We start from the raw sequence: 45756 nt of genomic DNA, 5'->3' as shown, positions 1-45756 counted from the left end.
ACTCATTCACTTGCCAAATGGTTCGTACTTTGTTGAAATTTGCTACTCTTTAATCTGTAATATTTGATTACTGTTAAGTGGTGAAAGAGAAGGCGGAGGGAAATTCTTCCTTCCGCCTTTTTTTCAAAATAAAAATAATTAAGTTATCGGAGGATATAGATGGCTAAATTAATTGTTTCTGACCTTGATGTAAAAGACAAAAAGGTTTTAGTTCGTGTTGATTTTAACGTGCCAATTAAAGATGGTGTTATTGGAGATGACAACAGAATTGTTGCTGCCCTTCCTACCATTAAATACATCATTGAAAATGGTGGTAAGGCAATTTTGCTTAGTCACTTGGGGCGTGTAAAGTCAGATGATGATAAGAAAGAATTGTCTCTAAAGCCAGTTGCTGAGCGTTTAAGCGAACTCTTAAAGAAACCAGTTACCTTTGTTCCAGCTAACGAAGGTAAAGAAGTTGAAGATGCCGTTGCCAAGATGCAAGACGGTGATGTTGCTGTTCTAGAAAACACTCGTTTCCAAGATATTGACAATGACTTTGGCAAGCGTGAAAGCAAAAATGATCCTAAACTGGGTGAATACTGGGCTTCATTAGGTGACATGTATGTTAACGATGCTTTTGGTACTGCTCATAGAAGTCACGCATCCAATGTTGGTATCGCTGAAGCTATGAAGAAAGATGGCAAGCCTGTTGCTGCAGGTTTCTTAATGGAAAAGGAAATCAAATTCTTGGGCGATGCTGTTGCTAACCCTGTACACCCATTTGTTACCATTTTGGGTGGTGCTAAGGTTTCAGACAAGATTGATGTTATTACCAACCTTATTCCTAAATCAGACCACATTTTAATTGGTGGTGGTATGGCTTATACTTTCTTAGCAGCCCAAGGTCATGAAATTGGTAAATCATTGTTTGAACCAGATAAAGTTGATCTTGCTAAAAAATTGTTGAAAGACGCTGATGGTAAGATTGTATTACCTGTTGACAATGTTGCAGCAACTGAGTTTTCAAACGATGCTGCTCGTAAAGTTGTCGGCGATGACATTCCAGAAAACATGATGGGTCTTGATATAGGTCCTAAGACTGTTGCTAAGTTCAAAGATGTTTTAAAAGATGCTAAGACTGTTGTTTGGAACGGACCAATGGGTGCCTTTGAAATGTCAAACTTTGCTGAAGGTACATTGGAAGTTGGTAAGGCCCTTGCTGATTTGACTGATGCTACTACTATTATCGGTGGTGGTGACTCGACAGCAGCTGCTAAACAACTTGGTATTGCTCCAAAGATTACCCACATCTCAACTGGTGGTGGAGCTTCCCTACAATACCTTGAAGGTAAGGAATTACCAGGAATTGCCTGTATTTCAGACAAGTAAACTTTAAGAAAGGACATTATTTACATGCGTACACCAATTATTGCTGGTAACTGGAAATTACATATGAATCCTAAACAAACAACTGAATTTGTTGCTGCTGTAAAGGATAAATTGCCAGAAGCAAGTAAGGTTGAAGCACTAATTTGTGCTCCTGCCGTCGATCTTGAAAGTTTAGCAAACGCAGCTGCTGGTTCAAACCTGCGCGTCGGTGCAGAAAATGCTTATTTTGAAGATGAAGGTGCCTTCACTGGTGAAACTTCACCTAAAGTTTTAAAAGAAATGGGCATGAACTATTGTATTATTGGTCACTCTGAACGTCGTGGCTATTTCCATGAAACAGATGATGACATTAACAAGAAAGCCAAGGCTTTATTTGCTAACGGCATTACCCCAATTATTTGTTGTGGTGAATCACTTGAAACACGTGAAGCTAATAAGCAAGAAGATTGGGTTGTTAGTCAAATCAAGGCTGCACTTGCTGGCTTATCTGCTGGTCAAGTGGCTAGTTTAGTTATTGCTTATGAACCAATCTGGGCTATTGGTACCGGTAAGACTGCCAGTTCTGATCAAGCTGAAGAAATGTGCAAGACTATTCGTGATACTGTCAAGGATTTATATAGTGAAGAAACTGCAGAGAATGTCAGAATTCAATACGGTGGTTCTGTAAATCCTGGCAATGTTAAAGAATTAATGGCTAAACCTGATATTGATGGTGGTTTAGTCGGTGGTGCTTCACTTAAACCTGATTCATTCTTAGAATTAGTAAATTATCAAGATTAATTTTTAACTGTATACGATAAAATAAGTCTCTGATTTTTCAGAGACTTTTTTGTTTAATATTTCCACTATCGCTTGCTTTTATCATAATGCGTGTCCATAATAGGATGAAATAATTCCAATATGGGAGGTAAAGTTTATGAAATTACGTAAAACAATTACTTGGGCAGTTGTTGTTGCTGCTTTAGCTGCAACAAGTGGAATTAGTGTTAACCAGACTAATTTGGTTCAAGCGGCAAATACTTCTAAAAATGCCAAAATTTCTACTAACAAAACAAAATATGGCTTTAAGAGAGACTTTAAGTTTCCTAAATCATGGCGTGGTAAATGGTATAGTATTACCCATGATAAGTTAAGCAAAATGACCGTCAAAAAGAACGGTTTCAATACGCCTTGGACCGGAGAATATGTTGAATTGGTTTCAGCAGGTAAAGTAAAAGGTACCAATAAATACTTATGGCAAATGCCTCAAAGTTGGTTTACCAAGCATGACAAAATTTTCAAACATTTAGGTAGAGTAACCACTAATAAGATTAGCAATAAAAAATGGATTGTCTTTAGTCCAATAGATGAAAACAATATTGAAATTGGCTTTGCTTTTAGATTAAGGAATGAAAAAGTTGCTGGTAAAACTCAACAAGTAATATTCTTAGCTAATCCCAAAACAGGTGAGATCACTGATCAATTCTTCCGTTCACCAAAATTAGCGCAAAAATATCAACACTATAATTTTAAGGGTGAAACTTATGCACCTTCATTTAACCAGTATTAAGTAAAGTAAATAAGTGATTTTAAAACTAATTCTCAATTAAGGAATTAGTTTTTTTAATAAATTGAATTACTTTATACAACCAACCAGTTTATAATTATTACTATAAATAAAAACACAATATTTTTTTACAGGAGAGAAAAATGGCTAAAAAAATTATTACTATATTTGCATTAGCAGGCTTAGCTATACCTATGACAGTGCCACTTGCAAGTGTTCAACCAAAAACCGTGCAGGCTGCGCAAACCAAGAAAAACAAATATGGTTTTGCAAAACAATTTAAATTTCCCAAAACCTGGCGTGGCAAGTGGTATAGCAACAACAATTTTACCCCCAATCCAATGAGTATTCATGCGTCTGCGATCAATATGCCTCTAACTAATGATTATTTTAAAGTAATTAAAGTCGGAAGGGTCAAAGGCACAAAGAAATATCCTTGGGAAATGCCTTCAGCTTGGCAAGAGGAAAATCAGAGCATTTTAGCAAAATATTTACGGGTATCTAGTAAAAAAATGCATGGGAGTAAGTGGATCATACTAAGTCCGGTACAGGAAAAGACAACTAAAAACGGAAATGCTTTCACAGTTAAGACTGAAAAAATAGCTGGTAAAAAACATAAAGTTTTATTTCAAAGTAATCCAGAAGATGGTTTAGTAACTAACCAATTTTTTAAAACAAAATCTATAACAAATAAGTATAGTGCATTTGAATTTAAAGATATGAAATATAGTAAAGTTAACCCACGTTAATTATTGAAACTGTAGTCTCAACTAATTGTGATTACAGTTTTTAGTTTTAAGAAGGAGAAAAAGTGAAACTATTATTAACAGGCGATAGCATTATTGCTCGCAAAGAAGGTTTAAAATCACCTCGTATTAATAATGCAATTAAAGCAAAAATACCAGATATTGAGATTGTCAATACTGCAGTTTCCGGAGTAAATTCGGGAGCTTTTTATGCATTACTGCCAGATTTGATCCTAAAAGTTGAACGCTGCGATAAATTGGTATTGCTTTTAGGGACAAACGATATAGCAAAACACAAGCGGGTACCTATCGCTCAATTCAAGAGAAACATGGCTCTTATTATATCTAGCATAATTTGTTTATATTATCCACAAAATGTAATTTTAATTTCCCCTCCTGCTGTTGATCAAAATAGGCAAAATAAGCGGACCAACCGTGAAATTGCTGTTTATACTGCTGAGCTGATCAAGTTAGCAGAAACGTACAATTTAAATTTTATTAATCTATTCCAAGCTATGATTGATCATGGCAATTTAACAACACTCTGTAAAGGGCAATTGGATGACGGCTTACATTTTGGAAAAGAAGGATATAACCTATTAGCAAATTTAATAGTTAAAAAACTGCAAGAATAGGAATCAAGCTCAGTATTAGAAAAATCCTTGCTATGGAGCTAACTCTAAGGTATACACTTTATTTCAAAATGATAAAGGAGTACCAAAATGAAAGAAACAACACTAAATAATGGCATATCAATGCCTACTCTAGGTATAGGCGCTTTTCAAATAACTAACCTGACTATGGCTGAAAATGTAGTTGAGGATGCAATTAGAATAGGATATCGTCTGATCGATACAGCTTCATCCTATGGTAATGAAGAGGCGGTAGGAAAGGCCATTAAAAACAGTGGAGTTGATAGAACTGATTTGTTTATCACCACTAAATTATGGGTATCTGATACAGGTTATGAGGCAACCAAACGGGCAATTGCCACTTCTCTAAGAAAATTACAGCTTGATTATTTAGATCTGTATCTAATACATCAGCCTTATGGTGATGTTTATGGTTCCTGGCGTGCAATGGAAGAAGCATATAAGGCCGGAATTATCAGAGCAATTGGGGTTTCTAATTTTTCACCAGACCGTGTTCTCGATTTAAGTTTGTATAATGATATTCGTCCTGCTGTTAACCAAATTGAAATTAATCCTTGGATGCAAGAAGCAAAAGAGGTTTCTTTCCTCCAAGAAAATAAAATTCAACCCGAAGCTTGGGCACCTTTCGCGGAAGGAAAGCATCATGTGTTTACTAATTCGTTAATTAGGCAGATAGCTGCAGATCATCATAAAACAACTGGTCAAGTTATCTTACGCTGGTTAGTTCAAAGAAGAATAGTAGTAATTCCAAAATCAATTCATCACGATCGCTTGGTAGAAAACAGTAAAATTTTTGATTTTGAATTAAATCCAGCAGAAATGGCACAAATAAAAAATCTGGATAAAAATGAAAGTCAGTTTTTTGATCATCGTGATCCAGCAGCAGTGAGAAATATTCATGATTTAATTAGAAATGTTGATTAAAGGAAAACGAATTTTGACAATAAACGAAATTAGTAAAAAATTTGGCTTATCTAAAGATACATTACGTTACTGGGAAAAAGAGAAGTTGATACCTACTGTTAAAAGGGACGAAAATGGCTATCGCGTGTATGACACAAAGGAGCAAAACTGGATTTTTTACATTATGGTTTTACGTAATGCGGGGATGTCTATCAAAAAATTAAAAGAATTTGTAGATTTATATATGGAAAATAATTCAACCGCAGAAAGACGAAAGCAATTACTAATTAAGCAACGAAATCAGTTAGATGAAGAAATTAAAAATATTAAAAAAACAGTTAATTATCTAAATTATAAAATTGATCATTTTGATGACCAATTGTTAAGTTTCGAAAAAGAAAAACTAGCATACGATAAACAAATTTAAACCATACTTAGATAAACGTTCTTAAAACTAATTATTAATTTTAGGGACGTTTTTTATTGTATTGAGCCAATATGGGGCACGATTACAATTGTATCTTGTCTAACATAATTTAATTTGTTAATATTGCTAATAAATTAAAGAATAATTAAATAAACAGTTAAAATTGTTTTACTGCCATTAGAAACAATAAAGGAGGGCCAAAATGTATCATTATCTCAAAAAACATGCATTTGCAGTTATAACAGCTTGTCTATTACTTTTAGTAAATTCTGTGTTGCAAGTTTTGGCTGCTACCAAAATGGCCGTACTGGCAAATTATTTAATTGCCGGTAAAATTAGGCCTTTTGTTAGCATGTTGGTAATGATCTTTTTACTTTGGTTTCTCACGTTTCTTATTTCTTTTCTGGAAAGTTATATTCAAGAAACAGTTACACAAGATATTCTCGGCAATATTCGCAATGACATAGTTACTAGTCTAATTAAACTTCCTCAAAATGAATTTAAACAAAATCCAGTGGATTATTATGAATCTTACCTGCAAAATGACGTCAATTTAATTCAAAAAGAAGGTCTTAATACCTTTTTTCTAATAGTACGTTTTAGCGGTAATGCAATTTTTGCGTTAATAGCTTTATACCTTTATAGCAATATTTTATTTCTTGCAGCTATTTTGTTAGTTTTAGTGATTATATTAGTCCCGCGTTTCTGCAAAAGATTTCTGACAGCAGGGGTTACTAAAATTTCTCAGGCTAACGAAAATTTTTTAAAATTTACTAGTAGCGGTTTACACGGCTATGATACTCTTTACGCTTTTAACGCTTTGGGTGAAATCAAGAAGTTAGTTGCGACGGGATCACAAAGTTTAAAGCAGGCAAATGTACATAACACTGTCAGACGTTCCGCTGTGGATATTATTACAGGTGTAATCAATATTGGTAGTCAACTTCTTATTCTAGGTATTACAGGGCTTCTTCATTTTCAAGGAAAAATTAGTGCAGGTGCTATTTTGTCCACGGCTGAATTAGCTACTAAGGTTTTTGACTCTGCCGGAATTATTAATCGTTACTTTGCACAATTGCTTTCTACTTCCAGTATTTTTGCTAAATTTAATGAATTGAAGAAACATAGGGAGAGTAAAAATGACAATTTTGCTAAAACTAATTTTTCAATGGAGTTTCAGTCACTGGAATTTAAAAATGTCACCTTTTCATATCCTAATGCAAAAGAAAAAATTCTGCATAATTTTTCTTATGTCTTTAAAAAAGGTGATTTTTATAAATTAAATGGGATTTCTGGCCGGGGTAAATCTACCTTATTGAAATTGGCAACGGGTCAACTTACTCCTACTAAAGGCGAAATTTTACTGAATGGGATCAATATTACTGTTATACCCCGTAACGTAATAAACTCAATAATTATCTATCTGCCCCAGACAGTGACAGTGTTTCCTCGCAGTATTAATTATAATATCTTGCTGGGACGAAACTATAATAAAGCAAGTCTAGATAGGGTAAAACAAGATTTTGAAGTTAATGAAAATTGGCATTATAATTCCTTATCTGGCGGTCAAACTCAACGTATTGCGTTAGCTAGACTAATCGATACTAAGGGTAAATTAATTTTACTGGATGAGAGCTTTTCCAGTATTGACCTGAAAACAGCACAAAATTTATTGCAAAAATTATTAAATAGGGTGGAAACCATAATTGTTGTTTCACATCGAAGTGCAGAAGTTGCTAACTTTTCCTTCAAAAATTTGGTATTAAAATAATATTTTGTAAACTAGCCTAAAAAAACGTTACTAGCAGTTTAGCTAAGCTGTAGCGCCTTTTTAATTAAAATTAACATTATATTTACGACCAACGGGTGGAAAAGTTGGCAGTCGTAACGGGGTGGTATGCCATTGAGTAAAAAGCGTGGCACACAATAGGATAAAGGGTACATCTTCAGGACGATCAATATCACAAATTAAAACGACCCCCTCACTGCGAACAACTGTCCTAACAGTGGCAACTTTTTTGACACCAAAAAGAAATTTATAGCTTCCTTTTTTAATACTGCCAGTAACTATGTAGTTTAAGCGAGTAACATAGAAAAGGTTAGCTATCTTATTGTTTAACCTTTTAACTTTAACCAAAGAGTGATTAACCACATCAATGGTGTAAGAAGAGATGATGCCATTACCATCAGTGTACAGCCGTCCTATTTCTTTGCCAGTAAACTTTTTTAAGTACAGGGTATGATTGGGATTATCTAAATTGCCTTGAATAATATATTCAATTTTGTCTTTTTCATTTGCGACAGGTATTTGACCATATTCCTGTTTTTGAGTTAATTCCAATAAGTAGCGCATTTAAGCACCTCTATTCTTTTGCGTTATTTTTAATAAATTTCCTTAAAATATAAGCAACTCCATTATCATTGTTTGATTTAGTTCTGACTTGCGCCAATTTCTTAATAGTGGGTACTGCGTTTGCCATTGCTACTCCAACACCTGCATCCCTAATCATACTGGCATCATTGAGATTATCCCCGATTGCGGCTACTTCCTCTGTTTTGATACCTTTTTTTCTGGCATAATCTAAAAGAGCAGGGCCTTTCTGTGCTTTAATATCGTTAATCTCAATGTTAGCTGCAGAGCTTGATGTCACAACAACACCGTCTACATCCTTAATTTCTTTTTTAACTTTGGTAAAAGCAGCAGGTCCATGTGCATCAAAAGCAATTATTTTCATAATTTCGGTTTTGGGGTTAGTTAATAACTTATCAAAGTTTTTTTCCAAGGTCATACTAAACATAGCGTTACTACCAGCCGCAGTTGCAACTGCTTTTTTAAAAGTTACTCCTGGATTCAGAGTCATTAGTGCATGAGCTAAGTTAACCACACGTTTACTGATATCACTTGAATATATTTGCTCGGCGGTAACTAATTCAAAATAAATATTGTTTTGTTCAAGAATATTTGCGATTACACGTGCCTTCTCATTAGGCAATTTATGCTTAATCTGCAAATTATCATTTTCATCATATACTAAGGCACCATTGATATTAATAAAACCCGTTTTTAAGCCATAATCTCTAATAGTTTTCCGTGATTGCCGTGGTGCACGCCCTGTAGCTACTAAAAATTCAATTCCATTTCTTTGTGCTGCCCGAATTGCAGACACGTTTTCGTCTGAAATTCTCATATCGCTGTTAAAAAGGGTTCCGTCTAAATCACAAGCTACTAATTTAATCACAGATAATTAACTCCTCCTAGTTACAAATCATTTCTTTATCTACCATATTATCATATATGAAGAAATTCTTACTTTTATAATTTTAGATAATAAAAAGAGCTAAAATGTATTAAATTTCACCACATCGATAATTAATTTCATGATACCATAAAAGTTAGTGAAAGAGAGGCCTGTTGAAGTAATGAAAAAGTTTATTGGTAACGACTGGGATGAAATATTAGCTCCCGTTTTCGAAAGCAAAGAATATCAGCAATTACATGAATTTTTAAAAACAGAATATGCTACAAAGAAAATTTATCCTGATATGTATCATATTTTTACTGCTTTCAAACTAACCTCGTTCGCAAATACGAAAGTTGTGATTTTAGGACAAGATCCATATCATAATCCTGGTCAGGCAACTGGAATGAGTTTTTCGGTTAATCCGGGAGTGAAATTGCCTCCTTCTCTTCAAAATATTTATAAAGAATTATATGACGATGTTGGTTGCCGTCCAGTTAATCACGGCTACTTAAAAAAATGGGCAGATCAGGGAGTATTATTGTTAAATGCTGTTTTGACGGTTCCATACGGTCATGCTAATGGTCATCAGGGAAAGGGCTGGGAAGCCGTGACCGATGCCGCAATTAAAGCTTTGAGTGATCGTGGCAAAGTGGTCTTTATTTTGTGGGGGCGTTTCGCTCAAAACAAAATCGTTTTAATTGACCAAGACAAAAATTTTGTGATTAAATCAGCTCATCCAAGTCCATATTCAGCTGATAGGGGATTTTTTGGTTCAAGACCATTTTCGCGTTGTAATGAAGCGCTGAAAAATTTTGACGAAACCCCAATCGATTGGCAATTACCCACAAAGGTTACACAAGCAGATTTAGTATAGGTAGGAGATAAATGAGCGTTTTTGATTTGTTAAAAAATAAGGTACAAAACTCAGAAAAAAAGTATCAGATAGTTTTCCCGGAAGGAAACGACATACGTATTTTAAATGCAGCCAGTCAGTTATCCCTGGCAAATATTATTAAACCTATTTTATTAGGTAATACCGGAATAATAACTGATAAAATCCGCAAAAACAATTTAGCTTTTAACGAATTAGAAATAGTTGATCCGATTCACTATAAAAGCAAAAAAGCGATGGTACAGAGTTTTATAAAGGCACGTAGAAAAAATGTCTCGCAGGCTGATATTGCTGAAATATTAAATGAGCCAAACTATTTTGGTACTATGTTGGTGGAAATGGGTATTGCCAATGGCATGGTATCTGGATCAACTCATTCAACCGCTGAAACAGTTAGACCTGCTCTACAGTTGATCCATACCTCTGAAGGGATGAAACGTGTTTCTGGAAGTTTCATTATGGAACGCCAAGATGAGAAATATATTTTTGCAGACTGTGCTATTAATTTAGATCCAGATAGTGAAACATTAGCAGAAATTGCATACCAATCCGTTCAAACTGCCAAAATGATTGATATTAATCCTAAAGTTGCATTTTTGAGTTTTTCAACTAAAGGCTCAGCTAAAGGAGATATGGTTACCAAAGTTAAGAAAGCTGCTGAAATTTTTCATAAAGAACATCCTGAAATTTCAGCAGATGGTGAACTGCAATTCGATGCCGCTTTTGTGCCTGCTGTGGCGGCACAAAAGGCTCCTGATTCCGCAATAAAGGGACAAGCAAATGTCTTCATATTTCCTGAACTGCAATCTGGCAATATTTCTTATAAAATTGCTCAGCGTTTGGGGAATTTTGCGGCTATTGGTCCTATTTTGCAGGGATTACAAAAACCTGTTAACGACCTGTCACGCGGTGCCAGTACACAGGACGTTTACAATATCGCGATTTTAACTGCTGCACAGGCGCTATTAAGGGATGAGAAAAATGAAGCTTAGTATTGATTCTGCTCAAAAAATGCAGGAGCTTGGTGCAGCTATTGCTCAGACTGCCCAGGCACATGACTTATTACTGTTAAATGGCGATCTCGGTGCTGGCAAAACGACTTTGACTCAGGGAATTGGCAGAGCACTCGGAATTAAACGACCAGTAAAAAGTCCCACGTTTACTATTGTTAGGGAATATCCTGAGGCCAAGCTGCCATTATTTCATATGGATTTTTATCGCTTAGAAAATGATGATTTATCTTCAATCGATTTAACTAACTATTTGTCTGAACCGGGAATAGTTGTAATCGAATGGCCAGACGTAATCCAAAAAGAGCTTCCTAAGCAATTTTTACAACTTACCATTAAAAGAGTAGATGATAGTTGGTCTTCAACTAAACGAGTAGTTGAATTTGAGGCAAAGGGTGAAAGATATAAACAATGGCTCAAAAATATTTTGCAGCTACTAACCTAAAAAAGTAGGGTTTTTAACCCTGCTTTTTTTGCTTATATTTGGTAGACCAAACCTTTTAGAGCCTCGTCTCCATATTTTTCATTTTGTGCTATCAAAATTCCTGCGCAGGCTTCACTATCACTGAGAGCATTATGATGATGCCATAATTCCACGTTAAGAGCTTTAGAAACTGTATCCAGTTTGTGGTTAGGCAGCTGGGGTTCAAATAATTTGCTGGTCTGCAAGGTATCGATGACGAAATAATGTGGTTCAGGAATATCATAGCGAGCTAAGCTTTGCCGCATTACATTAGTATCAAAACGAGCATTGTGTGCTGTAACCAACATCCCAGGCTGATAGAGTGCTTTGATTTTAGGCCAGACTTCGGCCATAGTCGGGGCATCCTTAACGTCTTCTGCAGTGATATCGTGGATTTGAATATTGCGTGCATCAAAAGGCATTTGCGGATTAATTACAGTATAAAAGCGATCTACAATTTGGTTGTTCCGAACCATTACCAAGGCCAAAGAGCAGGCACTTTCAGGATGTCTGTTGGCTGTTTCGAAATCCATCGCAATAAAATTCATGTTATCTCCTTTAAATTTTAATTTTAGTATAACATATGATGAAGGTCTTAACTGAATGAGGTAAAATAGAAAAAGATTAGATAAAAGGGGATTTTGGTTTTGAAGTTATCAGATTTAACCAAAAAAGGTTTAGAAATAAAAAAACAGGTTCCACTTAGTAAATATACATTTACGAAAACAGGAGGTCCAGCTGAATTTCTTGCTTTTCCTCACAATGAAAATGAATTAAGAGATTTAGTAATTACTGCTTATGATAACGAAATTCCCTTAACTGTAATAGGCAATGCTTCTAACTTAATAATACGTGATGGCGGTATTTCAGGTTTAGTTCTAATTTTGACCGCGATGAACCAAATTAAGGTTGAAGATAATCAGGTTGTTGCTCAAGCAGGAGCGACTATTGTGGATACGGCTTTTACAGCTGCACATCATGGCCTAAGTGGATTAGAATTTGCAGCTGGAATACCAGGAAGTGTTGGCGGTGCAGTTTTCATGAACGCCGGTGCTTATGGGGGTGAAACTAGTAATGTTGTTCAAAGCGTCAAGGTTATGACGCGTAGGGGAGAAATAAAAAAACATTCTTTGTCTGAAATGAATTTTTCTTATAGACATTCATTAGTTCAGGATAATGGTGATATTGTCATAAAGGCTGTTTTTGCATTAAAAAAGTCTGCCAAAAATCGTATTTTAGCAGATATGAATTATCTTAATGCTTTGCGTAAATATAAACAGCCGCTTGAATATCCTTCATGTGGCAGTGTTTTTAAAAGACCAGATGGTCACTATGTTGGCCCAATGATTATCAAGGCGGGTTTGCAAGGAAAGCAAATAGGCGGCGCTCAAGATTCCACCAAGCACGCTGGATTTATTGTGAATAAGGGTAATGCTACTGCGACGGATTACCTTAATTTAATTCATTTAATACAAACAAAAATCAAGTCTCAGTTTGGTTTGGATTTACAAACTGAGGTAAGAATTATTGGCGAGCCTGATGAGTAAACTGATACAATTATTATGTTCACACATTAGAGAAAGGAGTATTTATGCAAACTAGCGGAGCACATATTTTTACTTGGGGCAACTTATCTACAATTCTTGATGTCCTGATTATCTGGTTTGTAGTTTATCACTTAGTTATTTTAATCAGGGGAACTAAGGCTGTCCAGTTAGCAAAGGGAATTGTGCTGATTTTTATCGTGCGCATTATTGCAGGGATACTACAACTACATACTACGACTTGGCTGATTGACCAAATTGTTTCTTGGTCTGTAGTTGGAATTATTGTGATTTTTCAACCAGAAATTAGACGTGGTCTCGAACATTTAGGACGCCTGCCTATTTTTGGCGGTCGCGAGGATAGTGCCCGAAGCGAATCAATTAAATTCATTAATGAACTTGATAAAGCCATTCAATATATGTCGAAAAGAAGAATTGGGGCATTAATTACTATCCAACAGGAAACTGGCCTAGAGGATTATATCGAAACTGGAATCAAGCTTAACGCTGATGTCACAGGAGAATTATTAATTAACATTTTTATTCCTAATACTCCTTTACACGATGGTGCCGTGATTATTAACAAGGATCACAAAATTGCAGTGGCAGCTGCTTATTTACCACTTTCAGATAATAGTATGATTCCTAAAAGGTTGGGGACCCGTCACCGAGCTGCTGTTGGTATTTCCGAAGTGACAGATGCAATTACCGTCGTTGTCTCTGAGGAAACAGGTGGAGTAACAATTACCCGTAACGGTCGCTTTATGGTCGATATGACTCGGGATGAATATCTAAAATATCTTAATGCTGAATTGGTACCAAAGAAAAATGATAATGATAAATGGTACCAAAAAATTATCCGTAAAATATGGAAATGGGGTGCTGACCGATGAAAGAATTTTGGAAAAAATCTTGGTTTATCAGGCTGGTCTCCCTTTTAATTGCAGTTTTATTGGTTATTTATGTCAATTCCACCCAAGAAGGATTTTTATCTCAGGGACAAACTGAAAAGACAAAGCAAACTGCTAATAAGACTGAAACAATCAAAGTACCTTTGCAGGTTTCAGTTGATACGGACAAGTATTACGTTGTGGGCTATCCCGAAAGAGTTAGTGTTACTTTGGAAGGGTCTACAGCACTTGTTACTTCTACTATTAATACTCAAAATTTTAGAGCTTACATTGACTTGACGAAAAAAAGCATTGGTAAGCATAATGTCAAAATTCATATTAATGGTATTAATAAGCAAATATCTTATTCAGTTAAGCCGCGAAATGTTACTGTCGACATTCAGCGACGTAAGTCAACTACAATGCCTGTACAAATAGAGTATAATAAAGGTGCTGTAGCTCCTGGTTATCAGAGAGGTCATTCCAGCGTTTACCCGCAACAGGTGGAGGTAACCGGGGCTCGCTCAGAAGTTGATCAAATTGATCAGATTGTTGCCAAGGTGGTTTTACCTAATGGTATTGATCACACTTATGAGCGACAGGTAAACTTGATTGCAGTAGATAATAAGGGAAGACAGTTGAATGTAATAATTGATCCTGCAACTGCTAAAGTAACAATACCTATCACAACGGCAAAAAAAGTAGTAAAAGTTCAGCTTGAACCAGAACATGAAAAAACAAATAAAATTTACTCACTGACTGCTAAAACCAAATACGTAACTTTATATGGCAATGAAGATGCTCTGGCTAAAGTTAAGCGCTTGAAAGTTCCCGTTGATTTAGGTTCTGTTAACGTTTCTGCTACCAAAACTATTACTTTCAATTTACCTGACGGTGTAGTTAAATCGAATCCAAGGCAAATCAATGTTGATATAAAGGTAGAAAATACAAAAGACACACAAAATGTTGATAAATAAGAAAGAAAGGTTGTTTAGTAATGTTAAAATATTTTGGCACTGATGGTGTACGTGGGGTCGCTAATCAAGATCTATCTCCTGAGTTGGCATTTAAGTTAGGGCGAGACGGTGGTTACGTCTTAACAAAAAACAAGTCTAAAGAAGAACAGGCCAAAGTTTTGGTTTCTCGTGATACGAGAATTTCTGGGCAGATGTTGGAATACGCCTTGATATCAGGACTTCTTTCTGTTGGAATTGAGGTCTTGGAGGTAGGTGTAATTACTACACCGGGATTATCGTATCTAGTTCGTGCTCAAGGCGCTGATGCAGGTGTTCAGATTTCTGCTTCCCATAATCCTGTTGAAGATAATGGTATTAAGTTCTTTGGCAGCGATGGTTTGAAATTGTCGGACGAAATGGAAGGCGAAATTGAAAAATTGATTGATGCCCCTAAAGATAGTTTACCTCGACCTTCTGCTAAAGGACTAGGTTCTGTCACCGATTTTCATGAAGGTAGTGCCAAATATTTACAGTTTATTGAAAATACTATTCCTGAAGACCTTAGTGGTATTAAGGTTGTGATCGATGGTGCAAATGGTGCCGCCAGCAGCCTAATTTCTCGGTTATTTGCTGATTGTGGTGTTGACTTCATTACTATTGCTATTCATCCCGATGGCCTTAACATTAATGATCACGTTGGAGCCACTCATACTGAAAAACTGCAGGAAGAAGTAGTGAAACAGGGCGCACAACTTGGTCTTGCATTTGACGGTGATGCTGATCGTTGTATCGCTGTCGATGAAAATGGTCACGAGGTTGATGGTGACCATATTATGTATATACTTGGCAGCTATATGGAAGATGGTGGCCGTTTGAAAAAAGATACAATCGTTACCACTGTAATGAGTAATCTGGGATTTACTAAAGCGTTGCAAAGACGTGGTATTAAAAATGTTCGGACTCAAGTGGGCGACCGATATGTTTCAGAAGAAATGCGTGCGCATGGTTATAATTTAGGTGGAGAACAATCTGGTCACGTGATTATGAGTGATTATCATAATACAGGTGACGGAATGTTGACAGGTTTACATTTGATGTTAGTGATGAAAAGAACTGGCAAAACTCTAACTGAGTTACTAACTGATTTTAAAGAATATCCACAGTGTCTGGTAAACGTTCCGGTAAAAGATAAGAAATCCTGGAAAGAGCATCAACCTATTTTAGATGTAATAAAAGAGGTTGAAAACGATATGGGTGACGATGGTAGAGTATTAGTGCGACCTTCCGGAACACAGTCACTTTTGCGTGTAATGGCTGAAGGACCAACCCAAGAGGAAACTGATGCCTATGTGAAGAGAATAACTGATGTAGTTGAAAAGGAAATGGGCGTGTAAGTAAAATAAACCCATTGCATTTTTGAGCTAAAAAGCAGGTAAATAATAATAAGACCCCAAAATTGACTTCAATTTTGGGGTCTTATTATACAAACTTTACTCAAAAATATTTGTATTATTCTTTTACATCTTTTTCTATGTTGGCTGGCGTGACATCAGCTGCTGTATTCACTGGCTTTAAATGATTGCCAAAAGTATATTTAGCAGTAGAAACTTTTACAAAATCACAGTTTAACACTGATGAAGGTGAATCTAAAACTTCATAAAACAGCTATGCTTTTTTATCTGCTGGAACCCATATATCTTAAACTTGTAACCGAAACCGTATCACCTGAACTGAACCATGAATCGTCCGCAAATTCTCCTTTTGTATTATAAAGATATGCGTCATTCACAAATCTTACATGCATGATATTAGTATACGGTATTAGTTGCTGGCGAGGCTGCGTTTTAAGGTCGTCTCTTAAAACAAACAGATTTTTATTGTTTTTTATGCGGAATACTTCTAGAACCACTCATTATCAAGCATATCAATTTTAGTCGTCCCTGCTAGTTCTTCTCTATTACTGCGACGATCAACCACTAGTTTTGTACCCTTTTTAACATATTTATCGGTAAATTCACCTTTATTATTAACAAGATTTGCTTTTGTAAAATCTTTATCAGAAGAAAACGGCCAAGAAGCTATTGTAACAGTAGCATAATTAGTAAATAGCTTATTTCCATTGATACTTTCAACATTTATAACTTTAATACAACCACCATGACCGATATTGTAGTATTGTTTACCTTTAATTGTCTTATATGGTAGATAATACCAGTTCATATCTTTATCATTAAAGGAATAACGTTTAGTATCTGGATCAGATAAGGCTTTAATTTTGCCAACGTATCTTACTGAAGCACCCTTTTTTAGCAATTCATTCGTTTTAAGATAAGAATATTTTTTCTTACCCTTTTTGTTATAAACACGCGTCTTATGATTCAAGGTTAGCTTGCCTTGCTCAGAATTTACATTTGAAGTAGTAGTTTGAGCTTGAGCAATATTAGTTGTAGTAGCTGCTATAGCTGTTGTTGTCAATATTCCAGCTACTAAGCTAATAAACAATTTTTTGTTAATTTTCATTGTAATTACCCCTTTATCCTTAAATTCTAATAGCTAGCTATTAAATTGTCTATTAAGAATGACAACTTCACGTAAAACAAAAAAGATAGCAAGAAGCCCGCTTTTTTCTGAATAATACTTAAATATCACTTTTGTATTTTACACAACAGCTTAAGCATATGCTTATTTAAAGGTATAACTGTTTAACCGGCCTCAATTTAAGATTTTCATCACTTATTTGGGCAAACTTTTGTGTTAGTAATAGTAATTTTACATTATTGTATAGACCAATTTTTAAAATATTGCTTGACCAATTTATTAAAAAAGGCTATTATTCCATAATTAAGTTGAATTAACTAATTAATCCAAATTGATTATTTTTACTAGACCAAAGGAGAAGAATATGTGTGGAATTGTTGGCATAGTTGGAAAGTCTGCTAGAGAAATTGTTTTAAATGGGTTGTCTAAGCTTGAATATCGCGGATATGATTCTGCAGGAATTTACCTCAATGATTTGGCAGGAAAAAAATATTTAACTAAAACTGCTGGTCGTATTGAGGACTTGAAGAACAAAATGACTCCAGAAGAGCAGGGTATGATTGGAATTGGTCATACTCGTTGGGCAACACATGGTAAGCCCACTGAATCTAATGCTCATCCCCAATTTGATGAAACCGAACGCTTTTATCTGGTTCATAATGGCGTAATTGAAAATTACCAAGAAATAAAAAAGCAATACTTAAATGATGTTACCTTTAAGTCTGACACTGATACCGAGGTAATAGTTCAATTAGTTAGTAAATTTGCTCGTGAAAAAAATGAAGATGCCTTTACGGCTCTAAAGCAGGCCCTACAATTAATTAAGGGATCATATGCTCTTTTATTAATTGACAATCAAAATCCAAATCATATTTTTATTGCTAAAAATAAATCTCCTTTGATGCTGGGACTGGGTAATGGCTTTAATTTTATCGCATCTGATGCCTTATCGGTATTGGATCATACCAAAACTTTCGTTGATTTACAAGATGGTGAGGTTGGAGACATTACTCAAGATGGGTATCAGCTTGAAACTATTGCTGGTCAAAAGGTTGATCATCAGCACTATGAGTTAAATATTGATGAAAATGCTGCTTCTAAGGGCACTTATGAATTCTACATGCTTAAAGAAATTTGTGAGCAGCCGAGTGTTTTACGGCACTTAGATCAACATTATCTTGATCAAACTGGTGACCCTAAAGTAGATGCTAAAATTATTAATGCTCTATCTCAGACAGATAGACTGTATATCTTTGCTGCTGGTACAAGTTACCATGCAGGTTTAATTGGTAAACATCTTTTTGAGAAGCTGACCAAGATCCCAACTGAAGTAGGATTTGCATCTGAAGCAGGTTACCATTTTCCAATGATGTCAAAACACCCATTCTTTATTTTCTTATCGCAATCAGGTGAAACGGCTGATTCACGCGTTGTCTTACAACAGGCGATTAAGCGTGGCATTCCCAGTCTAACTTTGACGAATGTTCCCAATTCAACTTTGGCACGCGAAGCTAATTATGCTATGTCACTTGAAGCAGGGCCTGAGATTGCTGTAGCTTCAACTAAAGCTTATACTGCCCAAGTTGCCGTTCAAGCTATGGTTGCCAAGGCATTAGGAGAAAAATTAGGTGTTAAAGATGCTGCAGCTTTTGATTTGAAAAAGAATTTTGCTTTAGCTGCAGAAGGAATTGAACAAGTGATTTCGAATCAGAAAAAAATTGAGCAGCTCGCTCAGAAGGATATTATATCAAGTCGCAATGCTTTCTACATTGGCAGAGGGATTGATTATCCAGTCGCTTTGGAGGCAGCCCTTAAACTTAAAGAAGTGTCATATATTCAAACAGAAGGTTTTGCGGCAGCGGAATTAAAGCATGGCACAATTTCATTGATTGAAAAAGGCACACCTGTAATCGCTTTGATTAATGATTCTGTCACAGCGGATTTGATGCGGGGAAACATTCAAGAGGTAATTGCACGCTGTGCAACCGTTATTACTATTGCACGTAAATCATTAGCTAAACCTACCGATGATATTGTTTTACCTGAAGTTAATTACTATCTTTCGCCACTTGTTAGTGTAGTTACAGCACAATTTTTTGCATATTTTGCAGCTAAAGATAAAGGACTAGATGTTGATAAGCCGCGTAATTTAGCGAAAAGCGTCACTGTAGAATAAGCTTTTTGAGTTTTTGTTTTGTTTTAAAAGAGAATTTTTTTGAAAAAGTCGTAAGTAATTACGACTTTTTGTATAATAAAGAAGATAGTGAAAAAGTGTAGGAGGATATTATTTTGGCAATAAAATTGATTGCGGTTGATTTAGATGGTACTTTACTTACCACCTCTAAACAGATTTCACCGGAAACTGAAAGGGCACTGAAGCAAGCTGACAGTCAAGGCATTAAGGTGGTTTTGGCAACAGGTCGACCATTGTCCGGTACTATTGAATTTAATAAACAATTAGGTTTACAAGGCGCAAGACAATATGACATTGTTTTTAATGGTGCAGTAATCCAGGACCTAGCGGGAAATATTTTAATGAATGAAGAAATGAATTACCATGATTTCTCTAATATGCGTCGCTTGCAAAGATTAGCCCATGTTAACCTTCATTTTGAAACTCCTGAGTGTTACTGGACATGTGATCGTGACATAGGAGTAAATTTAGCTAGAAACGCTACTTATACTAAAAATGTGATTAAAGTACGTAAAGTAGAAGAAATATCCCAAGATTTTTCTTTTAATAAAGTGGGACTTAGTGTTCTTGATGATGAACGTGAAGTTGATAAATTATGGAATAATATCCCTCAATGGGCTTTTGCCAAGTATGATATTGTTCGCAGCTTTTCTTCTATTGTTGAAATTAACATTAAAGATGCTTCTAAGGGTAATGCAGTCCAGCAATTAGCAGAGAGATTGAAAATTAAGCCGAGTCAAGTTATGGTTTTTGGCGATCAGGGCAACGATATTTCGATGTTTACTAATCCTGATTTTAAAAAAGTGGCGATGGGTAATGCTGTTGGGATGATCAAAGACTATGCAGATTATGTGACCGCAGATAATGACAATGACGGAATTGCCAAAGCACTAAAAAAGTTTGTTCTGTAGTAAAATAAAGCTAGGTTGATTATTATGGTAGAAAAAAATAAAGAACATAATATTTCCGAAGCTGAGTGGGAAGTTATGAGAATAGTGTGGACTTTAGGAAAAATTCACACTGGTGATGTGATTCAGCAACTGCAAGCAAAAAAGGATTGGTCTGAGTCGACTATTAAAACTCTGATGGGTCGATTAGTCAAAAAGGGTCTGCTAAAAACCCGTAAGGACGGTCGCCGTTTTGTTTATTCCGCTACCGTTACGCAAATAGAGATGATGATTCAAGTCACTAACGAAATGATGAGTCATATGTGTGATATGCATAAGGGTCAGGTAATGATAGCAATTCTCAAGGATATGCCTCTTTCTCAAGGTGATATCACCAAGATCGAAAGTGAACTTGCTCTCAAGAAAGAGCATGCTCCTGAAATGGTTAATTGTAATTGTTTAGCTTCGGGTCAACATGAATGTTAGATTAAACAGTTAATATTTTTTAGGAGGTTAACTAAATGAGAAAATTCGCTAGTATTTTGTTACGGCTAATTTTTGTTGCAGCAGTCTGTGTTTCAGGATTTCTAATGATGGAATCTCCTATCACCGTCAACGTGCAAAATGTTCGTGGTATGGCTCAAACTGTCATCAAAAGAAGTGTTAACAATACGGGTGACTCAAGATTAAAGAGTACATTGAAACTGGCTAAGGACTTTGGTGTTGAAGACAAAATCCTCGAACAATTACCTAAAAAATATCATCATGATATGTCTTATGCCAGCTTGTATAATTTAGGTGCAAGTTACCAGGAAAATGGTGAAGTGACAGCTAAAAGCTTATCTTTTCCAGAGAATAATGATGTGCAAAAAGCAGTCAGCAAACTTTTACTAAATAAAATTAATGACGGTTTGAAAGAAAATCAGGATCAGGTAAATCAGAGTATCACTATTTTCCATTATTGCTTTTTTGCAGCAATATTAATTTTCATCCTATCGGCTTTGTTAATATTATTTGGTAAATATTGGGCTGCAATTATTTTGTTAATTGGATCTGTGGGATCTTTTGGGGTCTTACAATTCATAGCCAATCAGTTGGTACAATGGCTGGAAAGTAACATTGCTCATGGGATTTCATTAACCGTTTCTCCGATTCTATGGGGAGGGTTGGCTGTAGGAGTGATAACAGCACTAATCTGGCCGTTGGTTTTAAAGCTAACAAAAAAGGAATAATATATTTTATAATTAAGCATTACCTAAAAAATTAGGCTAATGCTTTTTATTTTAATGTAATGTCTATACCTATTAAATGTATGCTAAAATTAATAATGATGATTTGAATATATAAATAAAGGGAAAATTAATGTACTACTTTTTAAATAATAGATTAGATGTAAATAGTTCAGGAATAGAGCACGCAGAAGTTAAAAGATTAAAGTTATTTAAACGTAATCATGTTAAAGCAAAGATTGTTATGTCGGAGTTTAATCGCTTTGCACATCGTAATTTACCTTTGTATGGCATGACTGATGATGATTATGTCAATATGTTTGACTTTTTTGCCGGTACAGTGAAGTTTGCTAATCGTGTTGTCACGATAAAAGATATACCGATCCCAAGCTTTAATAAGGTAAAAAAAATCAATAATGGTTATGAGGTGTATGAAGACAATCGAAAAACTATGACTGTTAATATGTTGCCTAATGGTAGTGTGGACACGATTAAATATTATAATGGTGATGTCAATTGTATTAAGCAAGATTTTTATGATACTCGTGGTTTTAAAAGTCTAACACAAATTTATGATACAGCAGATGGACACTTAGTCTATGAATTATTTTTCCGCCCCGACAATACCATCTATTACGAGATTTCTTATGAAAAACGACCGAATTCATATCCAGCAACTAACATTCAATTGACTGATATTCAAGGTGTTGTTCATTCACTTATGAATAGTGGCCAAGCGTTTACTATTATGCTTGATGAATTAAACCAGCAGGATGGAGATGAGTGGTCAACTTTCATCTCTGATCGTAGTAATATTACTAATGTGCCAATGATTAATATGAAAACGCCAGCCCGAAAAATCGAACATTTTCATAATATTCACTTCAGAGACTACTGGGACCCTAGTTCTCCTCTCACTTACAACTCAATTTCAAATAATGAATTACTCAGTAAAACCGACTTAGTAGTTACTCCTGGAAAACATCAAGCAGATGACATGAGAAGAAGACTAAGAACGCAAGTGCCGATAGTTGCTATACCTGTAGGAATAGTACCAGATGAGCAATTACATGCTGAGCATATCCCAATGAGTGAACGAATAAAAGGAAAAATAATAATTGTAGCTCGTTTATTCTATGAAAAACGAATTGATGACGCAATTAAGGCTTTTAAACAAGCTTATCAAAATGATGATGCACTAACTCTAGATATTTATGGTTATGGCAATGGTGCGGATAATTTCAAAGAAGAAAACATGCTAAAGAAGCTGGTCCGAGATCTCAAATTGGAAAATGTAGTTCACTTTAGGGGTTACACCCAAGATATGGATTATGTTTATGATAATGCTCAACTTTCAATTCTTTCTTCAAGATATGAAGGAGCTCCGCTCTCAATAGTTGAAGCTCAATCACACGGCGTTCCAGTATTTGCATATGATATTAACTACGGTCCAGCAGACTTGATTGCTGATGGTCAGAGTGGTTTTATCGTGCCAAGTGGTCATATCGATGATTTAGCAGCTAAAATTAGTGAATTCTTTGCTAGTCCTAAATTACGGAGAAAATTGAATGATGGAGCGTATGAAAACGCCAAACGATCATCAAGTGAAAATGTCTGGCGCTACTGGCAAAAATATGTGATTGATACAGATAAATAAGTATCACTTAAAAACTCACCTTGAATTTCAAGACGAGTTTTTCTTTGCATTTAATTTATTGCATTTCAAAAAAATGTGAGTTACTATGGTTATTTAGTTAGCTTGCTAACTAAATGTTCAGGAGGAATTCGAATGGAAAGAAAATTAGATGTAAAATTAATTTGTTCAATTTTCGCAGCTGGACTGATGTCATTTTCAGGTGTGCTAATTGAAACGGCAGGGAATGTTACTTTTCCTGTTTTAATGAATGATTTTCATGTTAATATGGCCATAGTGCAATGGATGACGACGGGCTATTTACTGGTTGCTTCCATTATCATGCCGCTATCAGCATATTTAAAAAGAAACTTTAGTTCGAAAAAACTGTTTGTGACAGCCGCTTCTTTATTTATTTGTGGCTTGCTAATTGACGCAGTTGCTAACCAATTTATTTTTCTAGTTATTGGTCGCATTATTCAAGGCGCGGGCGCAGGAATAGCTATTCCCTTAATGTTTAATATCATTTTGGAGAAGACACCACTTGATAAACTAGGCCTCCTTATGGGTATAGGAACAATGATTACTGCTGTAGCTCCAGCTTTAGGACCAAGTTTTGGCGGGTTGGTTGTTAATACTTTAGGTTGGCGTTATATTTTTATCTTTATTATACCCGTGATGGTAATATCCTTGATCATGGGCTTAACTTCAATCACAAGTAAAACAGAGAATATTAAGCATACTAGGCTGGATACTACCGGTTTTCTGAGTATTGCTTTAACTTTTATTGGGTTAATTTTTGCTTTTAGCAACTTATCTAAAATATTACAAAAACCGCTCATGTTTGTTTTACCTTTAGCATTAGGAGTAATAAGTTTAATCATTTTTATTGGGCATTCATTGAATACTACCAATCCACTGATTAATATTCGTGTTTTTAAAAACATAAGATTCACTCAAGGAATTACAGCCTACTTTATTTTTCAGGTAAATACCTTAGGTTTGTCGTTCATCCTGCCTAATTATGTCCAAATAGTCAATCATTCTACTGCGATGACTGCGGGACTTTTACTATTAGCTGGTGGACTAGTAGGGGCGATTTTGTCGCCAATTAGTGGCAGACTGCTTGATAATTACGGACCAAGAAAGCCAATTATGACAGGTGCTATTTTTGAAATAATTAGTGGCATTTTATACTGCCTATTTGCTTCATCATTAACATCTGGCAAAATTGTCTTATTTTATGTTATTACAATGCTAGGTATAGGCCTAGTTATGGGGGATACCATGACAGCTTCAATTGGTCTACTTGGCGAAAAAGAGAGTACTGATGGTAACGGACTCTTTAATATGGCCCAGCAATTTGCTGGTGCGGTTGGTACTGCCATTATTTCAGCAATCATGCAATTTGTAGAGCAGATGAGCGGTCAAAATTCTACTTCTGGAAAATACATTGATGCCGCTCAAGTTGGACTAATTTTTATTCTAATTATTATCTTTGTTGGTGTATACTTACTTTATCGAGCTACAAAACCAGTAAAAACAGAGGGATAAAATAATGACCAGATTAGGATTAGCATTGCAGAGAGTACAAAATACGTTTAACCGTAATGCTGATTACTATGCCAGGAAAATAGGTTTAACCGGAACGCAAATGTTGATTATCGAATACTTGGCTTCATTTGCACAAAATAAGCCAATTTATCAAAAAGATATTGAGCATGAATTCAATATTAGAAAATCAACGGCCACCAATGTTTTACGCTTAATGGCAGAAAAAGATTTAATAACTAAAAAAGTAGATCCACATGATACTCGATTAAAAGCGATCATCCTAACTACTAAAGCTGTTAATTTAGAACAAAAAATTTCTAACTATTTTATCCAGTCTGAGAATAGCTATGCTGAAATTTTAGGAGCTAAAACTAAAAAGGAGTTAGTAGAGAATTTGCAGAAACTAAATGACGCTATTTCAGAAAATAGGGTAAATTAAAAACTAGTTATTGTTTTATGCAATAACTAGTTTTTTGTTTAATTTTTATTATCTTTCATAATTAGGTGCTTTTTTGGTAATTTGTACATCATGTGGATGAGATTCACGTAACCCAGCATTAGTAATTTTGACAAATTGTGCATTTTCCCGTAAGTCATCGATTGTAGCGGCACCAACGTAACCCATGCCTGAGCGCAAACCGCCAATAATCTGGAAGACAATATCAGAGACATCACCTTTATATTCAACGCGTGCTTCCACTCCTTCAGGTACTAACTTATTAGCTTCATTTACTCCGCCTTGGAAATATCTGTCTGAAGAACCATGAGCTTGGGCCATTGCGCCGACAGAGCCCATTCCCCGATAAGTCTTAAATTTATGACCGTCACTTTCAAAAATTTCGCCCGGTGCCTCAGTAGTTCCTGAAAGCATGCTTCCAAGCATAACCGCATTGCCACCAGTAGCTAGAGCTTTAACTATATCACCTGAATACTTCATACCGCCATCGGCAATTATTGGCTTGTGGTATTCTCTAGCTGCTGTAGCTGCATCATAGATCGCTGTGATTTGCGGGACACCTACACCGGCAACAACTCTTGTGGTGCAAATAGAACCTGGCCCAATTCCAACTTTGACAATATCAACACCTGAATCGAAGAGTGCTCTAGCAGCATCACCGGTAGCAATATTGCCGGCAATGAGGGTAATATCAGGAAAATGTTCCCTAATTTCTTTTATCTTATGCAAAACTCCAGCTGAATGACCATGTGCAGTGTCAATGACAATGGCGTCTGCTCCCCTTTCTATAAGTGCTTCGGCCCGTTCAAACGTATCACTAGTGACACCAATTGCAGCTGCAACGAGTAGGTGATTATTATCATCAACAGCTGCTTTAGTGATATTACTTGGGACAACAACATTTTTGACATTTGCTACTTCTCCAGCTTGAGCAGTAATCGACATATTTTTATGGATTACACCTAAGCCGCCTTGCAGTGCGATAGCTATTGCCATTGCACCTTCAGTCACAGTGTCCATTCCGGCACTGATTATTGGAATATTTAGTTTAAGATTGGGTGCCAGTTGAGTATGTAAATCTACTTCATTGGGTAATACGTGACTTTCTGCTGGAATTAATAAAACATCATCAAAAGTTAGACCTTCTTTAACAAATTTTGTTGTCCAATTTGACATTTAATGCACTCTCCTTTTTAAAATTATCAAAGTTAAATTGATTACACTTTACTAGTGATTTTGCGCTTGGTCAAGTTAAAATCAAAAGCTGTATTGATAAAAGTATAATATTACTTTGAATCTATTTCAGCCTTAAAGGTGAACAAATATACCATATTAGTTTATATTGTAAGTAAATAAAGTAAAAATATTAAGATTTTTTACATCCTACGTCAATGTTTGATAAGTGTTAGTTATTGGTGAGTAATTTATGATAGCTAAATAATGTTCGGGTTTACAATAAAATTAATAAATATAAATATTATTTAAAAACAATTAAGACTGTGCTAAAATTGAGTCTAATGTTGTTGATTAAATATCTATCGGATAATGAGGTTAAACCAATGGCATTAGCAAAGTATGGTAAATATGTTCAATAATAGCAATTATCAATAGGCCACTTCCTTTGATAATTGCCTTTTTGTGCCGGATTCGATAAAAAAATGGAGTTTGAAACATGGGCGAAAATGCAATTGAAGTACATGATCTGTCAAAAAAATATGTGGTAGCCACCAGAGGAGAGACTTGGCATGCTATAGCAAAAAATATTTTTAAGCCAGAAAGAACGGTTGTTAATGCCGTTAAATCCTTAAACTTTACTATTAAGCCAGGAGAGAAAGTAGGTTTTATTGGACAAAATGGTGCGGGTAAAACTACTACTATAAAGATGTTAACAGGTACTCTTTTTCCGTCTTCAGGTTACTGCAGGGTCAATGGCTTTGATCCTACCAAAAGGACCAATGATTTTAAAAAATCAATTTCGGTGGTGATGGGAAACAGGTCACAACTTTTTCCCGATTTAACTCCCAGAGATTATTTAAAGCTTTTGCAATCAATGTATGATATTTCTGAAACATCTTTTCAAGAAACAGTTAATAATCTAGCTCGAGTATTAAACGTTACAAGAAAGTTAGATACTCAAACACGTAAATTATCACTGGGAGAGAGGATGAAAATTGAATTTTTAGCAGGTGTAGCTACTAGACCCAAGGTGCTCTTTCTAGATGAGCCCACAATAGGGCTTGATGTTTTGGCAAAAAGAGATATCCGTAAATTCCTTTTGCAACTAAATAAAGAAGAAAAACTAACCGTCTTCTTGACATCCCATGATATGGAAGATATTGCGACTATCTGCGATCGCTTAATAATTGCTAATCACGGAGAAATTATGTGGAATGGTCAAAAACAGGATCTACTAGATAAATTCAGTAGTAATAAGTACATTACATTTGATAAGTCAGAAACTTTTGCTGAGAAGAATATTGAGGGCAAAATAATCAATCAGGATGATTTAACAATTACCATCAAAGTTCCAAATGAAGAAGTTGATGATATGATTGCATTCCTTGCCAAAAACAAGCAGGGTTCAAATTATCAAATAAATGAACTGAAACTGGAAGACATTATCTTAGAATTATTTGCCGAGGAGAATCAAAAGTGTTAAAAACATACCGTGCAGTAAGTAAAATTTCCCTCAAGTCTATTTTAGCGAATAAAAGCAGTGTGGTGATTTTGCTACTGCAAGCTCTCGTACCAAGTATCGTAATGTTTTATCTGTGGTCTTTAATATTAAATCACGGGCAAACAGTGGGCGGATTTACTAAAAATCAAATTGTCATTTACTACATTGGCGTTAACTTTATCAATTCCTTTGTCTGGTATGCAATCGACTGGGAATTAAATGATGATATTCATTCGGGTGAATTGTCAAACATTATTCATCGACCAATAGCAATTGAAAAATATTATTTTGCTAAAATGGTTGGCGACCGATTAGCAAATCTACTTTTACTGGCTCCAATACTGATAATTGGAATATTATACATTCTAGTAAAAAATTTATTGCAGATATCACTGATAGTGCTGTTGGAATTTGCTTTTAGCATTATTATGTCAGCGGTGCTTTGGTTTCTTTTCTCTTACATCATAGGTAGTGTTGCTTATTGGTTTGATAACCTCTTCTTTGTTTTACTAGTAAAAGAAGTGTTGGTAAACCTGCTGGCTGGTTTTTATTTTCCCTTAGAAATCTTGCCACCTTTTTTGGTAAAAATAACCAAATGCTTACCTTTTCAGTATTTTAGTTCTTTTCCCATAGATACTTTGGTAAAAGGGCTCTCCTTACAATCTTGGCTTAAAAATACTGGAATTGAGATTGCTTGGGCAGTTATCTTTTATGTAATTGTACAAATAGTTAATAGAAAAGGGCTTCAGAGATATTCTGATGTAATGGGTTAGATATGAAAAATAAATTTAAACTGATCGGTTCTTTAATCAAGATAGCCTTTTTAGAGACTATTAGTTTTAGGCTGGATACTGTATTTGGTATTATTTCCTCAGTACTTTGGTTGGGTATCCCAATTGCTTTCTTTAAAGTCATTTATTTAAATGTTGACACCGTTGGAGGCTGGAGTTTTAAGGAATGCCTCTTATTAGTTGGGGTTTATACTATGCTAGACGGCTTCCTGATGGCCTTCTTAGTCAAATCGATGCCTAAAATGGAAGCTGATATTAGAGAGGGTACGCTTGATTCGGTGCTCCTAAAGCCAATTAATACTAAACTATTTTATTTTTTCAGTTCCATTGAATTTACTCAACTAATAAATTCCGTTTTGGGACTGGTAGTAATTATTTATGCGTGTCAAGGAATAAAAATTAGTCTTATCCAACTAGTTTGTTTCTTATTTTCCTGTGTATTAGGCTGCATATTGTATTATTCATTGTGGTATCTCTGGACAGTTTCAGCTTTTTGGTTTCCAACTAATTTTGGCAGAAATGATTTATTTTTAAGTATGATACAAATGAGTCGTTATCCTGCAAGTATTTATTGTGGCCTGGGCAATATAATATTTAATTTTATTTTGCCTTTTGGCTTAGTTGCATGCCCCGCAACAATTATTCTATTAAGGCCAGAAGAATGGCATATTTTGCTACTACAGCTTTTATTTGCTTTAATATTTGTAGTACTGGATCATGTAATCTGGAATTTAGGCCTCAAGAAGTATGATGGAGCTGGTAGATAGCTAAGTAAACTGTTTTCCATAAAGCTTGCACAGCCGTATAAATTTTTTTAGAATATTCCTGTCAGTTTTTATTTTAAAATATGGGAAAAGGGATAAGCGGTGAAAGACGAACTAGTTACAGTTAGTTTAGATAATGCAGTAGTAAAAAATGCCAAGTTTAATTTGGAAAAATATGGTATTTCAGTTGGTAAATATCTCCAGTTAATGGTGCTACTGGCTGCGGAAAATAAAACAGAACTTAAGCAAATAATGTTAGATAAAGATGACCTCACTCAATGGTTAAAGCGATTAGATGCCGATTGATAGTGCTGAAACTTACTGATGTTCTCAGTAAGTTTTTTTTGAGCATTTATGTTTACAATTGTAAATATATCATCTATACTAAAATTGTTTATAAGTGTAGACATAAAACACAACTTCAATTTGGAGGAATTATCATGAATAGGATTATTATTTTATGCTTAGGACTCGCACTTATTGCCTTTATCGCATGGTGGTTCTTTGGTAAGCACCAAGTAGAAACAGAAAATGCATCTGTTAGTTCGAATAATCAAAGTGTTGATATTGAGGTCAAAGGCGGATATTCTCCAGAAAAAGTTATTTTAAAAAGGGGAGTACCGGCTACCTTAAACTTTAAAAGAACCGATTCTTCCAGTTGCTTAGACCATGTTATCTTCTCAGATTTTGGTATAAATCAGAAATTGCCTCAAGGTAAAACTGAACCGATTAAAATAGATACATCCAAAGCCGGCGAATATGAATGGGCATGCAGTATGAATATGTTTCATGGTAAGGTTATTGTCAAATAGATAGGGTAAAAGAATGAAAATAAAAATACGTTTTTGGACGTCGCTAATATTATCACTACCGATTCTAGTTGAAATGATCATTCATCCTTTTACTGGCTGGATGTTGCCTGGCGGAGAATGGACCATGCTGATATCAACTACGATTATTATGTTGATTTCAGCCGGTCCATTTGTTTCCAGTGCCTGGTCTGCATTTAAAAAGCATCATTCAAATATGGACACCCTGGTTGCTTTAGGTACAGCAATAACTTATATTTACAGCATTTATGCCATGTTTACCGGCAAACCCGTATTTTTCGAAAGTGCGGCTTTAGTCATTACTTTTGTTTTACTAGGGCAGGTTTTAGAAGAAAAAATGCGGTCTACGGCTTCAGATGCTATGGGAAAGTTACTTAATTTAGGCGCAAAAAATGCACTGGTTAAAAAAGGTGATCATTTTGTTAGTACTCCCATCACTCAGGTAGTTAAGGGCGACTTAATTCAAGTGATGCCTGGACAAAAAGTTCCAGTAGATGGCAAAATTGTTTCCGGCAATTCCAGCGTTGACGAATCTATGGTAACCGGTGAAAGCATGCCGGTTAAAAAGATTAGTGGCGACCAAGTTATAGGCGCAACAATTAATCAAACAGGTTCTTTTGTAATGGAAGCTCGAAAAGTTGGCAATGATACCATGCTGGCTCAGATAGTAGATATTGTAAAAAAGGCGCAGAACAGTCATGCACCAATTCAAAAATTAACCGATAAAGTTGCTAATATTTTTGTTCCTACTGTTTTGATCATTGCAATTCTAACTTTTTTAGTTTGGTATATTTTTCTCGGTAAAAGTATTGCAACGGCTTTAGTTTTTGCCGTTGCAGTGATGGTGATCGCATGTCCTTGTGCATTAGGTTTAGCCACACCAACGGCTTTAATGGTAGGAACAGGGCGTGGTGCAAAAATGGGTATTTTAATCAAAAACGGCGAAATTTTAGAGGATGCTAATAACATTGATACCATTGTTTTTGATAAAACCGGAACCATCACCAAGGGAAAGCCTCAAGTAACAGATATTGTTGGCGATAGAAAAATTGTTTTACAGCTGGCGGCCACTTTAGAACAATTTTCTGAGCATCCTCTTGCTCCAGCTGTTTTGACTGCTGCTAAAAAAGAAAAGTTAGATCTTCTGCAGGTGGAAGATTTTAAAGTTATTGAAGGACACGGCGTTAGCGGTCTTATTAACGGAAAAAAAGTTTTGGTAGGTAGCCTCCAAAATTGGGATGCAGTTCTTATTTCACCAGAGTTCAAATCTAAAGTTGCAGCTTTGACAAATGCCGCTAAAACGGTAGTAGCAGTCGTTGTAAATAATAAAGTGATGGGTCTAATTGCAATCCAAGACGCACCTAAAGAAAATGCTCGAAAAGCAATTTCCGATTTACATCAATTAGGACTTAGAACAGTTATGCTCACCGGTGATAATCAGCAGGTGGCTGAGGCTATTGCCAAGCAAGTTGGTATTGAACAGATAATTGCTGAAGTTTTGCCAATTGATAAAGCCGACACCATTAAAAAATTACAGAAAAAATACCATGTTGCCTTTGTTGGTGATGGCATTAATGATGCTCCAGCTTTAACTCAGGCTGATGTCGGTATTGCCATGGGCTCCGGTACGGATGTTGCAAAAGATGCAGGTGGCATTGTGCTTATTAAAAACGATTTAGAAGATGTTGTACGCGCCTTGAAACTAAGCCGCAAAACGTTTAACAGAATTAAGTTAAATCTATTTTGGGCCTTCATATATAATGTTTTAGGCATACCAGTAGCTGCTGGTTTATTTGCTGGGGTAGGTCTTACTCTAAGTCCAGAAATTGCCGGATTAGCTATGGCGTTTAGTTCACTATCAGTTGTTATCAGTTCTGTTTTATTAGGAAAAGCAAAAATATAGCATTATAAAAGTAAAAGGGCAGTTGAATTATATTCAACCGCTCTTTTTTTACTGTGTAAGCCTTAATAATGATGTTTTCCTTTGGCTAAAACAGGCTTGATTTGAATAATATAAGCAAAAATACCAATAATAAGCCAAATGAGGGTAATAAATACGCTATAAGCTAGGTTAGCACCACCTGTTTTAATATAAGTAACTGGTTCTGAAAAAGGAAATAATAAAGCAATTGCTTTTAACCAGTCAGGATAAGCTGAAATTACAACTAGTACTCCTGATATTAATTGGGCTAAACTACTAAAAATATTCTCCAAAAAATAGGGATCATTCATTTGCCAGGAAATAGCCCAAGATACAAAACCTAAAGCGCAACCATAAATACATGAAAGTGGTAGCATAAGTAAAGCGCGCTTAATAATGACTAATGGAGCTCCTACCAAGTACAATAGAAAGAGGTTAATTAGTGCTAAAGTGCATCCTATAATAATGGCAACAATGCACTTAGTAAGCCAATATCTGATACTGAAAGGCTTTTTGGCAATTAATTCAAAGTCAATCTTTAAATTAGCATCGGTAATCACAGCAGAACAAAATGTTTCAAGGGCAAGTACCGCCGCGTCTATTGCAATGGAGCTAATGGCAATATCCCAATTAAACTGATTAGAATACTGCATATTGATTAATACTAACAGGGCCAAATTAATCATAGGTGTGATGAAAAAGTAGGTCAGTTTTGTCCGCCAATTATTCAAAAATGAAAGGCCCGAGAACTGTGTAGCAAACATTAGATAATTTTCAGAGCTCCTTTCCTTCTTACCAGATCGTTAATTTTTCTGACAATAACCACAATTAATACAATCCAAAGAAGTAAACTGCAGAAATAAGAAGACCAGTTGAGGCTTTTATTATGGGATAAAGCAGCAATTGGTGACGTGATTGGGATAAACCATTGTGACACATTGGTTAATGGCCCTAAAACGGTATCATTGCCGAATAATCCTGCTAATAGTAATATCGGAGTTCCGATTAAACTCTCATAGACCATTGCATTTGGTGACAGAGTTAGAAAAGATGAAATTAAGATGCCCATTACTGCACAACCAACCCACATTAGCAAAATTAATAAAATAATGTAAAGAGAAACTGTACCAGTAGCTGCTCCTAAAATTTTTGCCAGAATAAATGCAATCGGAAACGAAAATAGGCCATAGGTGGATGCAGGCAAAAGCAAGGTAATTAACGAAGCTCTTTCATCGTACTGGCTGTTTAATAAATATGGCAGCGTTCCTTTGTAACGTTCGAAACTGATGCAACCGGCAACGGTTGTACAAGAAGTCCACATTCCAAAAATACCGCTTTGAAGCCATATTTGTGTATTATTCAAATTATGTGTAGCATACGCCATAATATATTGCATTAAGAAGATAGAAGTAGTACTTGTGATCGTCAACCAGACAAAATATTGATCTGAAAGATAATCTTTAACATGAAAGAGGAAGAGACGAATAGAACGCATTTTTATTTCCTCCTTAATTTAGGTGCTAAAACTAAGTAGGCTTCTTCTAAATTTTTAGGTTTTTGGTTTACCTCTTTTTCAGCCAAGCTAAAAACAGCATTAATGGTACCGGTAAAAAATACTTTCCCTGCACCTAAAATGACTATCCGTTTAGCCAATTTTTCAACTTCGGACATTGTATGACTGGTTAATAAAACACTTATACCCGAGTCAGACAAATTTTTAATTGTCTTCTGCACACTTTGTGCAATTTCAACATCAAGACCACTTGTGGGTTCATCCAAGAGTAATAAATTAGGATTATTGAGCAAAGAGCGTGCTATATGCAGTCTTTGCGTCATTCCTTTAGATAATTCTCCTACTTTTTTATTGGCAACATTCAGAAGATCAACAATTGACAGAACACGTTCAATTTCTTTATTCTGCTTGCGCAAAGGTACTTTAGCCAAGTCAGCAAAAAATTGTAAATTTTGCTTGGCTGTTGCGTTACGGTAAAAACCTAAATCACCACCAAAAGAAACACCAATGTTTGGTCTCTTTCGTGCAGTGGTAATATCTTGACCATTTAAAATCACATGGCCGGAAGTAGGGATTAAATAACCGCCAATGATTGAGACAATAGTAGTTTTTCCAGCACCATTAGGACCTAAAAGCGCCAGTATCTCTCCTTGGTCAATTGTAAAAGAAACATCATCTAAAGCTTGAAATTCCTGCTTTTTATCCTTATATGTTTCTTTTAAATGTTTAACTTGTAAAATATTATTCAATTTTTTCTCCAAAATTAATTTGTAGTAACTTTATCATTTAAAAAGGAAGGATGATAAATATTTCGTATACAGGTTAATTTGAAGATCTTTTCATGAACATTAAATCTAATAAGAAAAGTATAGCACAATTTTATTTATTTTTTAATTTATTATGAATAAAAAACCTGCTCGCAGAGAGCAGATTTTAGTTAATCAACCGATTTTAAAGCTTCTAACATATCGAGGTCTTTTAACTTTTTGTTAACAATAAATCCTAAAATGATAGTAATCACACCAATTACACCTAATGGCCACAGAAAACTTGGAGCAGATAATGCCGGATTAAACATAACATTGTCAGGTGGCACTACGTAAAGAATATAGCGATAAAGGAGATCACCAGTTAAATAGCCAACCAATATACCAATGCCTGTTAAAAGAATGGTCTCGCGATAAATATACATTGTTACTTCATTATCATAGAATCCTAAAACTTTGATTGTTGAAAGTTCCCGTATTCTTTCAGCAATATTAATATTAGTAAGGTTATATTGAATTACGATTGCCAAAAGTCCAGCGACTACTATTAGCACTAACATAATTAAATTTAAAGATTGGACCACGACATCTAGTTCCTGGCTAACAGCCGTGTTTTGTACAACACCAGCCACTCCGGATAGAGCCATAAATTGGGCGGCTATATTTCGAGTATTTTTGCGACTAGGATTGTTTAAGTTAACTAAATAGGCGTTAGATTTAAAATTGCGCTTAAAGATATCCTGATATTGAGTTTTATTCATGAAGACAAAGTGTCCCATGTACATTTCTGTAATACCAGCTACTTTCATTCTTCTAGACTTATTATCTTTGTCCGTGAGCGTTAGATATCCGCCTTTACTTACTTTAAGCAGAGTTGCCAATCTTTCCGATATGATAACTCCATTATTAGTTAAATGCAGAGTCTGCTTGGTTTTCCGATTAGTTAACTGAACGTAATCTTTTAATACCTTGTCAGAAGACGGTGCAATTAACGTAATGTCTTGGGTGTCACCGGTTTTACCAGCAATTTTAGACATAGATTCGTAATAAATTGGAGTCTCCGATTTAATATTGTTTTCGTTTAACTTATTATTTAAAGTCTTTTGCTGTTTAACTGAAATACCAGGCTTTTGGGCAACAATCATGTTGTAATGAATTAGATCGTTGAACTGCCTGTTATTCATGTTAGTAATTGAATTTTTGACAGCGAAACCTGCAAAAAGCATAGTAGCAGCACCACAAACACCAAAGATGGTCATCAGCATGCGTTTCTTATAACGAAAAATATTACGAGCAGTAACTTTATGGGTAAAACTGAGATGGTTCCAAATGAAAGGAATTTTTTCCAAAAGGATTGTGGATCCGGCAGCCGGAGCTTTTGGTAACAATAGGGCAGCTGGCTTTTCTCTAAATTCATTCTTCGCAGTTAAATATGCCGGTAAAACTGAACTAATCCAAGACAATAGGAGAGCTACCAGACTGATCTGCCAGTGAAAGTGTAATTCAATTGGTGGGATCGTTAATGACTTGTAATATGCATGATAAACAATCTGCGGCATCAAAGTATGGCCTAAATAAACTCCTAAAATGGTACCGATGGTACCTGAGATGAAGCCATATGCAAGAAACTTATTGATAATGACATAATCATCATAACCAAGTGCTTTCATTGTGCCGGAATTTATTCTCTCTTCGTCGATAAAGCGATTCATGGTAGTAAATGTAACTAAAGCGGCAACAAAATAGAGAAAAATCGGGAATACTTTTGCTAAATCTTCGACAACTTGTGCCACAGTTGTATAAACTAAATTACCTTCACCACCAGGAACTTCTCTCCGGTTATACACACTATAACTGGGAAGAGCTAACTTATTTAATTGCCTTTTCGCCTTGTTAATTTGCTCTTTGCCAGTTTTTATTTTTTTGGTTGCATCACGCGATTTTTGCGCAAATACTTTTTTCTCTTGCTGAAGTTTTTGCTCACCAGCAGCTATTTCTCGTTCAGCTCGCTCTAATTGAGCCTGGGAAGATGGTGGCAAATTTACACCAGCAGCTTTAGCTTGAGCTACTTTTGAATTTAATTTTTCTTTTTGACTGGCTAATTGCTTTTCGGCAGCGTTAATTTGATGACTGGCAGCATTTAATTTTCGTTCAGCTTCATGGATCTTCTTTTCTTGCGGTATAAGCTTTTTGGCTACTGCAGAGAGTATTCTTTCCTTTCTCTTGTGAGCAGTGCCTTTTAAATCATCCTGTAAAACTTTTTTATGCTGCTTAACTTTGCTTGTATAAACTTTGCCATAAGAATCAAGACCCCTCAAATCTTTATATCTTAAGTTGGCAGTCGTATAAACAGTATGGTTAAAAGCGTTAGGATCAACAACAGCATAGCCTTTCAATTCTCCAGTACCGCTATTGCTTTGGCCTAAATTGACATTCGATAAAATTTGACTAGAGCGCACAAAGCCCACAATTATAAAACTTTTCCGTTTTAAAAGAGTCGTACCCAAAATATTTTTCTTTTCAGTAAAACTGATTTTTTGACCAATTTGATATTTACCGGAATAATGGTCTGCTAAGGCAATTTCGTCTGATTTAGTGGGCAGGTGACCTTTGCGGACTTCGTACTTGCTCACAGAATTGGGCTTAGAAAAAATGCGAAAGCTTTCCTGACTATTTTTGATAACGGTATCCGTCATGTAACCAAACTCAACGGCCTGCAAGCCTTTAGTTTTCTTGATTTTTTGTGTATCCTTGTGGTCTAAACCATAATTGCAAATGACCGTTAAATCAGCTGTCTTGAGTTTTTGTGCATAATGATTGCCAGTATCGCGCATATCCGGGCCGGTAACCATTAAACCAACTAAGGCAAAAGCACCGATCATCATGAGTCCCATGATAGAAACAAATTGTCCCTTAGTATGCTTAATTGATCGCCAAAAATCTTTTAGAATAACTTTATTCATGATTAGCCTTTTCTACCATTTAACATTTGCAACACTATCGGGATGTGAGTTCTCTTCAATTTGCGTAACCTTACCGTCATGGAAATGAATTACACGGTTAGCAAGAGGGGCCAGAGCGCTATTATGTGTAACTATAACCACTGTAGTTCCGTTATTGCGGCTCATGTTAATAATGGTTTGTAAAACACTTTTTCCTGTTTGGTAATCAAGTGCACCAGTGGGCTCATCGCAAAGTAGAATTTTGGGATTCTTGGCTATTGCCCGAGCGATTGCTACTCTTTGTTGTTCACCACCAGATAATTCAGCCGGAAAGTTATTAATGCGGTTTTTGAGACCTACATCGATCAAAGTTTTTACAGGATCGAGTGCGTCTGGAACGATTTCTGATGCCAACTCTACGTTTTCTCTTGCTGTGAGGTTTTGAATTAAATTATAAAATTGAAATACAAAGCCAATATCAGTCCGGCGGTAACTAGTTAGCTGTCGCTTATTATATTTGGCAATATTGTTACCATCGATAATAACATCACCAGAACTGTTGGTATCCATTCCACCTAAAATATTTAAAATAGTTGACTTGCCAGCACCAGATGCACCCAAAATAATGGCAAGTTCACCCTTTTCAACGGTAAAACTAACATCATTATTTGCCAGTATTTCTGTATCTCCAGTATGGTAACGTTTAAAGTTGTGTCGTACGTCAATATAACTCATGAAAATTTGTCCTTATCATTTTGAAAACAACATTCATATTCATATTTTAATCTAAATAGCTCTCTAATACTTGCAAAACGCCCTTTTCGTTATTAGATGGTGCCTCATATTTAGCAATTTTTTTAAGGTCCTCATGACCATTTTTCATTGCATAACTATATCCTGCTAATTCGATCATTTCTTGATCATTTAAGCCATCACCAAAAGCAATTAATTCTTCAGGTTTTACGTTAAAGTAACGCAGAAAATATTTTAATCCTTGGCCCTTATTAACGCCATTCGGCATTACATCTATATTATTAAAACCACTGGTAGTGCAATGAATTCTTTCTGGATTTGTTTGGTTAAATTTTGTTTCTAACTCATGTGCAAGTTCAGAAGAGCATTCTAAGGTCAGTTTTGTTAAGCCATCACTTGGAGGAATATTTATAAGGTTGCCAATTTCACAGGCATTAGGATAAAAAAAATGCATCAAATTTTTAAAGTTACTTAATGCCTTTTTACTCAGATATGAGTTGTTCAAGCCGCTGGCAGCAATTTGAACATAAGGATAATTGGTTTGAATAAAATTGATTAACTTTATGCCAGTTTTATAAGTAAACACATGGCGAACTATTATTTGATTGTCTTTCGTTAAAATTGAACCATTATCAGCGACAATATCAATCCGATCCAAAAATTCATAAAAATCTTGACGTAAACGTGATAATGGTCTGCCACTGGAGACGATAAAGTGAATGTGTCTTTGGCGCAATTTAGTTAAGACTTTTTCGAAGCGCTCATGATCAAACTGTTTTTCATCATTTTCAAAAGTTCCATCCATATCTACGGCTACAGCTTTAAAGGGAATATTTGTCATATAGATCTCCTTAATTTATTTTAGTCACTACTATTATATAGTAGATATTCGGATATTTTAACTATTGCTAGTGAAATAATGTTGAGTACTGCTATTTTTGAAAGCACTTTTAACTAAATTTTTGATATATAAAAACTCCGAAACTAAAAAAGTTTCGGAGAATAGAGCTAAATTAAAATTTAGTCGCTAACTTGAGTAGGCCTTCTTCTTCCGACAAGCCAACAAATTAGGATTGCCAAAATTGTTTCAGTAATAATCATGACAATATTTACACCAATTTTAATTTGACCAAAATTAATTGCGGCATTGTGAAATAGTGTATTTTTCTCACCAAGGTATAGATCAAAAATAATAGAACCGATTATTAAAAAAAAGATAGTAGTCCATTGTTTCTTGTTAAATGCAATACCATATTCTTCTTCACGTTTTCTTATACTTGGTAAAATGACACCTAAACCGATCAACACAATAATAGCAACAATATTGATTATTAATTCGTACCACCAATAACCACTAAACTTCTTGATATCTTGGGGTGCAATTCCTAAAATAGTTGCCACAGCAGTCACTATTAGTAAAAATAAACCAGCAAGGTATCCCAGCTTGTCATTCTTAATAAAAACGTAGTCTGAAGTAAACTTTTGCGAGTTTTTCCTGATCTGCATGAAAGAGAAGAAGATCCAGCAAGTTACACCTGGAGAAATAATTCCATTCAAATTCAACAGCCAGTTAAAGATATCATTCATATCTGGTAGGAAGATACCTAACAACATGATGAAAGCTGACAAAGAAACAGTTAAAACGTAACCATTAATAGGTAGACCATTTTTGTCTTTTTTCTGTAAAAATTTAGGCATATACTTATCGCCTGTATCAGAAATGAGCATTCTAGTCATAGCGTCAAGAAGTACAGCCAACAAAGCGGCATTATAGAAGACAGATGTCCATGCCCAAACGTAGAGTAAAGTTTTGCCTAAGCCATATTGGTGTCCTACCATATCAAAAACATAATAAGCACCGTTCATTTTTAAATCATTTGGAATATGGTAGCTGTTAAAATATATTCCCAAAGCAAAAGAGCCAAAGACTGTTAGAAAAATGGTCATTAATGCCAAAGCAATCATTGCTTTAGGAAAATCAGACTTAGGCTTTTTCATTTTAGTCACATAAGGTGCTACCAATTCACAACCGTTCAGTGCATAAATAAGCATTGCAATGGTTGTCCAATAATGCATGTCAAACTTGGGAATAAGTGTCCGCCAGGTAAATGGTTGCGTTGCCATGTGACCACCAGATTTTGCTAGACCCAAGAAAGCCAAGAAAACAAACATCAAAGTCATAATGAGCATTAATCCACCACCTATAGTGGAAAGAACTTCCATTGAGTGAGAAAAATAATGTTCAACAACAATAAAAATAATGAACATGGCAAAAGTCATCAAAGCAAATTTGGTATTAGAAATTTGACTTTGAAACTTTTCAGAACCGGTCAAAGCCCAGCCAATATCAACGATTATTTCGTTAGCTGAATCAACTGCATAAGGAATTGACGCTGCCCAGTATGTCCAAGCAGTAAAATAGCCCAGAAATTCTCCGTTAGTTCCACGAACCCAAGATGATAAGCCGCCACCTTCATTATTGAAAACGGATCCCAGCTGGCCCACCATTAATGAATAGGGAATGACATAAAACAAGCACATGATAATCCATGAAGTAACAACTGGCATTCCCTGATTTTGAAAGTTGTACATAATATCGTCCAGCCCGATCACGGTACAAAAAGCCATCAGGGTTAAGACTGGCCAAGATATATACTTCTTGTTTGAATTTATTTCCTCCACTAAAACTCTCTCCTTTGAAAACAATTAATGTTTTTATTTTACTAATTAAATAAAAAATTGACCAGAGTCAAGGTAAACTTATTTTAATGAAAGTGCATTAATTTATGCTAAAAAGTGAAGCTAAATAATTGCTAGTATTGAAATTTGTGGTGCTATGCGTTAAGATAATATCGTTAATATGCTATCAAAAGAAAGAAGGATTCTCAAATGTCAGGACATTCAAAATGGCACAATATTCAAGGCCGCAAGAATGCGCAAGACCAAAAATTATCTCGTGAAATATATATGGCTGCAAAGAATGGTGGTCCTGATCCTTCCGGAAATCCTAATTTGCGTATGGTAATGGATAAGGCCCATGCAAACAACATGCCTAAATCAAATATTGACCGGGCTATTAAAAAGGCTGAAGGAAATTCAGACGAACATTACGATGAAATTACTTATGAGGGTTATGCACCTGGTGGTGTAGCTGTCTTTGTCGAGGCATTAACTGATAATAAGAACCGGACCGCTTCTGCAGTTAGAGTTGCTTTCACCAGAAATGGTGGTTCTCTTGGTGCTACAGGTTCTGTTGCATACATGTTCAATCGTAAGGGCTACATTGTTATTGACCGCTCAACAACTGATGCTGATGAAGATCAAATGCTACTTGATGTAATGGATGCAGGCGCTGATGATTTACAAACTAGCGATGATGCATATGAAATTTACACAGACCCTAAGCAATTTGCTCAAGTACGCGATGCACTTGAAAAAGCTGGCTATAAACTTGCTGATGCTGAATTAACAATGATACCTGAAACAACCACCCAAGTTCCAGACGATAAAAAAGAGCAATTTGATCATTTAGTAGATGCTCTGGAAGATGATGATGACGTTCAGAATGTCTATACAGCAGCTGCAGATGCTGACTAGAAGGTATTTATATTAAATAACCAAAGTAAGAAGCATATAAAAGTATGAGTATACTTTTATATGCTTCTTCTTTTTTACTTAAAATCTAATAAAAGCATAGAGAAAAAAAGAATCACTTTTTTAAAAAATTGTTTTTTTAATCTTTAGCTATTTCTGCTTGATCTTCTTCCATAATGAAGCGAAGCATCTTAATATATTTTTCTGGCACAATTTGCCCATGATACAGCAGTTGAATATTTTCATCAGCTATATCTATGCAGTAATTACTGTCACTTTCTTCTTGACCTAATAAATAGTCAGTCGTAACATGCAGCTGTTGAGCTACTTTTGTTAATGATTGAGTTGAGGGCTTAATGGTTTTCCAACGGTAAATACTATTTTCTCCAATTTCGGCTTTTCTTGCCAATTCTTTAACGGACATTCCATGTTTTTTGGCAGTATCAAAAATACGGGAGTAAACATTCATTTTTAATTCTTCCTTCAAAAAGTATCATAAATGATTGCTTTTTGTACTTGACCGCTACCATATCTGGTAATATAATAAAATTGTACACGTAGTGGACAGCACAAAAATTTCATTATTGTGTTAGTTAATTAAGTAGCCGAAGTGTGAAGTCTGACTACTTTTTTAGCTTACATAAATAGTATCACTTGTGGTAGTTGAAAAAGCAAACAAATTACCAAATAAAGTAGGATAGTGACTATTTTGAAGGTCAGAGGCCGAATAATAGACACGAAAACTGGGCAACAGATTTAATTTGTTTCAGACAAATTTGGCTCTAATCTACCTTATTTAAAAGAAAATTTGATTGTTATATTTTTTGAAAAGAAACCAGAAAATTCACTTTATACTCTCCCGTTTGGATGAATAATAAAGCTTTACAATTGTTATTTATATATTAGAGAAGCGAGAATATATGAAAAAATCAAAAAAATTCTATAAAAAGGGAAAAAAGTTTTTGATGAGTGGTGCTACTGTGGCCGCTCTGGATTTTTTTGCTGTAAACAATCCAGAAGTAATTCATGCAGCTAAAGTACCAAGTGGACAGATTAAAGTAACTAAACGTGCAAAAACTACTCCTAAGTCTAATACAGTAAAATTAAAGAAAAGATGTAGAATTGTAAGACATTCTACTCAATCTAAAAAAGTTAAAAAGCAACATACTGCAATAAAACAGAAACCAATAAATTCTCAGTCTGATTCACTAAAGAAGGGTACTAAAGTTGGAAGTTCTTCTTTAAACGCTAAAAAGCACCGTACTACAACAAAGAAGAAACCAATAAATTCTCAGTCTGATCTACTGAAGAAGGGTACCAAAACTGGTAGTGGTACATTTAAATCTACAATCATGAAAAAGCAAAAGGTTAATACTGAATATAGTAATTCGAATCTGGATCAAAAAGATTTAAAGAGAGAGAGTAGCTATGACGTTAACCAAGAAAATTACACAAAAGACAATCAGCTTAATGCTGAAACTAGTCAGACTGATAATCTTAGTGCTAATAATTTTATTGCTGATCAGTCAAATGATGGGAATCAAACTATAAGTACAAGGAGTGTAAATAGTATTCATGTAGACCCGAATAATTATTTAAACTATTTTCAACAAAATGGTAGTGCAGCTACTGCGGGAAATTATACTATTTCCACGGATAGTGATGGGAAACCAGTTGGTAATCAAATTTTAACAAGTGACAGTTGGCAAGCAGGTAATATCACCTTCAAGGATCCGATTGACTTAACTAGGAACTTTACCCTTTCCGGATATATGAACTTTGGAACAACAACGAAAGTTGATAATGCTTCCGGTATTGCTGATGGTATTGGATTTGCCTTTTATACTGGAGAAAAAAACCAAGTCGGCAAAACTGGTGGAAATTTAGGTATTAATGGCATACCTAATGCTATAGGTTGGAAGTTCGATACTTGGCATAATTATTCAACTGACACTCCTAAGTTACTTGGTCCAGAGGATGACGGAATTGCGCCAAAAGATTGTGCATATGGAGCATTTGTTACTACTGATAACGCTGGATTGGGCAGTATTGATACTAGCAAAAATAGTCTCTTTACTGTTCCCTACACTTATATTAATCAAGGAAAGGACAATTTTTTTACATTAAACTATACAGCAAGTAATAAGACACTTACAGTAAAGATTACAATTAATGGACAAACCTATACTTCATCTAAACAAATCCAATTTAATGGTGCTAACCAATACCTTTACTTTACAATTTCTGCCTCAACTGGAACTTTACCGACTAAGCATATATTTAAGTTCAAAAGTTTTGATTATGCGAGTAAACCACAAGCTATAATTGAATACCACGATCTTGATGCCAACAATAAGTTGTTGAATTCTAATACTGAAATTGGTATTGCAGGAGATATAATTTCACGTAGTAAACATGATGAAATTATCAATACTTTAAATCAACAGGGCTATCAAGTAGTTTCTGATGACTTTATCAATGGCGGGGATAAAGTATTTAATGACGACTCGCAAAAATTTATAGTTAATTTAAAACACTTTAAGCAAAGCTACATTCCGGGACAAAACAATCCGGTGACTGGAAAAAATGATGATGCGAACCTCATTAAAGAAGTTAAGCAGACTATCAGGTATGTCGGTACGCCTAAACAGGTGCCTGATAACGTACAAATGCTTAAATTTACCCGTGAGGGAATAGTAGATCTCGTAACTAAGGAGACCACTTATGGTCCGTGGAATCCAATAAGTCAAATTTTTAAGGATGTTAATTCACCGGAATTTCCAGGGTATAAACCTGACACCAGTATAGTAAAAGGAACCCAGGTAAAGTCAACTGATCAAGATATTACGATCACAGTAAAGTACAGTAGATCAAGTCAAAAGACAGTTATTGAGTATTATGACCTTGATAGTAATAGTGATCAGTCTGGTAGTAAAATGATCGCTTCTGATACTTTATATGGTAATGAAGGCGATAAAATTCCTCGTGATCAGCATGATAAAACTATCAATACTTTAAACCAACAGGGCTATGAAGTAGCTTCTGATGGTTTTACTGATGGCGGGGATAAAGTATTTAACAATGACTCGCAGAAATTTATAGTTAATTTAAAACACTTTAAGCAAAGCTACATTCCGGGACAAAACAATCCGCTGACAGGTAAAAATGATGACGCGAACCTCATTAAAGAAGTTAAACAAACTATCAAGTATGTCGGTACGCCAACACAGGTGCCTGATAACGTACAAACAGTCAAGTTTACCCGTGAGGGTACAGTAGACTTCGTAACCAAGGAGACCACTTATGGTCCATGGAATCCAGCAAGTGCTGCCTTTAAAGATGTCAACTCACCAGAAGTAACTGGGTATGAAGCTGATACCAAAGTAGTAAAAGGGACCCAGGTAAAGTCAACTGATCAAGATATCACGATCACGGTTAAATATACCAAGATAAATAATAAGCAATCGGTTATTGAATACCAAGACGTTGAGGATAACAACAAGGTGATTGCTTCTAATAATCTTGCAGGCAAGGAGGGTGAAAAGATCCCTCATGATGAGCACGACAAGACTATTAATGACTTAATCAATGCGGGCTATGAAGTAGCTTCTGATGGTTTTACTGATGGCGGGGATAAAGTATTTAATGACGCTTCGCAAAAGTTTGTCGTTAAGATGAAGCACAAGAAACAAAGCTACATTCCGGGACAAAACAATCCGCTGACAGGTAAAAATGATGACGCGAACCTCATTAAAGAAGTTAAACAAACTATCAAGTATGTCGGTACGCCAACACAGGTGCCTGATAACGTACAAACAGTCAAGTTTACCCGTGAGGGTACAGTAGACTTCGTAACCAAGGAGACCACTTATGGTCCATGGAATCCAGCAAGTGCTGCCTTTAAAGATGTCAACTCACCAGAAGTAACTGGGTATGAAGCTGATACCAAAGTAGTAAAAGGGACCCAGGTAAAGTCAACTGATCAAGATATTACGATCACGGTTAAATATACCAAGATAAATAATAATGGCTCCAATGGCAGCAACGGCTCCAACGGTAGCAACAGCTC

At 35.4% G+C, this 45756-nt stretch carries 44 protein-coding genes; 30 read left to right on the top strand and 14 right to left on the bottom strand.

Going from position 1 to position 45756, the window contains the following annotated elements:
• Positions 1-159 precede the first annotated feature (159 nt).
• From Q0K80_RS03295 to Q0K80_RS03260, 8 genes are all read left to right on the top strand, one after another.
• The gene (locus Q0K80_RS03295; RefSeq protein WP_265892742.1) at positions 160-1371 is read left to right on the top strand and encodes a phosphoglycerate kinase; all 1212 of its coding nucleotides are present in this window, start codon (positions 160-162) and stop codon (positions 1369-1371) included.
• 24 nt (positions 1372-1395) lie between these two features.
• The gene (tpiA, locus tag Q0K80_RS03290) at positions 1396-2151 is read left to right on the top strand and encodes a triose-phosphate isomerase (RefSeq protein WP_294603107.1); all 756 of its coding nucleotides are present in this window, start codon (positions 1396-1398) and stop codon (positions 2149-2151) included.
• Between the two features lie 136 nt (positions 2152-2287).
• The gene (locus Q0K80_RS03285) at positions 2288-2920 is read left to right on the top strand and encodes a hypothetical protein (protein WP_294603105.1); all 633 of its coding nucleotides are present in this window, start codon (positions 2288-2290) and stop codon (positions 2918-2920) included.
• A gap of 140 nt (positions 2921-3060) precedes the next feature.
• On the top strand, positions 3061-3666 hold the full coding sequence (locus Q0K80_RS03280; protein WP_294603101.1) for a hypothetical protein: 606 nt from the start codon (positions 3061-3063) through the stop codon (positions 3664-3666).
• A 62-nt stretch (positions 3667-3728) separates the two neighbouring features.
• Positions 3729-4298: a GDSL-type esterase/lipase family protein gene (locus tag Q0K80_RS03275; protein ID WP_294603098.1), complete on the top strand. Its 570-nt coding sequence runs from the start codon at positions 3729-3731 to the stop codon at positions 4296-4298.
• An 87-nt stretch (positions 4299-4385) separates the two neighbouring features.
• A complete protein-coding gene (locus Q0K80_RS03270; protein ID WP_294603095.1) occupies positions 4386-5240 on the top strand; it encodes an aldo/keto reductase in 855 nt (284 codons plus the stop codon).
• Positions 5241-5253: 13 nt separating this feature from the next.
• On the top strand, positions 5254-5646 hold the full coding sequence (locus tag Q0K80_RS03265) for a MerR family transcriptional regulator (protein WP_294603092.1): 393 nt from the start codon (positions 5254-5256) through the stop codon (positions 5644-5646).
• 202 nt (positions 5647-5848) lie between these two features.
• A complete protein-coding gene (locus Q0K80_RS03260) occupies positions 5849-7417 on the top strand; it encodes an ABC transporter ATP-binding protein (protein WP_294603089.1) in 1569 nt (522 codons plus the stop codon).
• Positions 7418-7477: 60 nt separating this feature from the next.
• Here Q0K80_RS03260 and Q0K80_RS03255 read toward each other — a convergent pair whose 3' ends face one another.
• Both Q0K80_RS03255 and Q0K80_RS03250 read right to left on the bottom strand, forming a co-directional pair.
• Complete coding sequence (locus Q0K80_RS03255; RefSeq protein WP_294603086.1) at positions 7478-7999, bottom strand: hypothetical protein; 522 nt, start codon at positions 7997-7999, stop codon at positions 7478-7480.
• A gap of 10 nt (positions 8000-8009) precedes the next feature.
• Positions 8010-8885 carry a Cof-type HAD-IIB family hydrolase gene (locus tag Q0K80_RS03250; protein WP_294603081.1) on the bottom strand — a complete coding sequence of 292 codons (876 nt, stop codon included), beginning with the start codon at positions 8883-8885 and terminating at the stop codon, positions 8010-8012.
• Positions 8886-9066: 181 nt separating this feature from the next.
• Here Q0K80_RS03250 and Q0K80_RS03245 point away from each other — a divergent pair, with 181 nt between their 5' ends.
• Genes Q0K80_RS03245 through tsaE form a run of 3 tightly spaced genes read left to right on the top strand, consistent with a single transcriptional unit; the run spans position 9067 to position 11235 of the window.
• The gene (locus Q0K80_RS03245; RefSeq protein ID WP_294603080.1) at positions 9067-9762 is read left to right on the top strand and encodes a uracil-DNA glycosylase; all 696 of its coding nucleotides are present in this window, start codon (positions 9067-9069) and stop codon (positions 9760-9762) included.
• Positions 9763-9773: 11 nt separating this feature from the next.
• Entirely contained in the window at positions 9774-10772 is a 999-nt protein-coding gene (gene pta / locus Q0K80_RS03240) for a phosphate acetyltransferase (RefSeq protein ID WP_294603077.1), read from the top strand.
• Complete coding sequence (tsaE, locus tag Q0K80_RS03235) at positions 10762-11235, top strand: tRNA (adenosine(37)-N6)-threonylcarbamoyltransferase complex ATPase subunit type 1 TsaE (RefSeq protein ID WP_294603075.1); 474 nt, start codon at positions 10762-10764, stop codon at positions 11233-11235. Before pta ends, tsaE begins: the two co-directional genes overlap by 11 nt.
• Positions 11236-11267: 32 nt before the next feature.
• Here the strand turns inward: tsaE and Q0K80_RS03230 are convergent, their stop codons facing one another.
• The gene (locus tag Q0K80_RS03230; RefSeq protein ID WP_110445887.1) at positions 11268-11801 is read right to left on the bottom strand and encodes a 3'-5' exonuclease; all 534 of its coding nucleotides are present in this window, start codon (positions 11799-11801) and stop codon (positions 11268-11270) included.
• Between the two features lie 99 nt (positions 11802-11900).
• Here Q0K80_RS03230 and murB point away from each other — a divergent pair, with 99 nt between their 5' ends.
• The 4 genes from murB to glmM are packed head-to-tail and all read left to right on the top strand — an operon-like array spanning position 11901 to position 16037.
• Positions 11901-12800 carry a UDP-N-acetylmuramate dehydrogenase gene (gene murB, locus Q0K80_RS03225; RefSeq protein ID WP_294603071.1) on the top strand — a complete coding sequence of 300 codons (900 nt, stop codon included), beginning with the start codon at positions 11901-11903 and terminating at the stop codon, positions 12798-12800.
• Positions 12801-12844: 44 nt separating this feature from the next.
• The gene (gene cdaA, locus Q0K80_RS03220; protein WP_294603068.1) at positions 12845-13690 is read left to right on the top strand and encodes a diadenylate cyclase CdaA; all 846 of its coding nucleotides are present in this window, start codon (positions 12845-12847) and stop codon (positions 13688-13690) included.
• On the top strand, positions 13687-14664 hold the full coding sequence (locus tag Q0K80_RS03215; protein WP_294603063.1) for a CdaR family protein: 978 nt from the start codon (positions 13687-13689) through the stop codon (positions 14662-14664). Before cdaA ends, Q0K80_RS03215 begins: the two co-directional genes overlap by 4 nt.
• A 20-nt stretch (positions 14665-14684) precedes the next feature.
• The gene (gene glmM, locus Q0K80_RS03210) at positions 14685-16037 is read left to right on the top strand and encodes a phosphoglucosamine mutase (protein ID WP_294603055.1); all 1353 of its coding nucleotides are present in this window, start codon (positions 14685-14687) and stop codon (positions 16035-16037) included.
• 281 nt (positions 16038-16318) lie between these two features.
• Here glmM and Q0K80_RS03205 read toward each other — a convergent pair whose 3' ends face one another.
• Both Q0K80_RS03205 and Q0K80_RS03200 read right to left on the bottom strand, forming a co-directional pair.
• Entirely contained in the window at positions 16319-16552 is a 234-nt protein-coding gene (locus Q0K80_RS03205; protein WP_294603053.1) for a hypothetical protein, read from the bottom strand.
• Positions 16543-17163: an SLAP domain-containing protein gene (locus Q0K80_RS03200; RefSeq protein WP_294603050.1), complete on the bottom strand. Its 621-nt coding sequence runs from the start codon at positions 17161-17163 to the stop codon at positions 16543-16545. Before Q0K80_RS03200 ends, Q0K80_RS03205 begins: the two co-directional genes overlap by 10 nt.
• A 382-nt stretch (positions 17164-17545) precedes the next feature.
• Here Q0K80_RS03200 and glmS point away from each other — a divergent pair, with 382 nt between their 5' ends.
• The 7 genes from glmS (at position 17546) to Q0K80_RS03165 (ending at position 25117) form a co-directional block, all read left to right on the top strand.
• Positions 17546-19357, top strand: coding sequence for a glutamine--fructose-6-phosphate transaminase (isomerizing) (glmS, locus tag Q0K80_RS03195; protein WP_294603048.1), 1812 nt, complete (start codon positions 17546-17548; stop codon positions 19355-19357).
• 113 nt (positions 19358-19470) lie between these two features.
• Positions 19471-20286, top strand: a complete 816-nt coding sequence (locus tag Q0K80_RS03190) for a Cof-type HAD-IIB family hydrolase (protein ID WP_294603046.1) — start codon at positions 19471-19473, stop codon at positions 20284-20286.
• A 24-nt stretch (positions 20287-20310) separates the two neighbouring features.
• Positions 20311-20748, top strand: coding sequence for a CopY/TcrY family copper transport repressor (locus tag Q0K80_RS03185; RefSeq protein WP_294603043.1), 438 nt, complete (start codon positions 20311-20313; stop codon positions 20746-20748).
• 35 nt (positions 20749-20783) lie between these two features.
• Positions 20784-21494 (top strand): hypothetical protein, encoded by a 711-nt coding sequence (locus tag Q0K80_RS03180; protein ID WP_294603041.1) that lies wholly within the window; start codon positions 20784-20786, stop codon positions 21492-21494.
• 130 nt (positions 21495-21624) lie between these two features.
• Complete coding sequence (locus tag Q0K80_RS03175) at positions 21625-23148, top strand: glycosyltransferase (RefSeq protein WP_294603039.1); 1524 nt, start codon at positions 21625-21627, stop codon at positions 23146-23148.
• Between the two features lie 132 nt (positions 23149-23280).
• Positions 23281-24678, top strand: coding sequence for a DHA2 family efflux MFS transporter permease subunit (locus Q0K80_RS03170; protein WP_294603036.1), 1398 nt, complete (start codon positions 23281-23283; stop codon positions 24676-24678).
• Positions 24679-24682: 4 nt separating this feature from the next.
• Positions 24683-25117, top strand: a complete 435-nt coding sequence (locus Q0K80_RS03165; protein ID WP_294603033.1) for a MarR family winged helix-turn-helix transcriptional regulator — start codon at positions 24683-24685, stop codon at positions 25115-25117.
• Positions 25118-25165: 48 nt separating this feature from the next.
• Here Q0K80_RS03165 and Q0K80_RS03160 read toward each other — a convergent pair whose 3' ends face one another.
• Positions 25166-26311, bottom strand: a complete 1146-nt coding sequence (locus tag Q0K80_RS03160; RefSeq protein WP_294603030.1) for an IMP dehydrogenase — start codon at positions 26309-26311, stop codon at positions 25166-25168.
• A gap of 496 nt (positions 26312-26807) precedes the next feature.
• On the opposite strand from Q0K80_RS03160, the gene Q0K80_RS03155 reads away from it, so the two are divergent.
• From Q0K80_RS03155 to Q0K80_RS03130, 6 genes are all read left to right on the top strand, one after another.
• Entirely contained in the window at positions 26808-27794 is a 987-nt protein-coding gene (locus Q0K80_RS03155) for an ATP-binding cassette domain-containing protein (protein WP_294603028.1), read from the top strand.
• On the top strand, positions 27788-28585 hold the full coding sequence (locus tag Q0K80_RS03150) for an ABC-2 family transporter protein (RefSeq protein WP_294603026.1): 798 nt from the start codon (positions 27788-27790) through the stop codon (positions 28583-28585). The genes Q0K80_RS03155 and Q0K80_RS03150 overlap by 7 nt, the downstream gene beginning before the upstream one ends.
• A gap of 2 nt (positions 28586-28587) precedes the next feature.
• Positions 28588-29370, top strand: coding sequence for an ABC-2 family transporter protein (locus tag Q0K80_RS03145; RefSeq protein WP_294603024.1), 783 nt, complete (start codon positions 28588-28590; stop codon positions 29368-29370).
• 99 nt (positions 29371-29469) lie between these two features.
• Positions 29470-29673, top strand: a complete 204-nt coding sequence (locus Q0K80_RS03140) for a hypothetical protein (protein WP_294603022.1) — start codon at positions 29470-29472, stop codon at positions 29671-29673.
• 134 nt (positions 29674-29807) lie between these two features.
• Positions 29808-30179, top strand: a complete 372-nt coding sequence (locus tag Q0K80_RS03135; RefSeq protein ID WP_294603019.1) for a cupredoxin domain-containing protein — start codon at positions 29808-29810, stop codon at positions 30177-30179.
• A 13-nt stretch (positions 30180-30192) separates the two neighbouring features.
• Positions 30193-32100: a copper-translocating P-type ATPase gene (locus Q0K80_RS03130; RefSeq protein ID WP_294603017.1), complete on the top strand. Its 1908-nt coding sequence runs from the start codon at positions 30193-30195 to the stop codon at positions 32098-32100.
• A gap of 62 nt (positions 32101-32162) precedes the next feature.
• Here Q0K80_RS03130 and Q0K80_RS03125 read toward each other — a convergent pair whose 3' ends face one another.
• The 7 genes from Q0K80_RS03125 to Q0K80_RS03095 form a co-directional block, all read right to left on the bottom strand.
• Positions 32163-32882: an antibiotic transporter permease gene (locus tag Q0K80_RS03125; RefSeq protein WP_294603015.1), complete on the bottom strand. Its 720-nt coding sequence runs from the start codon at positions 32880-32882 to the stop codon at positions 32163-32165.
• Positions 32882-33613, bottom strand: a complete 732-nt coding sequence (locus tag Q0K80_RS03120; protein WP_294603012.1) for a multidrug ABC transporter permease — start codon at positions 33611-33613, stop codon at positions 32882-32884. Before Q0K80_RS03120 ends, Q0K80_RS03125 begins: the two co-directional genes overlap by 1 nt.
• Positions 33614-33615: 2 nt before the next feature.
• A complete protein-coding gene (locus Q0K80_RS03115; RefSeq protein ID WP_294603010.1) occupies positions 33616-34380 on the bottom strand; it encodes an ABC transporter ATP-binding protein in 765 nt (254 codons plus the stop codon).
• A 188-nt stretch (positions 34381-34568) separates the two neighbouring features.
• Entirely contained in the window at positions 34569-37361 is a 2793-nt protein-coding gene (locus Q0K80_RS03110) for an FtsX-like permease family protein (protein ID WP_294603008.1), read from the bottom strand.
• A gap of 12 nt (positions 37362-37373) precedes the next feature.
• A complete protein-coding gene (locus Q0K80_RS03105; protein WP_294602976.1) occupies positions 37374-38075 on the bottom strand; it encodes an ABC transporter ATP-binding protein in 702 nt (233 codons plus the stop codon).
• A gap of 46 nt (positions 38076-38121) precedes the next feature.
• Positions 38122-38934 (bottom strand): Cof-type HAD-IIB family hydrolase, encoded by an 813-nt coding sequence (locus tag Q0K80_RS03100; protein WP_294602973.1) that lies wholly within the window; start codon positions 38932-38934, stop codon positions 38122-38124.
• 179 nt (positions 38935-39113) lie between these two features.
• Complete coding sequence (locus Q0K80_RS03095; protein WP_294602970.1) at positions 39114-40775, bottom strand: amino acid permease; 1662 nt, start codon at positions 40773-40775, stop codon at positions 39114-39116.
• Between the two features lie 207 nt (positions 40776-40982).
• Between Q0K80_RS03095 and Q0K80_RS03090 the strand changes: the two genes are divergently transcribed.
• A complete protein-coding gene (locus Q0K80_RS03090) occupies positions 40983-41690 on the top strand; it encodes a YebC/PmpR family DNA-binding transcriptional regulator (RefSeq protein ID WP_294602967.1) in 708 nt (235 codons plus the stop codon).
• 136 nt (positions 41691-41826) lie between these two features.
• Here the strand turns inward: Q0K80_RS03090 and Q0K80_RS03085 are convergent, their stop codons facing one another.
• Entirely contained in the window at positions 41827-42156 is a 330-nt protein-coding gene (locus tag Q0K80_RS03085) for a helix-turn-helix transcriptional regulator (protein WP_294602964.1), read from the bottom strand.
• Positions 42157-42607: 451 nt separating this feature from the next.
• Between Q0K80_RS03085 and Q0K80_RS03080 the strand changes: the two genes are divergently transcribed.
• Positions 42608-45756: hypothetical protein (locus Q0K80_RS03080; RefSeq protein WP_294602962.1), on the top strand; the 3149-nt coding region annotated here is incomplete at its 3' end.

It is taken from the genome of uncultured Lactobacillus sp., assembly GCF_945290125.1.
Taxonomy (GTDB): Bacteria; Bacillota; Bacilli; order Lactobacillales; family Lactobacillaceae; genus Lactobacillus; species Lactobacillus rizhaonensis.
Note: the sequence above shows the minus strand (reverse complement) of the source record. Positions and strands in the feature narration are given on the sequence as shown.

Excerpts from the sequence above, each read along its gene's own strand:
- Q0K80_RS03200 (WP_294603050.1), bottom strand. The coding sequence starts at position 17,163 with ATGAAAATTAACAAAAAATTGTTTATTAGCTTAGTAGCTGGAATATTG.
- Q0K80_RS03085 (WP_294602964.1), bottom strand. The coding sequence starts at position 42,156 with ATGAATGTTTACTCCCGTATTTTTGATACTGCCAAAAAACATGGAATG.
- Q0K80_RS03160 (WP_294603030.1), bottom strand. The coding sequence starts at position 26,311 with ATGTCAAATTGGACAACAAAATTTGTTAAAGAAGGTCTAACTTTTGAT.
- Q0K80_RS03090 (WP_294602967.1), top strand. The coding sequence starts at position 40,983 with ATGTCAGGACATTCAAAATGGCACAATATTCAAGGCCGCAAGAATGCG.
- Q0K80_RS03230 (WP_110445887.1), bottom strand. The coding sequence starts at position 11,801 with ATGAATTTTATTGCGATGGATTTCGAAACAGCCAACAGACATCCTGAA.
- Q0K80_RS03245 (WP_294603080.1), top strand. The coding sequence starts at position 9,067 with ATGAAAAAGTTTATTGGTAACGACTGGGATGAAATATTAGCTCCCGTT.
- Q0K80_RS03295 (WP_265892742.1), top strand. The coding sequence starts at position 160 with ATGGCTAAATTAATTGTTTCTGACCTTGATGTAAAAGACAAAAAGGTT.
- tpiA (WP_294603107.1), top strand. The coding sequence starts at position 1,396 with ATGCGTACACCAATTATTGCTGGTAACTGGAAATTACATATGAATCCT.
- Q0K80_RS03120 (WP_294603012.1), bottom strand. The coding sequence starts at position 33,613 with ATGCGTTCTATTCGTCTCTTCCTCTTTCATGTTAAAGATTATCTTTCA.
- Q0K80_RS03110 (WP_294603008.1), bottom strand. The coding sequence starts at position 37,361 with ATGAATAAAGTTATTCTAAAAGATTTTTGGCGATCAATTAAGCATACT.
- Q0K80_RS03285 (WP_294603105.1), top strand. The coding sequence starts at position 2,288 with ATGAAATTACGTAAAACAATTACTTGGGCAGTTGTTGTTGCTGCTTTA.
- pta (WP_294603077.1), top strand. The coding sequence starts at position 9,774 with ATGAGCGTTTTTGATTTGTTAAAAAATAAGGTACAAAACTCAGAAAAA.
- Q0K80_RS03155 (WP_294603028.1), top strand. The coding sequence starts at position 26,808 with ATGGGCGAAAATGCAATTGAAGTACATGATCTGTCAAAAAAATATGTG.
- glmM (WP_294603055.1), top strand. The coding sequence starts at position 14,685 with ATGTTAAAATATTTTGGCACTGATGGTGTACGTGGGGTCGCTAATCAA.
- Q0K80_RS03125 (WP_294603015.1), bottom strand. The coding sequence starts at position 32,882 with ATGTTTGCTACACAGTTCTCGGGCCTTTCATTTTTGAATAATTGGCGG.
- Q0K80_RS03100 (WP_294602973.1), bottom strand. The coding sequence starts at position 38,934 with ATGACAAATATTCCCTTTAAAGCTGTAGCCGTAGATATGGATGGAACT.
- Q0K80_RS03280 (WP_294603101.1), top strand. The coding sequence starts at position 3,061 with ATGGCTAAAAAAATTATTACTATATTTGCATTAGCAGGCTTAGCTATA.
- Q0K80_RS03130 (WP_294603017.1), top strand. The coding sequence starts at position 30,193 with ATGAAAATAAAAATACGTTTTTGGACGTCGCTAATATTATCACTACCG.
- Q0K80_RS03270 (WP_294603095.1), top strand. The coding sequence starts at position 4,386 with ATGAAAGAAACAACACTAAATAATGGCATATCAATGCCTACTCTAGGT.
- Q0K80_RS03185 (WP_294603043.1), top strand. The coding sequence starts at position 20,311 with ATGGTAGAAAAAAATAAAGAACATAATATTTCCGAAGCTGAGTGGGAA.
- Q0K80_RS03215 (WP_294603063.1), top strand. The coding sequence starts at position 13,687 with ATGAAAGAATTTTGGAAAAAATCTTGGTTTATCAGGCTGGTCTCCCTT.
- Q0K80_RS03175 (WP_294603039.1), top strand. The coding sequence starts at position 21,625 with ATGTACTACTTTTTAAATAATAGATTAGATGTAAATAGTTCAGGAATA.
- Q0K80_RS03105 (WP_294602976.1), bottom strand. The coding sequence starts at position 38,075 with ATGAGTTATATTGACGTACGACACAACTTTAAACGTTACCATACTGGA.
- Q0K80_RS03260 (WP_294603089.1), top strand. The coding sequence starts at position 5,849 with ATGTATCATTATCTCAAAAAACATGCATTTGCAGTTATAACAGCTTGT.
- glmS (WP_294603048.1), top strand. The coding sequence starts at position 17,546 with ATGTGTGGAATTGTTGGCATAGTTGGAAAGTCTGCTAGAGAAATTGTT.
- Q0K80_RS03180 (WP_294603041.1), top strand. The coding sequence starts at position 20,784 with ATGAGAAAATTCGCTAGTATTTTGTTACGGCTAATTTTTGTTGCAGCA.
- Q0K80_RS03255 (WP_294603086.1), bottom strand. The coding sequence starts at position 7,999 with ATGCGCTACTTATTGGAATTAACTCAAAAACAGGAATATGGTCAAATA.
- tsaE (WP_294603075.1), top strand. The coding sequence starts at position 10,762 with ATGAAGCTTAGTATTGATTCTGCTCAAAAAATGCAGGAGCTTGGTGCA.
- Q0K80_RS03170 (WP_294603036.1), top strand. The coding sequence starts at position 23,281 with ATGGAAAGAAAATTAGATGTAAAATTAATTTGTTCAATTTTCGCAGCT.
- Q0K80_RS03135 (WP_294603019.1), top strand. The coding sequence starts at position 29,808 with ATGAATAGGATTATTATTTTATGCTTAGGACTCGCACTTATTGCCTTT.
- Q0K80_RS03165 (WP_294603033.1), top strand. The coding sequence starts at position 24,683 with ATGACCAGATTAGGATTAGCATTGCAGAGAGTACAAAATACGTTTAAC.
- cdaA (WP_294603068.1), top strand. The coding sequence starts at position 12,845 with ATGCAAACTAGCGGAGCACATATTTTTACTTGGGGCAACTTATCTACA.
- Q0K80_RS03145 (WP_294603024.1), top strand. The coding sequence starts at position 28,588 with ATGAAAAATAAATTTAAACTGATCGGTTCTTTAATCAAGATAGCCTTT.